Here is a 55,848-nt window from a genome sequence, read left to right as displayed (position 1 = left end):
CTCCAAAAAGAGCACGGCGGTGCTGCCGTCCGGCGTGGTGTCGGCGAAATCCCCCATCAGGTAGGCGTCCGGATAGGTCCGCGTCCGTACCGCGACGCCGCGTTGCCGGCGCAACGCCGAATACGCGCCATCGGCAGCCACGACCAGCCTGGCGCGGACAGTGGACGTGTCCGGGCCGGCCGGATGCTCCGCGTCCCGGTCCGCTGCCCGTTCCGGTCCGGCTCCCGGGCGCGTTCCGGATCCCGGTCCCGCGCCCACGCGGCAGGACAGCGTGACGGTTGCCCCGTCGTCGTCCGCGCCGTGGACGTGCACGCCGCGTTGCAGGGCACCCGGACGCAGCGCTTCCAGCTGCTCCTCCAGCAGTTGTTCGGTGATCACCTGCGGTACGGCCAGCACGTAAGGATGCCGGCCGGGGACCGCCTCGAAGGACAGTGATGCGACCTCACGGCCGCGGCTGCGGGCCGTGCCGCGGCGGATGCGGACTCCTGCCGCCAGCAGCGCGGGACCCACGCCCGCATCGTCGAGCACGGCCAAGGCCGGCGGATGGATCCCGATCGCGCGGGAATGGATGCTGCGCGACGTCCGCTGCTCCAGCACCGCCACGTCCAGTCCGCGCCGGGTCAGGAGGAGGGCCATCAGCAGTCCCACCGGGCCGCCACCCACGACGGCGACATCGTGCAGCTTGTCTTCGGCCCGAGGGACACCGGTCCGGCGCCGCGGGGACAGCTGATCAGTCATCGGTCCCTCGCACCAGCAGCTGCCGGAAGCGTGAATCCCGCACCACTTGCCAATCCGGCGGTACTGCGGCGCGTAGCTCCGCCGGCGTGTAGCTGCGGCGGATGGAGGTCAGGCCGTCGCGGCGGATCAAGGATCGGTGGAAGAACGGCAGGGTCCCGGCGGCGAACAGCAGATACGCCGGCCGGCTGCGGATGATATCGCTGTGCACTGCGAGGGAACGCGTCAGCCGGCGCGAGTCCTCCAGCAGTCCGGCCAGCTCCGCGGCGGTCAGGTGATGCAGCAGATGGTTGGATACCACCGCGTCGAAACGATGCCCTTCGGCGACCAGCTCCGAGCTGAAGGCCTGCCGGAACTCCAGTCCCGGCAGTGGCGGCCGCGAGATGGCGAAGTCGTGCGCGCGGGGGTCGGGGTCGATCGCAGTGATCCGCAACCCCAGGCCGTCGCGGGCAGCCCAACGCGTGAGCATCCCCGGCACGTCGCCGCCACCGGAGCCAATATCCAGCAGGGTGGGATGCTCGATGGCGGCCAGGCGGGGCCGGAGCAGCCGCCGGTAGATGCCGTGCCAGCCCGAGACCGCCCGGTTGATCAGCGGAAACTGGGCATAGGTGCGCCGGAGCATGGCGGGATCGCAGTCGGGTTTGTCCATTTCCTCCACCGCGTCGGTGGCGCGGGTGGCGAGGAATGTTTGCCTGCTGTACGCCGGTGAGTGGGGGGCCACGGCGGTCCGCTCCGGCTAGACCGCGGCTGCGGCGGCGGTGTGCTGGGCCTGCAGCGTGACGGCCGGGACGGTCTTGGTAAACAGTCCGGTCTCCACCGTCAGTCCCGGGCCGAAGGCCATGGAGCAGATCCTTTCCTCGGCCGCGCCCGGCGGTTGCTCCAGTATGTGCTTGAGCACGAACATCACCGTGGCGCTGGACATGTTCCCGTAGCGCCGGAGGGTTTCGCGGGCCGGCACCAGTTGTTCCTCGGTCAGCGCGAGCTTGGCCTCCACCTTGTCCAGGATGCTCCGTCCACCCGGGTGGATCGCCCAGTGCTCTATGTCGCGGTACGGTTTGGCCGCCAGCGCCGGCTCACGGGCCAGCAGCGGCTCCAGTGCGCCGACGATATGTTCGTCGATGATGTGCGGAACATACGTGCCGAGGACCATCTCGAAGCCTTCGTCGCCGATGTTCCAGGCCATGGATTCTTCGCCCACCGGGGTGAGGATGGTTTCAAAGTGGTCCAGCCGGATGGCGGGGCCGGTCTCCTCCAGATCGCGGGCGGTGATGATCGCGGCTGCGGCACCGTCCGCGAACAGCGAGGAGCCAACGATGGTGTCCGGGTCGTTGGACGTGCGCACGTGCAGCGTGCACAGTTCTGCCGAAACCACCATGACTACGGCTTGTGGATCGGCGTCGCAAAACAACTTGGCCGCGCGGAGCGCCGGGAAGGCGGCATAGCAGCCCATGAAACCCAGATGATAGCGCTGCACGGAGGGGTCGAGTCCGAGTGCACGCACGATCTTGTAGTCGGGGCCGGGATTGAAGAAGCCGGTGCAGGAGACGGTGATTAGGTGCGTGATGTCCTCGGGGCCAATCCCGTCGCAGGCAGCCAGCGCCTTGCCGGCGGCTTCAATGAACAGCGGGGTGGCCTTGGCTGCGAAAAAATCGTTGCGCACCTTGGTGCTGGGGGAGAGCAGCTGCCGGGAACCGGCGTCGAAGAACACCGGATTCTCGGCCCGCCTTGCCGTGGTGAGCTCGTCGACGGCGGCGTGCCGCGTGTCAATGCCGGACTGGTCGAACGAGGTGGTCACCAGCCGCTGCCCCAAGCGCGTCAGCCCGGGCTGCGTGGCAAACACGTCACGCGCCTCGGACTGGATCAGGACCGTCTCCGGAACAGCGGTTTCCAAGGACCTCAGCGTGACCGTCATAGTCCATTCATAAGGCAGCCGGCCGCGGAAAACAATGGACCGGCCGCCAGAATGCCCGGCTGAACCGCATCACCGGCGCGCGCGTCTTACCGGATGAGGGCCCTGCCCGGAGCCTAAGGAGCGGAATCCGATGGACTACCAAGTCAATGCGCTGCCGCTGCACGTGCTCCTGGTCCACGCGACGGTGGTGTTCATTCCACTCACCGCACTGTGCATTGTGCTGAGCTTGGTTTGGCCGGCAGCGCGGCGCAGGTTGGGGATCGCCACCCCTCTGATCGCGCTGCTGGCTTTGGTACTGGTGCCGATCTCCCAACAGGCCGGGCACTGGTTGTTCCTGCGGATGGACCAGACGCCGCTGGCGGTAGAACACATGCGCCTGGGCGACATGATGCTGCCCTGGGTGATCGGCCTGTTCATCGTGGCGCTGGGGGTATGGCTCTGGTTCCGCTATGGAACGACGGCGGCTGCCGCCTGGCGGCGCAGGCTCGGCGCCGGGTACCGCATCATCGCGGCGGTGCTGGTCGTCGTCGTGCTGGGGGTGTGTGCCGGCGCCACGGTGGCGGTGGTGCTGACCGGTGAGTCCGGATCGCGGGCGGTCTGGGAGGGGCGCTTTTCCGAGCCGCCGCCGCTGCCGTAGCCCGGCTCCGCCGGCCGCCAGCACCGACGGGGCGCGCCGCCAGGCTACCGGCCGAGACGCTGGTAGGAGGAAGCGAAGTGGATCAACGGATCGGCGCTCTCCGCACCGGGAGCGTCGCGGCCCATGGCCAGCACCGCGCCGACGATCAGTAAATGTGTTGCCGCCGGATGCACGGCGGTGGTCCTCAGTTCGAACCATGCCGGAGCTCCGCCGATCACGGCAGCGCCGGTGGCCGGGCCGCGCCGGTACGGAACCTGGTTGAGCAGGCCTTCCACCGGGTTGCCGGGGCTCGCCAGCCAGTTCGCGGTGCCCTGGTGACGGGCGGCCAGCAGGCTCAGCGCCCACGTCCCGGAGCTCGCCACCGCGTCGCAGATCCGGGACTCCTCAAAGAGACTGACCAGCATGGTGGGCGGGTCATAGGAGACGGACAGAAATCCGCTGACGGTTGCCGCGTAGTCCCGGTTCCGCCACCGGGCCGAGACCACCGCGACGCCCGAGGCGATGTCCGCGCTCAACGCGCGGTAGACGTCGATGTCCCGCTGGTCCGGCGCGTCCGGCCGAAGCCGATGGCCCGCCGGTTCTCCGTCCAGTTCCATGCCGCCATCTTTGCATGCGGGCCCCCAGAAGCGCGTGCCGCCGGCAACCTACGGACTGCGGCGGCAACCGCTGACTCGACAGCGCCGGCGCTGCAGGAAAGAATCTTCAGATGAGTGAGGCGGCTGAGTTCATCGACTTCACGCTGCAGCGGGAGGCCAGCGAGGAACGGGCGCGGGCAGAGAAGGAACCGGGCGATGGCTTGCGCTACTACGGCGCGTCCGTCGGTGCGGTGCGGGGCACGATCCGCGACGCCGGCCGGAAGTTCCGGCCGCTTTCGCATGATCAGGTCACGGCACTCAGTTCCGAGTTGTGGACGCAACCGGTCTTCGAACTGCGCCTGGCCGCCGTGGTGCTGCTGCAGTCGAACCAGCGTCTCTTGCGGAACTCCGACCTGACCCGGATCGAAGGTTTTCTGCGCGACGCACGAACGACGGCGCTCGTGGATCCGCTCGCGGTCGACGTCGTGGGCCCTCTGATCCTGGGGCTGACGGACCAGTCCCGCGCCCGGGCCGAGTCGATCCTCGATCGCTGGGCACGGGCGCCGGACCCGTGGCTGCGCCGGGCTGCCATCCTCGCTCCGCTGCGGGCAGTACGATCCGCCGGCCTAGACGCGGACGCGGTGCTGCGCCGGACACGTGCTGCGGCGGAGAACGATGACAGCGAGATTGTCCAGGAGGCGGTCGCCGTGATGTGCACCGAATGGGCAAAAAACGCTCCCGGGCGGGTCCCGTCCCGCTAGCGGCTCCACTGCGCCGCTCATGACGGAACGGGCAGCGGACACAAAAAAGCCCCGGGAATCCCGGGGCTTTCTTTGTGCGCAGGAAGGGACTCGAACCCTCACCCTCAATAAGAGGACTAGCACCTCAAGCTAGCGCGTCTACCATTCCGCCACCCGCGCAGGTGGAGTTTTCGAACGATGATCAGGAGCCCTCGGGCGCACTGATTCCGTTGAAAGCAGCGAGAAAAACTCTAACATGTTTTGTCGGAACTGTTGAATCGGGACACGGCGTGCCCGGCGGTGCCGGCGGCACGCCGGTTACCCGGCGTGGACGCTGCGGAGGCGCAACTCGGCGCTGCTGCTGGCTCTGACGCCTCTGCTGGATAGGCTGGGGGACAGACATCGACTTCGAGGGAGCCTTCATGACCGCACCGAACCCGCACGATGAAGTGGTCCGGATCTGCCAGGAACTGATCCGGATCGACACCTCCAACTACGGCGGTAATGAGGGCCCGGGGGAGCGGCAGGCCGCCGAGTATACGGCGGGCCTGCTGGAAGAGGCCGGGCTGGCCACCGAAGTGTTCGAGTCCGCGCCACGCCGGGCTTCCGTCGTGACGCGGATGGCCGGCTCGGACCCCTCGGCCCCGGCGCTGGTGGTGCACGGCCATCTTGATGTGGTGCCGGCGCAGGCCGACGACTGGCAGGTGGACCCGTTCAGCGGCGAGGAGCGGGACGGGCTGATCTGGGGCCGGGGAGCCGTGGACATGAAGGACATGGACGCGATGATCCTCTCGGTCGCGCGGCATATGTCCCGCAGCGGCATCCAGCCCCGCCGGGACATCATCTTCGCGTTCTTCGCTGATGAAGAGGCCGGCGGCACTTACGGGGCACGCTGGGCGGTGGAGAACCGGCCCGAGCTTTTCGACGGGGCCACCGAGGCGATCTCGGAAGTGGGCGGTTTCTCCGCCACCATTGGCGGCCGGCGGGCCTATCTGCTGCAGACCGCCGAGAAGGGAATTGCCTGGCTCCGGCTCGCCGTCGCCGGCCGCGCCGGCCACGGTTCGCAGATCAACACCGACAACGCGGTCACGACGCTGGCTGCCGCGGTGGCGAGAATCGGATCACATCGGTGGCCCATCGAGTTGACGGATACCACCCGGCAGTTCCTGGACGGCGTCACCGAACTGACCGGGGTCGAGTTTGACCCGGACAACCCGGAGATTCTGCTCAAGGAGCTGGGGACGGTGGCCCGCTTCGTCGGCGCCACCCTGCAGAACACCTCGAATCCCACCGTGCTCAAGGCCGGTTACAAGGAGAACGTGATTCCCGGCCTAGCCGAGGCGCGGATCGATGCCAGGACACTGCCGGGCCAGGAGGAATTGGTGCTGGCCACCATCCGCGAACTCGCGGGTCCGGGCGTGGACGTGAGCTACGTGCACCAGGACAGGTCGCTGGAAGTACCGTTTGCCGGGAATCTGGTGGATGCCATGGTGGACTCGCTGAAGCACGAGGATCCGGACGCGGTGGTGCTTCCGTACACGCTCTCCGGCGGCACCGACAATAAGTCGCTGGCCCGGCTGGGCATCACCGGGTACGGCTTTGCACCGCTGCGGCTGCCGGAAGAGCTGGACTTCACCGGCATGTTCCATGGGGTGGACGAACGGGTGCCGGTGGAATCGCTGAAGTTCGGCACCCGGGTGCTGCAGCGGCTGCTCACCACCTACTGATCTCTGTACGTACGACGAAAGGACCACCGGCATGCCTGCCAGTGTTGAAGAACTGCTCCCGGACGCGCTGCTGGAAACCATCCGTGGACGGGCCGCAGGCTACGACGAGGCGAACAGCTTTTTCCACGAGGACTTCGCCGATCTGGTCGAGGCCGGCTACCTGAAAATGTTCGTGCCGGAAGCAGACGGGGGCCTGGGCTACTCGCTGGAGGAGGCGGTCAGGGCGCAGATGCGGCTGGCCGGCGCGGCTCCGGCCACGGCGTTGGCGGTCAACATGCACTTGGTGTGGACCGGCGTCGCCCGCGTGCTCCAAGCCCGCGGCGACAACACGCTGGACTATGTCCTGGCCGAGGCGGGCCGCGGCGAGGTCTTCGGCTTCGGCGTTTCCGAGGCCGGCAACGACCAGGTCCTGTTCGACTCGCGCACGGTGGCGGCGCCCCGCGAGGACGGCGGCTATGAATTCACCGGGACGAAGGTCTTCACCAGCCTGTCTCCGGCCTGGACCCGGCTGGGCATCTTTGGCCGGGACGACTCCGGCGTGGAACCGCAGCTGGTGTGGGCGTTCATCGACCGCGATAAGCCGGGCTACCGGATCAAGGACGACTGGAACACGCTGGGAATGCGCGCCAGCCAGTCCAATACCACCGTGCTGGAAGGCGCGGTTGCGGCGCCGGACCGGATCTTCCGGAAGCTGCCGGTGGGCCCCAACCCGGATGCCTTGATCTTCGGCATCTTCGCGTGCTTCGAAATCCTGCTTTCGTCCGTGTATGCGGGGATCGGCACCCGTGCCCTGGACCTGGCAGCGGAAGCCGTGCACCGCCGTCGTTCCCTGAAAACGGGCAAGAGCTACGCGCAGGATCCGGACATCCGCTGGCGGGTGGCCGATGCCGCACTGGCGATGGACGGGCTGTACCCGCAGCTGGCGTCCATTGCCCGCGACGTGGACACACTGGCCGACCACGGCAAGCTATGGTTCGCCAAACTGGCGGGCATCAAAATCAGGGCCACCGAAACTGCCAAGGACGTGGTGGAGAAGGCCGTCCGCGTCTCCGGCGGCGGCGGATACTTCCGCGGCGGGGAGCTCGAGCGGCTGTACCGCGACGTGTTGGCCGGGCTGTACCACCCGTCGGACGACGAGTCGGCGCACAGCACCATCGCCACGGCCTGGTTGGGGCCGTTGGACGACTGAAGCGGACGGTTCATGCAGCGCGGCGCACCGCCTGGCGGGGTTCAGGCGGTGCGTTCGACCCTGAGCACCCGGCGGCGAAGCCAGTACTTGCGGCCGCCGCCCAGATACAGGCGGGTGCGCACCAGGTCCCATTTGCCGTACTCGGCGTGATCGGTCAGCACCCGGCGTGCTTCCCCGACGGATTCGCCTTTGCTGACAGTGAGGACCAGGTATTCGTACTGCCGGGCGTAGTCGCGTTCGCGGGTGACAGCGGCACCCAGAAATTGTTCTCTCATTGCCCTCCTGTTCTATTCACTTATTCTCCACATTGCGGCTAACGTCTACATCATGAGCATTGATCCGCGTGTCGCACTGGAGTCCCTGGTTTCCGCGCTGCAGGAACATCTGGCCGCCGCATCGAGCCGCCGGGGTGAAGACGATCCTGCCGTGGAAGCAGCCTTCTCGTCCATTATGGAATCCTTCGAGACGTATGAGGACGCGCTCTACGATGCTTACGGCGAAGTGACGCCGCTGGTCATTTACGATGAGTCGGACGACGACGACATGGACGACCCCGACGACGTGGTGGACCCGTTCGACGACGATCTGGAAATCGAAGAAAAGTAGGGCCGGCGCGCCGGGATCAGGGCGCCGGCGTTGATGCGGCGTATAGTTCAGGGCGCGGAAATTTCGTCCAGCACGTGGGCAATCTCGGCAGGCAAAGCATCCAGCGGAGCCTTGAGGATCTCATCCAGCTGCGCCGGCGTTCGCGGTCCCACCACGGCGGTGCCGACGGCGGGCCGCTGCAGCACCCAACTCAGGGCCAGATCCAGCGGCTGGACGTCCAGGCCGCGGGCCGCCGTAGCCAGCGCGTCCACAATCCGGGCCGGCCGGCCGGACAGATACGGCTCCACGAAGCCAGCATGCTGCTCCGAGGCGGCCCGTGAGTCGGCCGGTGTACCGGTGCGGTATTTACCGGTCAAGACGCCGCGTCCCAACGGCGACCACGCCATCACACCCGGGCCCAGCGCGGTGGCGGCCGGAATCACTTCAGCTTCTGGTCGGCGCTGCAGCAGCGAGTACTCGTTCTGCACCGCGACCAGCGGAACCGGGCTGACCGAGACCGCCCGGGCCAGCTGCCAACCGGAATAGTTGGACACGCCAACATAGCGCGCACGGCCGGAGGAAACGGCGTGTTCGAGCGCGGACAGGGTTTCTTCCAGCGGAGCCGAGGCATCGTCCCAGAGGTGGACCAGCCACAGATCCAGGTAGTCGGTGCCCAGCCGGGCCAAGCTGGCGTCGAGGCTGCGCAGCATGGCGCCGCGGGAAGTGTCCACCTCGCGCCGGCCCTCGCTGCGGGTCACGCCGGCCTTGGAAACCACCAGCACTTCCTGCCGGGGGACCAGTTCGCCCAGGAACGCGCCGAGCATGGCCTCGCTCCGGCCCTCGGCGTACGGCGCGGCGGTGTCCAGCAGCGAGCCGCCGGCGTCGAGATAGGCGCGCAGCATGGCGCCGGCGCCCTCCTCGTCCGTCTCCTCGCCCCAGGTCATCGTTCCCAGCGACAGCTGCGGGACCTTCAGCCCGCTGTTACCCAAGCGCTTGTGCTCCATACAGCCAGCTTATGGCCTGCGGCGCCGTGCCCTTGGCAGCGGCCCGCCGACGCCGTGCCCCCGATCCGCCTGCACCGGGCGGGGACACCCGTCCTCATACCGCGGGCGGAACTTCGCCCGGGGGACTGTGTCTGGTTCCGTTTCCGGGGCCCGCGTGCCATAGGGTCTACTGTGTGAATTGGCTAGAAGCAATCCTCTTGGGCCTGGTGCAGGGCCTGACCGAGTTCCTCCCGATCTCGTCCAGCGCACACCTGCGTATCGTGGGCGAGTTCCTGCCCGGTGCCGCCGATCCCGGGGCTGCTTTCACCGCCATCACCCAGCTGGGCACCGAAACCGCCGTCGTCGTCTATTTCTGGCGCGACATCGTCAACATCGTCAAGGCCTGGTTCGGCTCGCTGACCGGCAAGGTGCCGCGCAACGATCCGGACGCCCGGATGGGCTGGCTGGTCATCATCGGCTCGATCCCCATCGGCGTGCTCGGGCTGCTGTTCCAGGACCAGATCGAGTCCACCTTCCGGAGCCTGTGGATCGTGGCCACCATGTTGATTGTCTTCGGCCTGTTCCTGGCCGTCGCGGACTCCATCGGCAGCCATACCCGCACGCTGGACAAGCTCACCTACAAGCACGGCATCCTCTACGGCTTGGCCCAGGCGCTGGCGCTGATGCCGGGCGTCTCGCGCTCCGGCGGCACCATCACCGCCGGCCTGCTGATGGGTTACACGCGCGGGGCGGCGGCCCGCTATTCATTCCTGCTGGCCATTCCGGCGGTCTTCGCCTCCGGCCTGTACCAGTTGGCCAAGAGCTTCGGTGAACCCGGGCCGTACGGCCTGGGCGAGACCGCGCTGGCCACGGCGGTCGCGTTCGGCGTCGGTTTCGTGATCATCGGCTGGTTCCTGAAGTACGTGTCCACCCGCAGCTACCGCCTGTTTGTCTGGTACCGGATCGGCCTGGGCACCCTGTTATTCGTGCTGCTGGGCTTCGGGATCATCAACGCCTGACAGGGCGGGAATTTATCCGGCTCCTGCGTCCTTAAACGTTAGGAGCTTTAATGTACGACGGCGGGACCGCGCCTCCGCGGCCGGGCCACCTCATTGGAAGGAAACTCAAGAGTGCTTGGTTGGAATGCCCATGCCGTACCCGAAATTCCGGGCGGCAAAGACGAACTGACCATCCACGACACTTCCGTGGGGTCGCTGGTAGCGCTTGAACCCTCCGCCACCGGAAGCCTCTACGTCTGCGGCATCACCCCGTACGACGCCACCCACATGGGCCACGCCGCCACGTACGTGGCGTTCGACCTGCTCAACCGCTACTGGCGCGATGCCGGCCGCACGGTGAACTACGTTCAGAACGTGACGGACATCGACGATCCGCTGCTGGAACGTGCCAACGCCACCGGAGTGGACTGGCAGATCCTGGCGAAGGACCAGACGGAGCTGTTCCGCACGGACATGGAAGAGCTCAACGTGATCCCGCCCGAGCAGTATGTGGGTGCGGTGGAATCCATCGAATGGATTGTTCCGGCGGTGGAGGACCTGCTGGCCCGCGGCCTGGCCTACCGGGTACCCGGCACCGACGGCGAGCCCGACGGCGACGTCTACTTCGACTCCGTTGCTGCCGCCGGGCCGGGCTGGCACAACGGCGCCACATCCCGCCTGACCGATGAGGAGATGCTGCCGCTCTTTGGCGAGCGCGGCGGAGACCCGGAACGCCCGGGCAAGAAGCACCCGCTGGATGCGCTGTTGTGGCGCGTGGCCCGCGACGGCGAACCCGAGTGGCCGGGTGCCTCGCTGGGCGACGGCCGGCCCGGCTGGCATATTGAGTGTTCGGTGATCGCCCGCAAGTTCCTGCCGGAAACCTTCGATGTCCAGGCCGGCGGCTCCGACCTGAGCTTCCCGCACCACGAAATGAGCGCCGGCCACGCCTACGCTCTGGCCGGCAAGCCGCTGGCCAAGCACTTCGTGCACGCCGGCATGGTGGGCCTCGACGGCGAAAAGATGAGCAAGTCCAAGGGCAACCTGGTGCTGGTTTCGGCGCTGCGCGAGGACGGCGTGGAGCCTGCAGCCATCCGCACGGTCCTGTTGGGCCAGCATTACCGCAGCGACTGGTTCTGGACCGAGGACCTGCTGCACAAAGCACAGGCGCGGCTGGCTGCCTGGCGCGGTGCCGCAGCCTATGTGCAGGCGGACCAGGTTCCCGAGCTCGCGCAGCAGGTGCGACGCGCGCTGTCCAACGACCTCAACGCCCCCGCCGCGCTGGCCGAAATCGACGGCTTCGCCGAGCACTCCCGCGAGCAGGCCAACGGCCAGCCGCAGGACGGCGCCGAACAGTTCGCCGCCCTGCTCGACGCGCTCTTGGGTATCCGGCTCTAAGCCAAGAGACAGGGCCGGAGGCGGGAACCACTAAGCCGCGCATCGCCGAGAGAGGAACGAGCGAGGTGTCTAAGCGGCGTGTGGTTCCCGTGCAGGCCCCTACTCTTTGCGGCGCTTCTTGAGGTAGCGCTCGAATTCGCGGGCGATGGACTCGCCGGTGGCCTCCGGCAGCTCGGCCGTGTCCTTGGCCTCCTCAAGCTGCCGCACGTAGGCGGCGACTTCGGGGTCCTCGGTGGCCAGTTCGTCGACACCGCGCTCCCAGGCTTCGGCTTCTTCGCTGAGGACGGAAACTTCCAGCGGCACCTGGAGAATGTCCTCCAGCCGGTGCAGCAGCGCCAGCTCCGCCTTGGGGGAGGGCGACTGGCCCACGTAGTGCGGCACGGCGGCCCAGACGGACATGGTCGGGATACCTGCAAGCGAGGCCACATCGGCCAGCACACCGACGATTCCGGTGGGGCCTTCGTACTGGCTGGACTCGGTGTTCAAGGCACGTCGGACGTCGTCGTCGTCGCTGGTCACGGTCACGGGGATGGGCCGGGAGTGCGGGACGTCGGCAAGCAGCGCGCCCACCAGGATGATGCAGTCCACTCCCAGCTCCTCGGCGTGGGCCAGGAGCTCAGCCGTATAGGCACGCCAGCGGTAGGACGGCTCCACGCCGTGGACAAAGATGATGTCCACCGGAGCATCGGGAACGCTGCTGCGGGTGAGCTTCGTCGTCGGCCATTTGATCCGGCGTTCGCCGGACCCGGTGCGGTGGACAACCGGTCTGGTGAACTGAAAGTCGTAGTAAAGATCCGGGTCCACGGTGGCCACTTTGTGGCTCTCCCACAGCCGGCTGAGGTACTTGACGGCATCCGTGGCGGCCTCGCCGGCATCGTTCCAGCCTTCGAAGGCAGCCAGCATCACGGTATAGCGCCGCGGCGCCTCACCGGCCTTGGCCTGCGGGAACAGCAGATGCAGGCCGTGCTTCTCGCCGGGGCCGTCCGTGGGCAGATCGCCACTGTCCTGAGTACTCACGGTTTCACCCTAATCCTCCGGACACGGCTTGTCAGTGAGCCCCTTTGCGATTCGCGCAAAGCATAGCGGCCCGATTCCGCAGCCTTTCGAGGCCGCGGCGGGCCCGGCGGGGACCGTAGACTGGTGCCATGCCCGCACTAGACCCTTCCGCCGCTGCGTCCGGCGCACTTCAGCCAGACCTGCAGGCGGTGTTCTGGGATATGGACGGAACACTCGTCGATACCGAACCGTATTGGATCGAAGCCGAATCGGAACTCGTCGCCTCGTACGGCGGCGTCTGGAGTGACGAGCTGGGCCTCAAACTAGTGGGCAACGCGCTGGAGACGTCGGCCGCGGTGCTGCAGCAGGCAGGCGTGGACCTCGGCATCCGCGACATCATCGACCAGCTGATCGACGCCGTGACCGAACGGGTCCGCCAAAGCATCCCGTGGAGGCCCGGGGCTCGCGAACTGCTCGCCGAGCTGCTGGAGGCGCGCATTCCCACCGTGTTGGTGACCATGAGCGAGACCAAATTGGCCGCCGAGGTGGTGCGTGCGCTGCCCGAGGGCAGCTTCCAGTACCTGGTCACCGGCGACATGGTCGGCCAAGGCAAGCCGCACCCGGAGCCTTACCAACGTGCTTTTGACTGGCTCAGCGGCCAGCAGCCCGGCGCAGACAAGCGGTACGTCGTGGCGCTGGAAGACTCCGTTCCCGGAGTTGCCTCGGCCGAAGCCGCCGGCCTCGTGACGGTGGCCATTCCGCACGTGGTGCCGGTTCCGCCGGCACCCGGGCGTCCGCAGTGGGACAGCCTGGCCGGCAAGGGCCTAATGGACGTGGAGCGGCTCCTGTTGCCGGCTTCCCAGGAAGCAGGAGTATGAGCACGCAGACGCCCCGGCCGCCGGAGGAAAAACAGCGCAGCGAAGGGATTCCGCTGGGCCGGATGTTCGGCGTGCCGGTTCTGCTCGCCTGGTCCTGGTTCGTCATCGCGGCCTTCATCGTGCTGATCTTCGGGCCCCAGGTTCAGCGGTTGATGCCGGAAATTGGCGTCGGCGCCTACGGGGTGGCCTTCGGTTATGCGCTGCTGCTGCTGTTCTCCGTGCTGGTCCACGAACTCGCCCACGCCCTGACCGCCCGGGCCTTCCACTGGCCTACGGCCAAGATTGTGCTCAATCTGTGGGGCGGCCACACCCAGTTCGACAATTTCAACGCCACACCGGGCAAATCGCTGTTGGTGGCGTTGTCCGGGCCGGTAGCCAACTTTGCGCTGGCCGGGCTCGGTTCGCTGGTCCTGCCGCTGTTCCGCGGCGAGCCGATTCCGTTCCTGCTGACCGATATCTTCATCTGGGCGAACTTCCTGGTGGCGGTTTTCAATATCCTGCCGGGGCTGCCGCTGGACGGTGGACGGCTGGTGGAGACCGCGGTCTGGAAACTGACCGGCAGCCAGGAAAAGGGCACCGTGGCGGCAGGCTGGGCCGGCCGCGTCATCGTGGTGCTGCTGGTGATCGGCGTCATCGGGATTCCGTTGCTGCGCGGCGGCACGCCGGACCTGCAGATGGTGGTGCTCATGGTGCTGGTCTGCGGGTTCCTCTGGATGGGCGCCAGCTCGGCCATCGAGCACGCCCGGATGCGGCTGCGCCTGCCGTCCGTCAGCGCCGGGCAGCTCAAACTCCCGGCGACGTCGCTGCCGGCCACCGCCATGGTCGCCCAGGTTCAGCAGCTGCTGGAGGGGGAACCGGAACTCAACGTGGTGCTCACCGCCGCCACCGGCCAGCCCGAAGCAGTGGTGGACCGCGGCGCGCTGAGCCAGGTACCGCCGTCGGCAGCCGCACAGACCCCGGCCGCAGCCGTCTCCCGGGCGCTGGCACCGGGTGCCTATGTCCCCGAAGTGGCCGCCGGCCAGGAACTGGTGCAGTATCTGGCCCGGTTGGCCGGCAACGAATACGCGGTGATCGACGGCGGCGGCCGGGTCACCGGGGTGCTGCAGCAAAGCACCGTGGTCCGCGCCATCACGGGCAAGCCGGGCCGGCTCTGACTCTCCCCACCGTTCGCACCGGCAGCTCCGCTGCCGGTCGGAATACAATCGAGACAACCCGGCGGTCGGTACCGCCGCGGCACCGCAACAACAACCGGAAGTGATTCACGCATGAGCTCCTCCACCAGCCCGCACGGCGCCGACCAGCGACGCGGACCGCTCCGGCCCGGCGAACGGGTCCAGCTCACGGATGAAAAGGGCCGGATGAACACCATCACCCTCACGCCCGGGGGTGCTTTCCATACGCACAAGGGGTTCCTGCCGCACGACGAAGTCATCGGCCGGGAAGAGGGCACCGTCGTGGCCAACACGGTGGGCCACCGCTACCAGGCGCTGCGTCCGCTGCTGTCGGACTTCGTGCTGTCCATGCCGCGGGGCGCCGCCGTCGTCTATCCCAAGGATGCCGCGCAGATTGTCACCATGGCGGACATCTTCCCCGGTGCCCGGGTGGTGGAAGCCGGCGTCGGCTCCGGTGCGCTGAGCATTTCGCTGCTGCGCGCGGTGGGCGACGGCGGGCGGCTGCATTCGTTCGAACGCCGCGAAGAATTCGCCGACGTCGCCCGCGGCAATGTGGAAACCTTCTTCGGCGGACCGCACCCCGCCTGGCAGGTCTCGCTGGGCGACTTCCAGGATGAAGTGGTCAAGGCCGAAGAACCCGGCAGTGTGGACCGTGTGGTGCTGGACATGTTGGCGCCGTGGGAATGCCTGGACGCCGTGGCCACCGTGCTGGCGCCCGGGGGAGTGTGGATCAACTATGTTGCCACCGTGACCCAGTTGTCCCGCACGGCCGAAGCCATCCGCCAAGACGGCCGGTTCACCGAGCCCGAAGGCTGGGAGTCCATGGTCCGGGGCTGGCATCTGGAGGGGCTGGCCGTTCGGCCCGACCACCGGATGGTGGCGCACACGGGCTTCCTGCTCACCGCCCGGCGGCTGGCCGGCGGCGTGACCGGGTTGACGCCCAAGCGCCGTCCGTCCAAGACCGAATTCGCGGCCGAGGACGTACAGGTCTGGGCCGGCAACGAGGAAGACTGGAATGCCGAGGGCCTGGGAGAGCGGACCGTTTCGGACAAGCGGCTGCGCCGGGTTGCCAAGGACGCCGCTTCCACCGTCCAGCGCGGCGCGTTCAAGGACGTCAATCCCGAAACCGACTAGTCGGACAGGGGCGGCGCAGGGGCCGGGGCCGGTCTGGGCCGCCGCGCCCGGATCCCTCTGCTGCCGGACCGCCCACACGGGCACCAACGCGGCAGCGTTTTCGTTATCCCGCGTAATGATCGGACACCACGCAACAGCATCTTCGTGCCGGACGTTGGAATTCCATGTTTCGATTCGGCGTTTCTTTTCGTAGACACGTGCAGGCGGCGCAGGCGCCCGTTAGGGTCTAGGGAAGGAACCGATTCAAAGGAAGCGGGTCGCGGTGATGAAGGACAACCAGAACCAAAACAATGAACCGGCACCGGCTGAACAACAGGACGAACAGCGCGACGCGCTGACGGTCGCACAGCGCCAAATCAACGTGCTGCGTGACAAACTGCGCCACCTGGACAAGCAACTTGCTGCAGCCACGCAGAACAATTCCCGTTTGGTCGCCACGCTGGAGGCCGCCAAGACGGAGATCGTGCGGCTCAAGTCCGCCCTCGAACGCGACGGCGAAACACCCTTCAGTTTTGCCACCATTACCGACGTCCACAAGGCGCGGAAGCCGCGTCCGGGCGTCAGCAACGCCGCGATGGTGCAGGATAGCGTGGACATAGTGCAGTCTGGACGCAAACTGCGCGTTGCGGTCAGCCCGCTGGTCGACATGGACCAGCTCGGGCCCGGGCAGGAAGTCCTGCTGAATGAATCGCTGACGGTGATTGCCGCGCTCGGCTTCGAGCGTTCCGGCGAGCTGGTCACCATCAAGGAAATGCTTGACGGCCACCGCATCCTCGTGGTCGGAAGGGCGGACGAGGAACGGGTGGTTAAGCTGTCCGGGGCCCTGCTGTCTGAGCGGCTTCGGGTCGGCGACGCCGTCTCCATCGACGCCCGAAGCGGCTATGCGCTGGAGAAGATCCCGCGCAGCGAAGTGGAGAACCTGATCCTCGAAGAGGTTCCGGACATCTCCTACGAGGACATCGGCGGGCTGGGTCCGCAGATCGACCAGATCCGGGACGCCGTCGAGCTGCCCTTCCTGCATCCCGACCTGTACCGCGAACACGGGCTGAAGGCGCCCAAGGGCATCCTGCTCTACGGACCTCCCGGCTGCGGCAAAACGCTGATTGCCAAGGCCGTTGCCAACTCGCTGGCCGCCAAGGCGATCGAGCGCAACGGGACGGACACCCGCAGCTACTTCCTGAACATTAAGGGACCGGAACTGCTGGACAAATATGTGGGCGAGACCGAGCGCCACATTCGGCTGATCTTCGCCCGGGCCCGCGAGAAGGCGTCCGATGGCAGCCCGGTGGTGGTGTTCTTCGATGAGATGGATTCGCTCTTCCGGACCCGCGGCACCGGTGTCTCGTCCGACGTGGAAACCACGATTGTGCCGCAGTTGCTCTCCGAGATCGACGGCGTGGAAAAACTGGAGAACGTGATAGTCATCGGTGCCTCCAACCGTGAGGACATGATCGACCCGGCCATCCTGCGCCCCGGACGGCTGGACGTGAAGATCAAGATCCATCGCCCGGATGCCGAGGCCGCCGCGGACATCTTCACCAAGTACCTGACCACCGACCTTCCCATCCATGCGGAAGACCTGGCCGAGCACGGCCAGGACCGCAAGGCCACGATCGAGGCGATGATCCAGCGCACGGTCGAGGAAATGTACTCCACCGACAAGTCGAATGAGTACCTGGAAGTCACCTATGCCAGCGGCGACACCGAGATGCTCTACTTCAAGGACTTTAATTCCGGCGCTGTCATCCAGAACGTCGTGGACCGGGCCAAGAAGAACGCCATCAAGGACCTGCTGACCAACCGGCAGAAGGGCCTGCGCATCGAACACCTGATGCGGGCGGTGGTGGACGAATTCCGCGAGCATGAGGACCTGCCGAACACGACGAACCCCGACGACTGGGCCCGGATTTCGGGCAAAAAGGGCGAACGGATCACTTACATCCGAACGATTGTGCAGGGCAAGGCCGGGCAGGAGGCCGGCAAGTCCATCGAAACGATGCCGAATACGGGGCAGTATCTGTGAGCGTCTATAGGGTGATGGGTTCGGAGACGGAGTATGGCATCCATGCTCCGGGCGAACCGCTGGCCAACTCCACCGTGCTCTCCTCGCAGGTGATCAACGCGTACGCGGCCACCATGCGCAAGGGCCTGGGCAATCTGGCCGGCACCCGCTGGGACTACACCGACGAGGAACCGCTGCACGATGCGCGAGGATTCGACCTCTCGCGCGAGGCGGCGGACCCGGCGCAGTTGACGGACGTGCCGCCGGTCCTGGACGCCGAACAGATTGCGCTGGCCGGCGGCCGGGCAGCGGCCAACGAGTTCTACACGGACGAGTCCTCCGGTGTGCTGATGAACATGGTGCTCAGCAACGGCGCCCGGCTCTATGTGGACCACGCGCACCCGGAATACTCCTCGCCGGAGGTGACCAACCCGCTGGACGCGGTGCGCTGGGACAAGGCGGGCGACGCCGTCGTGCTTTCGGCATCGCGCCGGATCGCGGCGACGCCGGGGTTCTCGCCGGTGAACCTGTACAAGAACAACACGGACAACAAGTCGGTCTCCTACGGTGCGCATGAGAACTACCTGATGCCGCGCAGCCTGCCGTTCAACCAGATTGTGACCGGGTTGGTCCCGTTCTTCGTGTCGCGGCAGGTTGTGTGCGGGGCCGGCCGGGTGGGCCTGGGCACCAACGGCCGCACACCGGGGTATCAAATCAGCCAGCGCGCGGACTTCTTCGAGGCCGAGGTGGGGTTGGAGACAACCATCCGCCGGCCCATCATCAACACCCGCGACGAGCCTCATTCGGTCGCGGACAAGTACCGGCGGCTGCACGTGATCATCGGCGACGCGAACCTGAGCGAAGTGTCGATTTTCCTGAAGATGGGCACCACGGCCGTGGTGCTGTCCATGATCGAACATGGTGAAGCCCCGGACGTGCAGCTGGCCGATCCGGTGCAGGCGCTGCAGGCGATCAGCCACGACCCGTCGCTGCAGCAGAAAGTCGCGCTCAACGACGGCAGCATGGTCACCGGCCTGGACCTGCAGGAGATCTATCTGCAGGCGGCGGTGGAGCATTGCACGCGGCACGGCACCGACACGGACCAGACCGCGGAGGTGCTCCGGCGCTGGGCCTCGGTGCTCGACATTCTGCGGCACGACCCGATGAAAGCGGCCGACCAATTGGACTGGGTGGCCAAGCTGAAGCTGCTTCAGGCCTACCGGGACCGGGACAGCCTGGAATGGGGCGATCCGCGGCTGGGGCTGATCGACCTGCAGTACTCCGACGTCCGGCCGGAAAAAGGCCTCTACCACCGGTTGGCAGCACGCGGCCGGATCCAGCGGTTGCTCTCCGACGAGCAGATCGAAACCGCCGTGAGCCAGCCGCCGGAAGACACCCGGGCCTACTTCCGCGGAAAGTGCATCCAGCATTTTCCGCAGGAGGTGGTCGGCGCCAGCTGGGACTCGGTGATTTTTGACCTTCCCGACCGGCGGCGGCTGCAGCGCATCCCGACGCGCGAACCGCTGCGCGGCAACCGCGAGCTGACCGGAAAGCTTTTCGAGGAGGCCGCTTCCGCGGAGGATTTTATTACGGCGTTGTTGGGACCCAGCAGCGAGCCCCACGTGGCAACATAAGCATGAGGGACACAGTCGATCGTCACACCATAAGGAGGCCATCATGGCAACCCAGGACCGCAAGAACGCGGACTCTCGCCGCGAAGACGAAGAGTACGACGACGAGCCCACACCCGAGCCTGCCGCCGCACCTGCCGCACAGGCCGAGACCGAAGGCACCGATGATCTGCTGGACGAGATCGACGGAGTGCTGGAGCAGAATGCGGAAGAGTTCGTGCGTGGCTTCGTGCAGAAGGGCGGGCAGTAATTGATGAACATGCCGGCCGGCGGCCCGGGCTCTGTTTTCGCCCAGATTTCCCACTCCGCCACCGCCTCCTTCAGCGAGTATCTGGCACGTACGGCGCCGGATCTGCTGCCGGGTGCCCGCGGGGTCCAGCAGCTGCCGCCGGGAGCGGCACCGATGGTGCCCCACGCCACCACGATCGTCTCGATGACGTTCGCCGGCGGGGTGCTGATGGCCGGCGACCGCCGGGCAACGATGGGCAACATCATCGCCAGCCGGCACATCGAGAAGGTCTTTCCGGCCGATTCCTATTCGGTGCTGGGCATCGCCGGCACTGCCGGCATTGCGCTCGACATCACCCGGCTGTTCCAGGTGGAACTTGAGCACTACGAGAAGATCGAAGGCACGCTGCTGAGCCTTGAGGGCAAAGCAAACCGGCTGGGCGCGATGATCCGATCCAACCTGCCCATGGCGATGCAGGGGCTGGCAGTCATTCCGCTGTTTGCCGGCTTCGATGCTGAGCGCCGGGTGGGCCGGCTGTTTTCCTACGATGTGACCGGCGGCCGCTACGAGGAGCAGGAGCACCACAGCGTGGGGTCGGGTTCGGTCTTTGCCCGCGGAGCCCTGAAGAAGCTTTGGCAGCCGAATCTGGAGGAGGATGCCGCCGTCCGCGTCGCCATCGAAGCCCTCTATGACGCTGCCGACGACGACTCGGCTACCGGCGGCCCAGATGCCGTCCGCAAGCTGTGGCCGGTCATCTACACCGTCAATGCCGCCGGCGCACGCCGAATTCCGGAGCGCGAACTCGCGGCGACGTCCGAAGCCGTGATCGCCGGGCGAACCGTCACCGGACGGGAGGCCTGAGCATGACGCAGCAGTTCTACGTATCGCCTGAGCAACTGATGAAGGACCGGGCGGACTTCGCCCGGAAAGGCATTGCCCGCGGCCGGTCGGTGGTGGTGCTCAGCTGCTCGGACGGCATTGCGTTGGTCGCCGAAAACCCTTCGCCGTCGCTGCATAAGATCGGCGAGATTTACGACCGCATCGCCTTCGCTGCCGTCGGCAAATACAACGAGTTCGAGAGCCTGCGCCAAGCAGGCGTGCGCTACGCGGACGTGCGCGGCTACTCCTACGACCGTGAAGACGTGACCGGGCGCGGACTGGCCAGCGTCTACGCACAAAGCCTGGGCGCGGTCTTTACTGCCGATACCAAGCCGTTCGAGGTGGAGCTCGCGGTCGCCGAAGTCGGCGCTGCGCCGGCCGAGGACCGCCTGTTCCGGCTCACGTTCGACGGATCCATCGCCGACGAACGCCGGTTCGTGGTGATGGGTGGCGATGCCGAAGCCGTGGGCGAAGTCCTCAGGGGCAACTGGGCCGACGGCCGGGACTACGCGGGGGCGGTACGGGCCGCGGTGGCCGCCTTGTCCGGCAGGACGGGCCAGCAGGATGCCGGACCGGCTAAAGAACTGCGTCCGGAGGGGCTGGAAGTTGCCGTGCTGGACCGCGACCCGCTGTCCAGCCGGGGGAGCCAGCGTGCCTTCCGTCGGTTGGCGACCGCTGAACTAACCGAGATTTTGGGCGAGGGAATGGACGGCTAGCCATGGACAGACGGATCTTCGGGATCGAGACCGAGTTCGGCATTTCCTATTCGGCGCCGGATTCGCGCCCGCTCTCGCCCGAGGAGGTGGCCCGCTACCTCTTCCGCAGGGTGGTCACGTGGGGAAGGTCTTCCAACGTTTTCCTGACCAACGGGTCCCGGCTCTATCTGGACGTGGGATCCCACCCCGAGTATGCCACCGCGGAATGCGACGACGTCGCCCAGCTGGTAGCCCATGACCGGGCCGGTGAATTGATCCTCGAAGACCTCATGAACGAGGCCCAGGAACGCTTGGCCCGCGAGGGCTTCGGCGGCCGGGTCTATCTGTTCAAGAACAACACCGACTCTGCCGGGAACTCCTATGGCAGCCACGAGAACTACCTGATCCCGCGCAAACTCGAGTTCTCCCGGCTGGCCGACATCCTGATCCCGTTCCTGGTGACCCGGCAGATCCTGGTCGGCGCAGGCAAAGTGCTCAAGACCCAGAACGGCTCCATCTATGCGTTCTCGCAGCGGGCCGACCACATCTGGGAGGGCGTCTCCTCGGCCACCACGCGTTCGCGCCCGATCATCAATACCCGGGACGAACCGCACGCGGATGCCGAGTACTACCGGCGGCTGCATGTCATCAACGGCGACTCCAACATGTCCGAAGCCACCACCATGCTGAAGGTCGGGTCGGTGGACCTTCTGCTGCGGATGGTCGAAGCCGGACTGATCATGCGCGACCTCCGGCTGGAAAACCCGATCCGCAGTATCCGCGACATCTCCCATGACCTGACCGGACGTAAACCGCTGAAGCTGGCCAGCGGGCGGGAGATGTCCGCGCTGGCCATGCAGCAGGAGTACTTGTCCAAAGCGCGGGAGTTCGTCGAAGCCAATGGTGCGCACAACCCGCATGTGGAACGCATCCTGGACCTGTGGGAGCGTACGCTGGCGGCGGTCGAGTCGGGAGACCACAGCGGGATCGAGCGGGAGATCGACTGGGCGATCAAGAAACGGCTGATCAACCGGATCATGGACCGCCAGTCGATCGACTTGGATTCGCCGCGCATTGCCCAAGTGGACCTGACCTACCACGACATCTCGGCCAAGCGCGGCCTGTACCACCTGCTGGAGGCCCGCGGGGAGGTGGCCCGGGTGGTGGAGGAACAGGACGTCAAGAACGCGATGGACCATCCGCCGCAGACCACCCGAGCGAAGCTGCGCGGCGACTTTGTCCGGGCTGCCCGGGAGAACGGCCGCGACTTCACCGTGGACTGGGTCCATCTGAAGCTGAACGACCGCTCGCAGCAGACCATCCTGTGCAAGGATCCGTTCAAGAGTGAGGACCCGCGGGTCGAGGCACTTCTCGCCACCTTGTGAGTTTCCGCGGGCGGTTTAGAGCCGATCTCCAGATTTCTCTGCGAGAATGTCCTTCAAGCCCACATGTTCCGCGATAAGAAAGTCGATTGTGCGCAAAATACTCTCCATCCTCCTGCCAGCAGCCTTGCTCCTGACGGCATGCAGCGGCAGCACCGAATCCGGCTCGGACAACCTGGACGACATCACGGTGAAAGCCGGTGCCGAGGGCGCCGCACCCACAGTGGACTTCTCCGCGCCGCTGGAACTGCCCGATTCGAGTGCCGAAGTCATCACCGAGGGCAAGGGCGACGGCGCCACCGACGGCCAGTGGATCCGATACCGGCTGCTGGCCAAGGACGCCGTCTCGGGCGAACAGCTCGGCGAGACATACTCCGGGCCGGTCGACCAGACGGTGGAACTGAGTGAGGGCTTCAAAACCGCTGACCCGGCCTTGTACGACGCTTTGCTCGGCTCAAATCCAGGCAGCGAGATTGCCTATTACGTCCAGCCGCCGGAAGCCACCAGCGCTTCTGCACCCGCACAGAATCCGCAGCTTCTGTTCCTGACCGTGCAGGACGTCAGGGACAAGCCCGTCAAGGCGGATGCAGCCGAAGTCGCCGAGCTGGACAAAGCCGGCAAGCTGCCCGAGATCACCCTCGATAAGGAAGGTGTTCCTTCCGTCAAGATTCCTGAAGGCAAAGACGCACCGGACAACCTGATCGTCAAGGTGATCGAAGAAGGCGACGGCAAGCAGGCCACGGAAAGCAGTACCGTGAAGGCCAACTACGCGGGGTGGAACTGGTCCGAGGGCACCGAATTCGATTCCAGCTTCTCCCGCGGAGAAGCTACCGAGTTCCCGCTCGATGGCGTGATTGAAGGCTGGACCAAGGGCCTGACCGGCCTCAAGGAAGGCACCAAAGTCATGCTGTCCATCCCCACCGAAATGGCCTACGTCCAGGGCCAAGGGGATGCTGTCGGAGACCTCATCTTCTATGTGGAACTAACCGACGTGAAGTAGCGGAGGGGGCCGGGCGGTACGGTATCGTAGCCGTCGGCAGCACCGCATACACGTCAAGCAAGAGAGGTTCAGCATGTCTTTTGGCAAGCGCGACTACGACCGCACCAAACCTGAAATCGAGTTCCCCGGGACCGACACCCCCCAGGATCTGGTGATCGAAGACATCATCGTGGGGGACGGCGCCGAGGCCAAAGCCGGCGACACCGTCTCCACCCACTACGTGGGCGTTGCCTGGTCCACCGGCGAAGAGTTCGATGCGTCCTGGAACCGCGGCGCACCGCTGGACTTCCGCGTCGGAGTCGGCCAGGTGATCCAGGGCTGGGACCAGGGCCTGCTGGGCATGAAGGTCGGCGGACGCCGCCGGCTGGAGATTCCGGCACACCTGGCGTACGGCGACCGCGGCGCAGGGTCGGCCATCGCGCCGGGCGAGTCGCTGATCTTCGTGGTCGATCTCCTCGGCGTCCGCTAGGTCCTCCTGCAGCCTGTCAGGGGCGGAGCAGCGGTGAACGTTAGTTCATCGTTACTCCGCTCCTGCTCGTTAACTTCGTTCCGAAAGGCCCGCAGCCAGTAACGTTTCAACTATGTCCGCCTCCAAGACCGAACGACTCCTGAACCTGCTGATCGCACTGCTGGAACGCCGGCGCGGCTACAGCAAGGAGGAACTGCGCGCGCTGATTCCGCCGTACCGGGAGGCAACCGGCGACGATGCCTTCAACCGTCTGTTCGAGCGGGACAAAGAAGACCTGCGGGAAATGGGCGTGCCAGTGGAGACGTTCCCGGACGACACGCTGTACGAAAACGACCAAAGCGGGCTGCGGTACCGGATCGACCGGCACAAGTACCGGTTGCCTGAGCTCCAGTTCAGCCCGCAGGAAAGCGCCGTCCTCTCGCTGGCGTCGCGCCTGTGGCAGCAGGCCTCGCTGGGCTCCGCGGCCGCCCGTGCCGTCCGCCGCCTGGACGTTCAGGGCGCCCTGGCCGAGGGCGATCCCCTGATCGGCGTGGAGCCACGCATCCGCACCGCAGAACCGGCTTTCGAGGCAATGCTCAAGGCAGTGCTGGCGCACACGCCGGTCTCCTTCGACTACCGATCGCCCCGGGACGGCCAGCCGCAGCAACGCCGGGTCGAGCCGTGGGGGCTGGGCAACCGGTACGGGCACTGGTACTTAGCCGGCCGCGACCTGGACCGCGGTGCCCAGCGCACCTTTCGGCTCTCCAGGGTCACGTCCACCGTGAAGAAGCTGTCCGGGACCTACAGCATCCCGGAGGACTTCACCATGCGGGCCGTGCTGGCAGGGCTGCAGGCGCCGCAGGACCATGGCACGGCGGTGCTTCTGCTCCGCCCGGACAAGGCCAACTCGCTGCGTTCGGCCGCGACAGTTGCCGAAACGGCCCGGCCGCCGGCAGGCTGGGATGCGGTGGAACTCGGCTACGGCGACGTAGAAGTGCTGGCCGAGGAAATTGCCTCGCATGGTGCCAACGCCTGGGTGCAGGAACCGGACGAACTGCGCGCCGCCGTGCTGCGTCGGCTGGAAGGCGCCCTGGCCGCCGCAACGGAAGCCCCGCCGTCGTACTCCCTGAAGGAGGACACGTCACGGCCGTCCCGGAAGACAGGCTCCCTGGACCACCTGCCGCGGCTGCTGGACCTGGTTTCCTACGTCACTGCCAACCCGGGCGTGCCGCTGGCGGAGACGGCCCGGAAGTTCGACATCAGCACCGCCCAGCTGATCAAGGACCTCAACCTGCTCTTTGTCTGCGGGACTCCCGGCTATGGCCCGGACCAGCTGATCGAAGCGTTCTGGGAAGACGGCACCATCTCGATCAATAACGCCGATGAGATCGACAAGCCGGTGCGGCTGAGCCTGGACGAGGCGCTCTCGCTGGTGGTGGGCCTGCAGGCTTTGGAGACAGTGCCCGGAGTAGGGGAGCAGCCCGCCCTGCGCAGCGCGTTGAGCAAACTGCTGGCGGCAGCCGGCGGGGTAGCCGGGCGGCATACCGCCGTCGCTGCGGATCTGGCGGCCGAAGAAAGCGCGCCCGAACTGCTCGCGCTGCAGGAGGCCGCGGCCGCGCGGCGGAGCGTGGAGATTGAGTATCTGGTGCCGTCGCGGGACGAAATCACGACCCGCACGATCGATCCGCTGCGGGTTTTCGCCGTGGACGGCCACTGGTACACCGAAGCCTGGTGCCACCGGCAGCAGGCCGTCCGGCAGTTCCGCGTGGACCGGATGCGGGCGCTGACCGAGACCGGGGAGCATTTTGAGCCTCCGGCCGAGCGCAGCAGCGAATTCCCGGACAGCCTGTTCACCCCGCAGGAGACGGATCAGGTGGTGGTGCTGAAGATCTCCGAGCGGCTGGCCGAACTGGCCGACCAGTACAACGCCCGGCGCCGGGCCGTACTGGAGGACGGTTCACTGGCAGCCGAAATCCGTTTGTCCACCACGGCTGTGCTGGCTGGGCTGGTGGCCCGCCACGGCGGCGAAGTGGTTGTGCTGGAGCCGGCCGACGTGGCACAGCAGACGCAGGCCTGGCTGCGGCAGGCGCTGGAAGCCTACCGCGCGGCAGCGGCTCCCACCGGAGGCTAGAGTGGACAGCATGCCCCTTTGGTTCTGGATACTTCTCTGGGTTGCCCTCTGTGCGCTGGCCATCATTTTCATGGCCCTGCTGGGCTGGCGGATCTTCCGCCAGTTCATGCGAACTTTGCGTGAATTCGAGGCTGCGGCGGACCGGCTCGGGAGTGGCCTGCAGGCGGAACCGCCGCTGGCAGAGCCGCACCATCCACGGCCGGCAATCTTCGCGGACCCCGCCGCGCTCAAGGAGGAATACGCCGCGGGCAAGGAACACCGCCGCGAGGAGCGTCGGCAGCGTCGGGTGGCCCGTCGGGCGGCCCGGGGGCAGCGACAGTCCCTGCGTGACCTGCGGCTTTCCTGATCCTGCCATGGCATAAGATGTAGTAGACGAAAGGAACCACGCATGGGACGACTCTTCGATAACCCTTGGACCATCATTATTCTGGTCATCATTGTGCTGCTGCTCTTTGGCGCACCGAAGCTGCCCGGCCTTGCCCGCAGCGTGGGCCAGTCCATGCGGATTTTCAAGTCCGAGGTGAAGCAGATGAAGGACGACGATACGTCCGCTGCCGATCCGGACTCGGAACCAGTCGAGGGCCGTGTGGTCAATCCGCCACGCAACAACACTGATAACCGCGGCCAGGCGCCGAATGCGAACGGTGGATCCCCATCGCCGCACCAGCAGTAAGGGCCGTGACCGGTAAGAAGGGCCGCAAGGCCAACCCTGAGGGGCGGATGCCGCTCAGGGCCCACCTGAAAGAACTGCGCAACCGGCTGATCATTGCCGGCGTCGCCGTCCTGCTGGGAGCCATTGTCGGCTGGTTCCTCTATGACCCGGTCATGGTGGCCGTCCAGCAGCCGCTGATGGAGATCTCGGCGGAAAAGGGCCGGCGCGCGGAAATCAACTACGGCAGCGTCGGCTCGCCGTTCGATCTGAAGATCCAGGTCTCCATTTTCCTGGGACTGCTGGTCAGTTCGCCGGTGTGGATCTACCAGATCTGGGGCTTCATCACGCCGGGGCTCAAAACCAAGGAACGCCGCTACACGCTGGGCTTCATGTTCGCCGCCGTGCCGCTGTTCCTGCTCGGGATCTACTTCGGCTGGATTGTGCTCCCGGAGATCGTGAAGGTCCTGACCATGTTCACGCCGCAGGGCGGCGTGAACCAGATCCTGGCCACCGACTACCTGACCTTCGTGATGCGGATGTTCCTGTCGCTCGGTGTCGCATTCCTGCTCCCAGTGGTGCTGGTTGGCCTGAATTTCGCCGGTTTGCTGTCCGGCCGCCGAGTGATCAAGAGCTGGCGGATTGTGGTGTTCGTCGTCTGCCTGGTCGCGGCGATGGCGGCTCCTGGTCCGGATGCCATGTCCATGTTCCTCCTGGCGGGGCCGCTGTTGGCGCTGTTCTTCGTGGCTACCGGGATCAGCCTGATCAACGACAAGCGGCGCGAGAAGCGTCGCGCGGCCCGAGAATCCGAAGTCGCCGCCACGCTGGACCAGGCCACCCCGCTGGACCAAGCCACGCCGCTGGACCAGGCCACCCCGCTGGACCAGTTGAAAGCCGATGACGGGAAGCCGGACGCCGTCCAATAGCGCTTGCGGCTCGTCGGCACGAAGGGCACCCACCGGGCGCGCACGTTTAAGCGGATAGGCTTTTGGTATGAGTTCTCCATCCGAACGTTATCTGGCAGCCGCCGAACGGGTGGCCTTCTCCAAGACCCGGCTGTATGCCTTCAGCCAGACTCTCGGGTTCGAACTCGATCCGTTCCAGCGCGAGGCTTGCGAGGCGCTGGAGCTCGGCAGCGGCGTACTGGTGGCCGCTCCCACCGGTGCCGGTAAGACCGTCGTCGGGGAGTTTGCCGTCTACATGGCGCTGCAGCGGGGGCTGAAGGCGTTCTATACGACGCCGATCAAGGCCTTGAGCAACCAGAAGTACAACGAATTGGTGGCTACCTACGGGGCCCAACGGGTCGGCCTGCTAACAGGTGACACGTCAGTCAACCCGCATGCAGATGTGGTGGTGATGACCACCGAGGTGCTGCGGAACATGCTGTACGCCAATTCCGACACCTTGCTGGACCTGGCCTACGTGGTGATGGACGAGGTCCACTACCTGGCCGACCGCTTCCGCGGTGCCGTGTGGGAAGAAGTGATCATCCACCTGCCCGACGACGTGCAACTGGTCTCACTGTCGGCGACCGTCTCCAATGCGGAGGAATTCGGCGCCTGGCTGGACACCGTCCGTGGCGACACCCGCGTGGTGGTGTCCGAGCACCGCCCGGTGCCGCTATGGCAGCACGTGATGGTCGGCTCCGACATGTTCGATCTCTTTGCCGGCGACATCGCCTTCGATGAATCGGTTCCGGAGTCCGGAACCGGCGGCAGCCGGGCCTATGAAGTGAATCCCGAGCTGCTGAAGCTTGCCTCGACCGAACAGAAGCTCAACCGCAGCGCCAACTGGGGGCGTTCCGGCGGTCGGCGGGGCCGGCGTGTCCCCGAGCCCCCGCGGCAGGCGCTGACCCGGATCCGGCGGGCCAGCCGCCCTCAGGTCATCGCCAAACTGGACAGCGAGGGGCTGCTGCCGGCCATCACCTTCATTTTCTCGCGCAACGGCTGCGACGCCGCAGTGAAGCAGTGTTTGGAATCCGGGCTGGTCCTGACCACCGAGACAGAACGCGCCGCCATCGTCCGCCGGGTAGACGAGGCCGTGCAGGACATTGCCGAAGAAGACCTGGACGTCCTCGGCTTCTGGACCTGGCGCGAGGGCTTGTCCCGCGGGTTTTCGGCCCACCACGCCGGCATGCTCCCCACCTTCAAGGAAGTGGTGGAGAAGCTTTTCGCCGACGGTTTGGTGCGCGCCGTCTTCGCCACCGAGACGCTGGCGCTGGGCGTCAACATGCCGGCGCGGTCAGTGGTGCTGGAGAAACTGGACAAGTTCAATGGCGAGGCACACGTTGACATCACGGCGGGGGAGTACACCCAGCTCACCGGCCGCGCCGGAAGGCGCGGCATCGACGTCGAAGGCCATGCCGTGGTGCTTTGGCAGCCCGGCACCGATCCCGGGGCCGTGGCGGGCCTGGCTTCGCGGCGGACCTATCCGCTGAACTCCAGCTTCCGGCCCACCTACAACATGAGCATCAACCTGATTGCCCAGTTCGGCCGCGGCCCCGCCCGCGAGATCCTGGAGAGCTCGTTCGCGCAGTTTCAGGCCGACCGCTCGGTGGTGGGCCTGGCCAAGCAGGTGCGCAGCCGGGAAGAATCGCTGGCCGGCTACGAACAGGCGATGAGCTGCCATTTGGGCGACTTCAGCGAGTACGCGCGGCTGCGCCGGGAGCTGAACGATGCGGAAAAACGCGCCTCCCGCACCCAGTCCCGGCATCTTCGTTCGGCGGCCGCTACGTCCCTGGACCGCCTGCGCCGCGGGGACATCATCGACATTTCGGCAGGACGGAGCCTGGGCTACGCGGTGGTGCTGGACCGGGACGAGTCGGCCCGCGAACCCCGCCCGACAGTGCTGACCCAGGAAAAGCACATCCGGCGAATCTCGGTTGACGATTTCCAAGGCCCGGTAGAGGTCCTGTCCAGCATCCGGATTCCCAAGACATTCAACGCGCGCAGTCCCAAGGAACGCCGCGATCTGGCGTCCTCGCTGCGCAACGCCCTGCATGACAAGCGCCCGCCCCGGCGCGGGACCGAACACCGTGACTTTGTGGTGCCCGGCGGGCAACAGGCCGAGCGGCAGATCACCGACCTGCGCCGCCAGCTGAAGGCTCATCCCTGCCACGGCTGCAGCGACCGTGAAGAGCATGCCCGCTGGGCCGAGCGATGGTGGAAACTCCGCAAGGAGACCGACCAGCTCGTGGCGCAGATCCAGGGCCGGACGAACACCATCGCCAAGACCTTCGACCGTGTCTGCCAAGTGCTGGACAGCTACGGCTATCTGGAGACGGGCGGCGACGGGGTGGCCATCAGCCCGGCAGGAGAACGCCTTCGCCGGATTTACGGCGACCGCGACCTGCTGGTGGCGCTGTGCCTGGAGCAGGACGCGTTCGCGGGGCTCACCGCCGCCGAACTGGCGGCCTTTATCTCCTGCTTGGTGTACCAGGCCAAGCGTGAGGAGGCCGGCGTCCGGCCCAAGATGCCCTCGCCGGGTATGGAGGCTTCGGTTACCATCGCCGTGCGCGAATGGTCGCAGCTGACCGACCTAGAGGAGCAGCACCGCCTGCCGCTCAGCGGGGAGCCGGAGCTGGGACTCGTCTGGCCGATGTACAAATGGGCCAGCGGCCGCTCCCTGCAAACTGCGCTCAAAGGTACTGACCTCGCTGCCGGCGACTTTGTCCGGTGGGCCAAACAGGTGATCGACCTGCTGGACCAGCTGGTCAAGGTTCCCAACATTGATTCACAGCTCGCGGCGCGCGGCAGGCAGGCCATCGGCCAGGTCCGCCGCGGCGTCGTAGCCTACGCGGCCGTGGCCGAATAGCCAGGGCCGCCGCTGCACCACCTGAAAGGATCTCCATGAGTAAGTCCGCCCTGCCCGCCGCCACGGGTCTCACGCTGTACCGCAACGGCAGCGTCTACAGTGCCGCCGACCCGTACGCCACGGCCATGCTCGTCGACGGCGGCACCGTGGCGTGGATCGGCTCCGAGCATGCCGCCACGTCCATCGCGGACAGCACCATGCGCATCGTCGATCTGGACGGACGGCTGGTGGCCCCGGGGTTCGTGGATTCACATGCCCACGTAACCCAGACCGGCCTCGCGCTGTCCTCGCTCGACCTCACCGGCTGCGCGTCGCTGGCGGAACTGCTTGACGCCGTCGCCGCAGCTGCGCGGCAAGACTCCGCGCCCGTACTGGGGCATGGCTGGGACGAAACACGATGGCCGGAGAACCGCGCGCCGAGCGCTGCCGAACTGGACCGCGCCGCTGCTGGGGCAGAGGTCTTCCTCACCCGAGTGGACGTCCATTCCGGGGTCGTCTCCGCCGACTTGGCAGCCCGGCTGACGTTGTCAGAGCTGCAGGGCTGGACCGCCGACGGCACGGTCAGCGGGCCGGCCCTTGAACGGACCAGGCACGCTGTCCAGATCCCCGCTGCCGGCCAGCGGGCAGAACTCCAGCGCAGGGCCATGCAGCACGCTGCTGCCCGCGGGTACGTCGCGCTGACAGAAATGGCCGCCCCGCAGTTGGGGCCCGCCGAGGACCTGCTGGAACTGCTCGCGCTGAGCGATGCCGAACCCGGGCCCAGGATCTTGCCGTATTGGGGAGAGCTGATGACCTCCGCCGAACAGGTCACCGAGACCATGGAGCGCTTTTCCGGGCGGCTGCGGGGGCTGGGCGGCGACCTGACCATGGACGGCTCCATCGGATCGCGTTCCGCGGCCGTCAGCGCCGGGTACGCCGACCGGCCCGGAGAGCACGGTTCGCTGTATCTGGAAACCGAGGCCGCGGCGAGGCATCTCGAATTGACGGCCGGGCAGGGCATCCAGGCCGGGTTCCACGTCATCGGCGACGCCGCGCTCCTCCGCGTGCTCGATGCCTTGGATCTGGCCGCCGAACGCATCGGACAAGCGGCGGTACGTTCCGCCCGTCCGCGTCTGGAGCACATGGAAATGCTGCCGGAGGGGGCCCTGGAGCGGTTGCTGCAGCACGGGGTGACTGCCAGCATGCAGCCGCTCTTCGACGCCTATTGGGGCGGCACCGAGGGGATGTATGCCACCCGGCTTGGTGCCGAGGCAGCACTGGCGATGAACGCCGTGGGGACCCTGCAGACCGCAGGCGTTCCGGTCGCCATCGGTTCCGACGCTCCGGTCACCGATCAAAGCCCGTGGGCCACCGTGAAGGCCTGCCTCGAGCACCACAATCGGGGCGAGCAAATGTCCGCCCGGGCAGCGTTCCTGGCCCACACGAGGGCAGGCTGGCGGGCCGCAGGGGAGCGCAATCCCATGGAGGGGCAGTTGGCTCCGGGCACGCCGGCTACCTTCGCCGTCTGGGACGCGGATGAGCTTTCCATCCAGACGCCGGACTCGCGGGTTTCCGCCTGGAGTACGGACGCGCGAGCGGGAACTCCGATGCTCCCATCATTGGACAACGGAAGATTGCCGTCGTGTGTCCGGACTGTGGTGAACGGAATAACCATTCACGACGCGCTTTGAGGCCCACGGTGCCCGAACCGAGCCCGGCCGGGGAAGCCAAAGATGTGAATGAAATGTTTAATTTCTGCTCATTTCCGCCGCAAGGAGACCTGCTCTGACGTGCATGTTTGGACATAACCGCAGGTCAGAGCGGTATTGACACTTCCAACATAGCCAGTAGGCTGAAGTCTCAGTGGGCCGGTATTTCTTCGCGGATTTCGGCCCGTGCCGGGGAGAGTGGCAGCTGGCGGCAGCCCGCCTCTGTGCGGTTGCTCCCTTTGCCCCTTGACGAACCGGCACTTTCCAGGGTAGGTCCGCATGTCAGTAGAAAACATGTCTGCGTTCCCCAACAGGTTTGCTTTCGTGGCCCGAAGGCGTGCGGACCTACCCGTCCATTCCTCCCGGCGTCGGCCGCAGTGACCACCGTCCACCTATCCGTCCGGGCGATGGCCTATACTGGACCGTCGACGTGGAAGCCCGCTGGGCGCTTCGCGCATCATGAAATCTGCGGTTTGCAGCACAACGCTCGAAAGGCCACTGAGTGCGGGTCGTCACCATCATCCCGACGTACAACGAGATTGAGTCCCTCCCGAAGACTGTAGCCCGCCTTCGCTCGGCCGAACCCGACTCCGACATCCTGGTTGTTGACGACAATTCCCCGGACGGCACCGGCGCCCTCGCGGACCGGATGGCCGCTGAAGATGCCGCCATCCACGTGCTCCACCGGGAGGGGAAGGCCGGATTGGGCGCAGCCTACATCGCCGGGTTCCGCTGGGGCCTTGACGCCGGCTACGACGTGCTGGTGGAGATGGACGCCGACGGCTCCCACCAACCGGAGGAACTGACCAGGTTGCTCTCCGCGCTGCGCGAGGGCGCAGACATGGCCAAAGGCTCCCGCTGGATCCCCGGCGGGAGAGTGGTCAACTGGCCCATCCACCGCAAGGCCATTTCCTTGGCCGGCAGCCTGTACTCGCGGCTGATGCTGGGCGTGACCATCCGCGACATTACCGGTGGTTACAACGCCTTCAAGGCCCAAACGCTGCGTACCATCGATCTGGACGCCGTAGAGTCGGTTGGTTACTGCTTCCAGATCGATCTCACTTGGCAGACCTTGAAGGCAGGACTGACGGTGCGCGAAGTACCGATCACCTTCGTTGAACGGGAGTATGGCGACTCGAAAATGAGCGGTGGAATTGTCGCCGAGTCGATCGTTCTAGTCACCAAGTGGGGGATTGCCGACAAGTGGCACCGGCTCCGCGCCAAGCGGGCTTAATCCTCAAGGGACGCAAAAGAGAGGGAGCAATCCGGGCATCCGGGTTGCTCCCTCTCTGTTTGTGAGGACTTCGGCGGCGGAGCCTTAAGCGGTGCGGCGTTCCCCGCGCCGTTCGCGGAGCTTGGTCAGGCGGTCTTCAAGGATCTGTTCCAGTTCCTCGACGCTGCGGCGTTCCAGAAGCATGTCCCAGTGGGTACGCACGGGCTTGGCATTCGGGTCAACGGGCCTTTCTCCGTTGACGAGGAGTGCTTCTTTGCCGGACTTGGAAACCCAGACCGCGGGAATCTCGGCCTCTGCGGCAAAGGTAACGAACACCTGCTCGCCATCCTCGCAACGGTATTCGACGCGCTGGCGCGGAGCCGGCTCAACTCCGGATTCGGTCTCCATGCTCTGCGCTCCGAGGCGCATGCCCCGCAGGCTACGATCGCTCATGATCTCTCCCTCTTGTCTTGTGGCGGACCCGGTGGTTTGAACCACGTCCGCGATGGCTCGCTAACACCCTCAACGTCGGCGGGCGGCCGTCTGTTCCCGGTCGCAGATGATAATGGCAATCTGCTCCACGTCAAGGATGGTTATGAGCGGCAACTTCCCGGCAAACAACCCATTATAGTCCGCGTCGGCGTTCCCGGTAAATCGAACCAGGGACGCCCGGTGGATCCGGCTGGGCGGATTCCCCGGGCATCCCGGCCCTGACTTGCTTCGGCCGCGGTGGCTAGCCGCGCGGTTCGGTGTCGCTGGCGGAAACGGCCGGCGTGCCGTTGTCCGGAACCGCGGCGCCCAGCACGCTGCCAATGCCCTTGAGCGCTTCGCCGACCTCGCTGGGGATGATCCAGAGCTTGTTCGACTCGCCCTCGGCAAGCTTGGGAAGCGTCTGCAAGTACTGGTAGGCCAGCAGCTTTTGTGTGGGGTTGCCCTTGTGGATGGCGTCAAACACCTTCTGGATGGCCTGGGCTTCACCGTCGGCGCGCAGGATGGCCGCCTTGGCATCGCCTTCGGCCGCGAGGATGGCTGCTTGGCGCTGGCCCTCGGCGGTCAGGATCTGGGACTGCTTGGTACCTTCGGCCGTCAGGATGGCCGCGCGGCGGTCACGCTCGGCCCGCATCTGCTTTTCCATCGAATCCTGGATGGAGTGCGGCGGATCAATCGCCTTGAGTTCCACCCGCGAGACGCGGATGCCCCAGCGGCCGGTGGCTTCGTCCAGTACCCCGCGCAGCTGCCCGTTGATCTGGTCACGCGACGTGAGCGCCTCTTCCAGGTTCAAGCCACCGACCACGTTGCGCAGGGTAGTGGTGGTCAGCTGTTCAACAGCCTGGATGTAGTTGGCGATCTCATAGGTCGCGGCTCTGGCGTCGGTGACCTGGAAATAGACCACGGTGTCGATGGAGACCACCAGGTTGTCTTCGGTGATCACCGGCTGCGGCGGGAAGGACACAACCTGTTCGCGCAGGTCCAGCAGCGGCAGCAGTCGGTCCACGAAGGGGATCAGGATGGTGAGTCCGGGATTCAACGTGCGCTGGTACTTACCCAATCGCTCCACAACACCGGCCCGTGCCTGCGGGACGATCCGTACGGCTCGGACCAGAACGATCACGACGAACAAGACCAGGACCAGCAGCACGATCCAGATTGCGATATTGCTATCCATAGTTCCCCTCTAAGAGTGGTGTCAGTGTCTCACCGCGCCGGGAGCCGGCCCGGAGCGGGTTTTACTGGGCCGGGAGCGGCCCGTCTGTGCGCTGCGGTGTCACGACGGCGGTAGCGCCCTCGATCCGGGCTACCGAAACACGCTGGCCTGCCGGAATGGCCGATCCGTCCGCAGACCTGGCAGTCCATGTGTCGCCGCCGATCTTGACCACGCCGGAATGGTCGGTGACGGATTCGAGCGTCATCGCCGACTCGCCGATCAGCCGGTCCACGTTCGTGGCCAGGTCCCGCGGCCCGCTGCGTAGATGCCGCAGCGCGACCGGCCGGACGAACAGCACCATCAGCAGCGCGACAACGCAGAAGATGACCACCTGAAGCCAGAAGGGCAGTCCGAGCAGGGCCGCGAACAAAGCCACCAACGCACCCGAGGACATCATGATGAAGAACAGGTCCAGCGTCATCATTTCGATGATGGCCAGAATCAGAAACACGACCAGCCAGGTCACCCAGCTGTTGGCGACAATCCATTCGATCATCAGCACTCCCTGATGTTTGGAGCAGCCGCCGTTTCCTCAGCCTGCATAGTTCAAGCAGGCATCCACCGCGAGCTGCTGCTGCCCTTGATACCTCCATCATGCCCGACGGCGGGACGCTGGGGAGTGAATTTCGCCACTTGCAGGCGGTATTGGACGTATCGTGGCCAAGTTGTGACCAGAACGGCATCACCCAAAGTTCAAGGCCCCGGAGCTGGATAGGATGGTGCGGTGCTGAAAACCGCGCCAAGCCGCGCATCCCGGAGCTTGCCATGCAGACCGTGCTGACCAGCAGCCGGCTGTCCCTGAGGATGCTGCGCCTGTTTGCCGGGCTCTTCGCCTATGGCATCGCGATCGCGCTGATGATCCGGGCCAATCTCGGCTCCGCCCCGTGGGACGTGCTGAGCCAGGGCATTGCCCGCGCCACGGGCATGAGCTTCGGCTGGGCAACGGTGGCGATCAGCGCGGCCGTGCTGCTGCTGTGGATCCCGCTGCGGCAGAAGCCGGGTGCCGGCACCATTGCCAACGCACTGCTTGTTGGCTTCTTCGCCGACATCGGGCTGCTGGTCATTCCGATCTGGCACCACCTTGGCGCGCAGCTGCTGTCCTTCGGTTCCGGCCTGCTGCTGCTGGCAGCCGCAAGCGCCCTGTATATCGGAGCAGGACTCGGCCCCGGACCTCGCGACGGCTTGATGACCGGACTGCATGCAGTCACCGGGTGGCAGGTCTGGATTGTCCGGACGGGAATCGAAGCGGCGGTGACGCTGGCGGGCTGGCTGCTCGGCGGCGTCGTCGGGCTCGGCACGCTGGTGTTCGTGCTGGCCATCGGACCCCTGATCCAGCTGTTTCTGAAATGGATGTACGTCGATCTGAACCCCGCCGCCCGCAAGCAGGCCGCCGGCACGCCCGTCCACGACTAACCGGACAGAAGGTCAGCGCTGGCCTAGCCGCGGCCGCGGCGCCGGTAGGCAGTCACGGTGAACCGTGCCGTCACCGGAAGCTGGCCAGCGTCAGCCCCACCTTCTGCCCCGGCGGCTGCGGCCGCGGCCGTCCGGACGTCTCCGGCGTCGATGTGGTGGGCGTTGGGCCCCATCATGACCAGCCGCACGATGTCCTCGGCGCCCAGCTCAAGCGGCACCTGAAGCGCAACGGATTCCACTTCCTCAAATCCATCACCCAGCGTCTCGCCCAGCCGTTCCGATTTGTCGGTGTCGACAGCCAGCAGCGGCACCACCTCGCGCAGTTCGTCCACATGGCCGGGTGCGGCGGTGGCCACCAGCAGGTGCCCGCCGGGCTTCAGCACCCGGGCGAACTCGGCCGGATTGCGGGGAGCGAAGACGTTGAGGATCAGGTCGGTGCTGCGGGCGGCAAGCGGCAGCGGCTTCCAGAGGTCCCAGACCACGCACAAGGCGTCAGGCAGCGCCCGGGCAGCCCGGCGGAGGGCGAACTTGGACAAATCCAGCGCCAGGGCCCGCCCGTCCGCCAGGTTACGCAGCACGGCTTCGAGGTAGTACCCGGTGCCGGCACCGGCATCCAGCAGAACGGGAGCCTGGGTTCCGGCCAGGAGTGTGCCGGCCGTCGCCGCCAGCTGAAGGGCAAGCGGAGCGTAATGCCCGGCGCCCAGGAAGGCGTCGCGGGCAGTCACCATCTCGGCGGTGTCCGGAATGAAGCGGGTGCCGCGGCCGGTGAGCATGTTGACGTAACCCTGCCGGGCGCCGTCGTACTGGTGGCCTGCCACACAACGCAGACCCTGGGCCGGAAACTGCCCCGCGGCTTCCAGTTGTTCCCCGCAGACCGGGCAGAGCATCAGCGATATCAGGTCCAGGGGGCGTGCGGCGGAGGGCATGCTCCATCCTAGGCAATACGGCTGGTGGTCCGGCTGATTGGCTCCGGCCCGGCGATGAGACTAGGCTCACAAGCGTGAGATCTGAAGACATTGCTTTATTTAATTCGCTGTCCGGCCCGACGCTCCACCCGGACGGTAGCCGCGCGGCTGTTTCCGTCACCCATCCGGACTTCGCGTCGGACAGTTATGTAGGGCAATTGTGGGAAGTTCCGCTCGACGACGGCGGTGCCTCGCGCCGCCTGACCCGCGGATTCAGGGATACCGCCCCGGCCTACTCGCCCGACGGCGGTTCGCTGGCTTTTCTGCGGGCGGCAGCACCGGGGGAGCGGCCGCAGCTGATGGTGGTGGACAGCCGCGGCGGAGAGCCAGTGGCCGTCACCGAGCAAAAACTTGGAGTCTCCGCCTTCGCCTGGGCACCGGACTCCCGCCGCCTGGTCTTCGCCGCCCGCGTCCCGGCAGAGGGCCGGTACGGCACGTTGGACGGCGTGGGCCCCGGCGCCGAGGATGCCCGGCTGGTCACCGGCTACAAGTACCGGATGAACGGCGCCGGCTACACCGGCGACAAGCGCACCCACCTATTCATGGTGGATGCGCCGGATCTGCAGGCCGAACCGGCGGTTGCACCGGTGGGCCGGGCCCGGAAGTCCACCGAGGATGCCGGCGCAGAGTTTTCCGCGCTGGCCCCGGCCCGGCAGCTCACCAGCGCGGACGCCGACCACGACTGCCCGGCCTTCAGCCCGGACGGCCGGACGCTGTACTTCACCGCAGCCCTGCACGACGGCGCCGACGAGGATCTGCGGAGCGACGTCTATGCCCTGGATCCCGAGGCATCCGACGCACGGCCGCGGCTCATGTCCAAGCTCTCCGGCGAGACGCTGGGCGTCGGCTCCCCACGGCCCAGCGACGACGGCGCCTGGCTGTTCTATCTGGGCAGCTCGATCGGGGACGGGACGGACTTCGTCGCCCGCAATACCGCACTGTATGTGGCTCCCGCATCCGCCCCGCACCAGGTGCGGCGGCTGACCGATCCGGAGACGATGGATCTGGCCGAAGGCGAGCTGGTGGCCGCCGGCCCGGACTCCGTGCTGGCCGTGAACCGGCACCGGGGCGCTGCGCAACTGCTGAAAGTCTCCGCCGCGGGCGGCATCAAGCTGCTTGTCGACGGACCGCTGAAGGTGGCGGCTGCCGCCCATGCCGCCGGCCGGACCGTGGTCAGTTATTCCGACGCTGGGACGGCGGGAGACCTGGCACTGGTTTCCGACGCGGGCCTGTCCCGTTTGACCGACTTCTCCGCCGCGTTGCGCGGCGCCGGCATTGGCGAACCCCGGGAAGAGGTCTTTGCCTCGGCGGACGGCTACCCGGTGCACGGCTGGGTGCTGCTGCCCGAGGGCGAGGGGCCGCACCCGGTGCTACTGAACATCCACGGCGGGCCGTTCGCCCAGTACGGCTGGGAGGTGTTCGATGAGGCGCAGGTCTACGCCGAGGCGGGCTACGCCGTCGTGATGTGCAACCCGCGGGGTTCCGCCGGCTACGGCCAGGCGCATGGCCGGGCCATCAAGGGCGCCATGGGGACCGTGGATATGGCGGACGTCCTGGCGTTCCTGGAAGGCGCCGTCGCCAAGTACCCGCAGCTGGACGGCAGCCGGCAGGGCATCATGGGCGGCTCCTACGGCGGCTATCTGAGCGCCTGGACTGTGTCCCAGGACCACCGGTTCGCAGCGGCGATCGTGGAACGCGGCTACCTGGACCCGCCGTCGTTCGTCGGATCCTCGGACATCGGCTGGTTCTTCTCCGACGAATACACCGGCACGGATCCGGACCAGGTCCGCGGCCAGAATCCCTTTGCCCAGCTGGACGCGGTGCGCACCCCGGTGTTCGTCATCCACTCCGAAGAGGACCTACGCTGCCCGCTGGAGCAGGCCCAGCGCTACTACGTGGGACTGAAGCAGCGCGGCATCCCCACCCAGCTGCTGATCTTCCCCGGCGAGAACCATGAGTTGTCGCGTGCCGGCACCCCGTGGCACCGGAAACAGCGCTTCGACGAAATCCTGCGGTGGTGGGCAACCTACCTTCCCACCCAGCAGAACAACGACGGCGGGGTCGCTGCCGCAGCCGGCACGAAAGCAACTGCTCCGGCCTAGGGCCGCCTTGGCCGGACGCCGGTTTGGAAGTTCAGTCCGGCGCGCGCCTGATCAACCGTTGGCTGGGCCCAATAGCGGAAGTACTCGGCATTGCCGCACAGCGAACGCGGCAGCATCTTGTCCACGTAGATGGTGCCGGACAGGTGGTCCGTTTCGTGCTGCACGATCCTGGCCTGCCAGCCGGTGAAGCTTTCGCGCCGGTGGCTGCCGTCGGGCTGGTCGTAGTCCAGTTCGACGCTGCGGTGCCGTTCCACTACGCCTTGGAATCCGGCGAAGGACAGGCACCCCTCATAGAAGGCGGCCGTTTCCTCACCGACGGCGCGGTAGGACGGATTGATGATCGCGCAATAGGGGAGTGGGGCGCGGTGACGGGCTTCGGCGATCTCAGGCTCCGCATCGAAGGTGTCCTCAAGGACCGCAATCCGCAGCGGGATCCCGATTTGCGGAGCTGCCAGTCCGACGCCGGGGGCAGCCTGCATGGTCCGGCGCATCAGGCCCAACAACGCGGTCAGGTCGGCAGTGTCCAGCTGCCCGTCGAAGGCGGCTGCCTGGCGGCGAAGCACCGGTTCGCCGATTTGCAGGATCGGGGCTGGTTCGCCGGAGGCCGCCAGGGTATGGACTAGATCGCGCAGTTGCTCGGCAGAATAGTCGGTCACAGCCCTCAAGTGTAGGCGCTGGCACGGCCCGACAGGCTCTGGCAGATGTGCCGCGCTGGCCGCTGCCGGCCATCGTACGGGGCAGGCAGCGGCCGGCCGTTAGCCCGTCTGGCCGGCCGCCGCACAAGCTTCCGTGATGAAGCTATACACCGCGCGGTCAAACTCGTGGCCAGCGTTCAACCGGAGGACGCCATGCCATCTCCCCGCCGCGATGCTCACCGGGATCCGGGTGCCCAGCTTGTCCTCGGCCAGAGCATGCTGATCGCAGCGCATCGGCACAATGTGCAGGTTCAGGCGGGACGCCGGGTCCGTTCCGTGCACGCGGAGGTCCCTGGGCCAGGCATGTTTGCCGTCCTCGTCCAGCAGCGTGGTGGTGCCAAAGGATTCGATGACCATCGAATCCTTCCCACCGGACGGTTCCACAGCTATTCCCACTACCGCCGAGCCGCTGCCGGGCAGTACTTTCAGTGTCTGGTCAATCCGGAGCTCGGCCACCGAAGCCGCGGCCTGCGCCAAGCAGTCCTCGGAGTGGTTGCGGGAGAGCACATTGTGCGGATCGCTGGCCCGGACTTCCACAGTGCTCAGCCCGGACCGCTCACTGTCCATCGTCACCGTTATCCGATGCGTCGCAGCCTCCGCCTGCTGACCGGCCGAACATTGGGCCGGCGGCAGCTCGGCCGGCAGGCTGACCGTTGAACCGGCCGCGACCCTGGTCCCGCCGGTGCGCGTGGGCTTCCAGTCCGCAGCTCCTTCGTACAGAGCTGAATGCAGGGTGGCCGACGTCACGAGCACGGGGTCCCGGGAAATGTTCGTGATCAGCAGGTTGACCACACGGTCCGTGTAGTGGGCGCGGCCCTGGTCCACGGCTGCGGACACGGGATGGTTATCCGCCGGGGTGGCGGGGGACAGGTCCCTTGGAGCCCCGGCACAGGCAGACAGCAGAGCGGCCGCCACCATCAGCACCACCGAACAGTTCCCATTCCTTCGGCGACGGTGATCCATGCCACTAAGGTAGTACCAACTCCGGTGGACTTGGTCCTCGCCAGCGGCGAAAGGGTAACTTATGGACGAACGACTCATGCTCCTCGACACCGCATCGCTGTATTTCCGGGCCTTCCATGCCCTGCCCGACTCGATCAAGGCCAAGGACGGCACACCAGTTAACGCCGTGCGCGGGTTGCTCGACATCGTGGCCCGGCTGGTCACCGACTACCGGCCCACCCAGCTGGTCGCCTGCTGGGACAACGACTGGCGTCCCGCCTGGCGGGTCGAGCTGATTCCAACCTACAAACGCCACCGCGTGGCCTCCACCGTGCCGGGCGGCGTCGATGTTGAAGAGACGCCGCCGGGGCTGGTGGACCAACTGCCGTTGATCCGCGAGGTGCTTGCCGCGCTCGACCTCGCCGTCGTCGGGGCTGACCATCATGAGGCCGACGACGTGATCGGCAGCCTTGCCACCCAAGCCGACGTTCCCGTCGACATCGTGACCGGGGACCGGGACCTGTTCCAACTGGTGGACGACGAGCGCGACGTCCGGGTGATCTACACCGCCCGGGGCATGAGCAATCTGGAAGTCCTCACAGACGTGTCCGTGGTGCGCAAGTACGGCGTTCTGCCGGTCCAGTACGCGGACTTCGCCACGCTGCGCGGAGACACTTCCGACGGCCTGCCAGGGGTGCCCGGCATCGGCGACAAAACCGCGGCCGGGCTGCTGAAGGACCATGGCAGCCTGGACGGGATAATTGCTGCGGCGGCGGACCCGAACGCTGAGATGTCCGCGCGGTTCCGGGCGAAGATTGCCGAGTCCGCCGACTACCTGAAGGTGGCGCCCACCGTTGTCAATGTTGTCCGGGACCTTGACCTCGCCGGCTTTGACGGCCGCCTGCGGGCACCGGACAGCGACCATGCGGAACGACTGGATCGGCTCGGCACCGAATTAAACATTAGTGGGCCGCTGGGCCGCGCCCGCAAGGCGTTGGCGTCGGCGGGCGAGGCCTCCGGCTGACAGAACGACACCGCCTGCGCGCCGGGCGCTCACCCCGGCGGCAGGCCATGCCGGTCAGGAATGGAGAAGCGCCCGGGTCCACGCCACGGCTAGCATTACCGTCATGAATATCTTCACCGTCGGAGACCGCAACGGTGACCCCGCCCTACAGATGGAGACACGATGAGCACGGCCACGACGACGGACTCGCAGCCGGGGCCGCTGCACGCCGCGGACAGCCACGACCTGATCACCGTGCAGGGCGCGCGGGTGAACAACCTGAAGGACATCAGCGTTGAGATTCCCAAACGCCGATTGACGGTCTTTACCGGCGTCTCCGGCTCCGGCAAGAGTTCGCTGGTGTTCGCCACCATCGCCGCGGAGTCCCAGCGGATGATCAATGAGACGTACAGCGCGTTCGTGCAGGGTTTCATGCCGACGTTGGCTCGCCCCGAGGTAGACGTGCTCGAAGGTTTGACCACCGCGATCATCGTTGACCAGGAACGGCTGGGCGCCAACCCGCGTTCCACCGTCGGCACCGTCACGGATGCCAACGCGATGCTGCGGATTCTTTTCAGCCGGCTGGGGGACCCGCACATCGGCTCGCCCAACGCATATTCGTTCAACGTTCCGTCGGTGAAGGCCAGCGGTGCCATTACGGTGGAACGCGGCGGCAGGACCAAGGCCGAAAAGGCCACCTTCCATCGGCTGGGCGGCATGTGCCCGCGCTGTGAGGGCATGGGCTCCGTGAGTGACTTCGATCTGACCGCACTCTACGACGACACCAAGTCGCTGTCCGAAGGCGCCCTTACCGTCCCCGGCTACAGCATGGACGGCTGGTACGGGCGCATTTTCAGCGGCGCCGGCTTGCCGATGGACAAGCCGATCGGCAAGTACACCAAGAAGGAGCTGCACCAGCTGCTCTACGCCGAGCCCACCAAGATCAAGGTGGAGGGCATCAACCTCACCTATGAGGGGTTGATCCCCAAGATCCAGAAGTCCATGCTCTCCAAGGACCGTGAGGCGATGCAGCCCCACGTCCGGGCCTTCGTGGACCGGGCCATCACCTTTGACACCTGCCCCGATTGCGGCGGCACCCGGCTGGCCCAGGAGGCCCTCTCGTCGAAGATCAAGGGGCAGAACATCGCGGACCTCTGCTCGCTGCAGATAACCGACTTGGCCGACTGGGTCCGGAAACTGGATGAGCCCTCGGTCGCCCCGCTGGTCTCGGGGCTTCAGCATCTGCTCGACTCGTTTACCGAAATCGGCCTCGGCTATCTTTCCCTGGACCGTCCCTCGGGCACCCTGTCCGGGGGAGAGGCGCAGCGCACCAAGATGATCCGGCATCTCGGTTCGTCCCTCACGGATGTCACCTACGTGTTTGACGAGCCCACCATCGGATTGCACCCGCATGACATCGAACGAATGAACCAGCTGCTGCTGCAGCTGCGGGACAAGGGCAACACCGTACTGGTCGTCGAACACAAGCCGGAGACCATCGCCATTGCCGACCACGCGGTCGACCTCGGTCCACGTGCCGGCACGGCGGGCGGAGAAGTGGTCTTCGAAGGCAGCGTCGCCGGGCTGCGCGCCAGCGACACCCTGACCGGCCGACACCTCGACGACCGGGCGACGCTCAAAGAAACCGTCCGCGAGGCCCGCGGCGCCCTTGAGGTCCGCGGCGCCACCACGAACAACCTGCAAGGCGTCGACGTCGATATCCCGCTCGGGATTCTCTGCGTCCTCACCGGTGTCGCCGGGTCAGGCAAGAGTTCATTGATCAACGGCTCGGTGGCCCGCCGTGACGGCGTGGTGGTGGTCGACCAGGGCGCGATCCGCGGTTCCCGGCGCAGCAACCCGGCAACCTACACCGGACTGCTCGAGCCCATCCGGAAGGCGTTTGCGAAGGCCAATGGCGTCAAGCCGGCGCTCTTCAGCTCGAACTCGGAGGGCGCCTGCCCGGTCTGCAACGGCGCCGGCGTGATCTACACCGACCTCGGCATTATGGAAACCGTCGAGTCGACCTGCGAGGAATGCGAAGGCAAGCGCTTCCAGTCGGCAGTGTTGGAGTACACGCTGGGGGAGAGGAACATTGCGGAAGTGCTTGCGATGTCCGTGACCGAGGCCGAGGAGTTCTTCGGCTCCGGTGAAGCGCGCACTCCGGCAGCTCATAAGATCCTGGACCGGCTCGCGGACGTCGGCCTCGGCTACCTAACGTTGGGCCAGCCGCTCACCACCTTGTCGGGTGGCGAACGGCAGCGGCTAAAACTGGCCACGCAGATGGCCGAAAAGGGCGACATCTACATCCTCGACGAACCGACCACCGGACTTCACCTGGCCGACGTCGAGCAACTGCTCGGCCTGCTGGACCGTCTGGTGGACTCCGGAAAATCGGTCATCGTCATCGAGCACCACCAGGCCGTCATGGCGCATGCAGACCGGATCATCGATCTGGGCCCGGGCGCAGGCAATGAGGGCGGCCGGATCGTCTTCGAAGGAACACCCGCCGAACTGGTTGCGGACCGTTCCACCCTGACCGGCAAACATCTGGCGGCGTACGTCGGAGCCTGACTCTGCCGCATCGCCATACTGATCCTGCGCCATGAGGGGGCTTCCAACATGGCGCAGGATTATGTCAACCTAAGGAGAATCAAGCGGAGCTATGCTAACCCGCAGTTGGGCCGGCACTGCAACGCAGACGCCGGCACCAACATGTTGGTTCACAGACATACGGCGCGTCTGGCATGTTCCTGCGTTCGAACTCGGCGTCCATCGGCCAACGTGCCTGCGTGGCAACCAACAGGATGTCGGTTCGGAAGACCACCAACGATGCGTCGCTGCAGAGGAAATCCGCGGGTCTTCGGCTGTCCAGTTGATTCGCCGCAGTCGGTGCGCCAGCTGTCATCCCGCGGATGCAGGGCTCCTCACCCGGCCCTCTTCATAACGCCGATAATCCACATTATGTCAACTAGAAGACGGCACATTCCCGGAAAGTGCGAATAGGCCGGCCCCCTGACACCTGCCCCATTTGGCGCGTGAATCCGGGGAACAAGCCGTAATGGCAGCCCGAAGAAGAACGCTGGATGATTCTTCATCCACGCGGGCGGCCTGGCCCAAACCGGCGTCTGACTAGGCGTTTTAGTACGACGATTGACCAAATTCGCATCATATGCGAAAGTTTCGCAATCAGCTCCGCGTCGGCGATTGATCGCGCGGAAGCTGGTCGCGCTTTGAACGCGTAGTAGCCGGACGGAGCGATCTTGACCTCGTGCTCGGTGAGCAGTCGGCAGATCGGCTCGACTCCGAACCGGTCACGATGATCATCGATGAACTGAATCACCACGGCAGTCGCGGGTCGAGCTCCCGCGCGAAGAACGAGGACGCCGCCAACAGAATCTCGTTCGCTCCCTTCAGTTCGCAAACCTCGGCCTCGAGCGCCTTGATCCGCTGCGCATCGCTCATGCTCGTTCCCGGTCGTTCGCCTGCGTCGATCGCGGCCTGCTTGCACCAGCCACGCAGCGTGTCGGAATTGACCCCGACACCCTGCCCGATCCGCACCACCGCCGCGTTGAGTGACAACTGCGGATCTTCCTTCCTGGCATCGGCAACCAACCGCATCGCACGCTCACGAAGCTCCGGCGGATACTTCCTCAGTGCTGGCATGACTTGATCCCCCGGGGGAATCAAGCCCTCCACGAAACCCGGGGCGATTCAGACCCAATGTGGTCTATTCAGATCGCGGATTCACCTACGATGACACCCAATCGCTCGGCCAATTCAGCGAACTCCGCTGGCCAGCGCACTTCATACTCGACGATTGAATCCATTCGGGTCGTCGACCGTGCGCTCAGTCACCGCGTTCTGCTTCTGTGCGCAAGCGGTGCCCGAGTTCGTCGAGGATGATGTCGAGTCCCTTGGTGAACTGGTTCGAGAACGAGTACTTTCCCGATCCGGTGAGGTGCTGCACGAGCTCGAACAGGTGCGGGTAGTCCACCAGCGCAGGCATCACCGTAGCCGCGAAGTCGACCGCCTGGTCGCTGGTGTCCGGGTCGAAGGGGAGATTTCGCTCGGTCAGGGCGAAGCCGTAGACATAGGCGTCGATCACGGAAAAGGCCTGTGCCGCGAGTTCGATCGAGAACCCGTCACGGCGCAGGCATCCGATCACCGCGTCGTGATGTCTGAGCAGCGCAGGGCCGGGGGTCGCGCGGGAATCGATCAGGGTCAGTGCCCAGGGATGGCTCACCAGCACGTTCCGGGCCGAGGCGGCGCGCAGCCTCATGCCCTCCCGCCATGGCATACCCGGCCCTGGCAGCTCTATCTGCGCGAACACTGAGTCGACCAGCGCGTCGAGCAGCGCGTCCTTACTTGTGACGTGGTGGTAGAGCGACATCGCTTCGACGCCGAGCTCCTTGCCGACGTTGCGCATGCTGATCGCCGTATACCCGCCGGCGTCTGCGACCCGCACCGCGGCCTCGATGATGCGCGCCTCGCTCAGCGGCTCCCGTGTTCTCATCAGGTCGCTTCCTTGTGATCTTACGCATGTAAGGGTATTCTACGCATCGAAGCTTACATGCGTAAGGGGCAGGAATGGAAATGCAGATGAGGGCGGCGCGCGTCGACCGGTACGGGCCGCCGGAAACGATCAAGATCACCGCGGCACCGATCCCGGCATCCGGTCGCGATGAGGTGCTGGTGCGGGTGGAGGCCGCTGCCGTGACTTCAGGCGACGCCCGGCTCCGGGCGGGCCGGTTCCCGCGCGGCTTCGCGCTCCCCGCTCGGCTGGCGATCGGCGTCTGCGGACCGCGCCGCAAGATCCCCGGCGCCGTATTCTCCGGCCGGATCGAACACCAGGGCGACGGGGAATCCAGTCTCTCAGCAGGGGACGCGGTTGCGGGCATGACAGGCAGCCGGCTCGGCGCGCACGCCGAGTTGCTGACGGTGCCGGTGACGGCGCTCACCCCGCTCCCCGAGGGCGTGAACCATGCGGCTGCCGCCGGTGCGCTTTTCGGCGGCAGCACCGCCCTGCATTTCCTCCGCGACCGCGCGCGGATCCGTGCCGGGCAGACGGTGCTCGTGAACGGGGCATCTGGGTCCGTCGGATCTGCAGCGGTGCAGCTTGCGGCTTGCTTCGGTGCGACTGTCACCGCCGTGAGCAGCAGCCGGAATCACGCTCTGCTGCGCCGACTCGGCGCGGCGCAGACGATCGACTACCGGGAGGCCCCGGTCGCCGCGCTTAGTCAGCGCTTCGACGTCGTATTCGACGCGGTGGGAAACCTCAACCGTGCCGACGGCCTCCATCTCGCGGGCACCGAGGGCCTGGTGATCCTCACCGTCGCGGGCCTTATGGACACGGCGACCGCCCGCGGCAGGGTCATCGCCGGGGCGGCTCCCGAGCGCAAGGAGGACTTCGCCCTGATCCTCGACCTTGTGGCGCGCGGCGAGTTCGATCCGCTGGTCGAAACCCTCGGCGGGCTCGAGGCGCTGTCCGAAGCGCACCGGCGCATCGACACCAGCCGGAAGATCGGCAACCTCGTGATCCTGCTGCGTCGCGCGAACACGGCGGCGATCGCGACAGCCGCGACTGGAGACGCTAGATGACCGCAAACTGGACTAGGGTCGTGCTCGCCGGGAGCTGGATCACCCTCATGCTGATCTACCTGCTAGGCGACGTGCTCAGGATCTTCGCCGGACACTTCGAATCGGGCAAACTCGGCGACCGGCCCGCACCCGGCTGGATGTGGACGCTCATCGCCGCCATCATGCTCGTGCCGATCGCGATGATCCTCACCACCCTGCTCACCCCGGAGCCTCCACTGCGATGGCTCACGATCAGCGTCTCAATCGCACTCGCAATCTTCAACCTCGCCGGAATGCCCTACAAAGGGTTCTTCGACAACCTCCTGATTGTGTTCAGCCTCGGCATCAACGCCTTCATCATATGGACCGTATGGACATGGGAGACCGCAGAAACGTAGCCGGCCACCGTCACCAGGCCGCCCGCCGCCCGTAGTATCTGCTTGCCGCCCCGTAGGAACGATCATGAATCCCGAGCAGAGCTTCCAGCCTTTGCCCGTCCGCACGGAAACCATGCGGTATCCCGCGAGTTCGGGCCTCGGCTTCGGGCGACGCGACGATCACGTGGCTAGACACTGGATGACCTCGCCTCACGCGCAGTGGTCTCCGCGAGCACCACTTCTCGGCCCAACGCTCCCTCACGCGGCGTGAACGTCGTTCACGAAGGCGTCCGCGGCGCCCAGCACCTCGCGGGTGCGCTGCTGCTGGATTTACATGACTGGCAGGTCTTCATCCAGTCGCGGATTGGAACCCAACAACCATGCCAGGGCAACGCTCCGGCCCTCAGCCGATTCAAGGGTTTTCCATACGCGGTAGCCCAGCCGCAGTCTGGCCTCCACCTCGGGCCGCGGTTCCGGCCCATCGGGCTGTGCCCACTTGTGCGGCGACGTCCGGTCTTTGACGCCGGCCATGGTTTGAACCACCGTGGTGCCGACGTTGGAGTTCAACTCCCGGACCAGATCGTGGATATTCATCCGGGTAGTGTCCCGGAAAATCTGGTTGCGTGTGGCTGAATCCATATCAGGGCCGTGTCAGGAAAAATTCCCTCAGTCAAGCAAAAAGCAACACAAAAGCAACAGCTGGGCCAATCGACTCAGCCATGAGCCCTGCCGCGACCGGATCGAGGCTCAGGTCCGTACGCCCGAACCAAGCAAATGAAATGAAGCTCCCAATATGGCCACAGACTGTGGCGAAATTGCTGGTCCTACCGGCCTCGGATCCTCCTACCGCACCGACGAGGATCGCCGCACGGCGCGTCCGCCCCCTGCGAGCCACGGCCGATGCCAATTGTCCAGACATTGTCTGGACAATTGGGGCCAGCGCGTCATTGGCGCACATTAGGGTGGAATGGTGACCCAGGTCGAGCCGGACCTGCCGAATGACTACGCGGCCTCCCTCACATCCCTCAAGGACTTGGTGCGGCAGGCACAGTTCAAGGCCGACCGAACCTGAATAAACAAGGGAGTCCCCCATGTGCATCCATCCACAGGAGGACGGCCTCAAGGTCCCATGCCCTCGTTTTCCTCCGTGACCGGTGTGATGCGCTGCAGGAGCGCGTCGATGGTTTGCTGCAGGGTGGCGGTCCTGGCTTCGGCGGCGGAGAGTTCGGTCTTGAGACTGTTGTTCTCCCCGCGTGCGCGTTCGGCTGCTCCGACGGCTTCGCCTGCGTTTTTCTCTGCGCCCTCCAGCCGCGTGGCGGCCGCCTTGAGCTGGGCTGTCAGGTCAGCGATGGCCTGGCCTTTCTCGACGGCGATGCGGTCGAGGTCGGCTACCAGTTCGGCCAGTTCTTGGTCTTTGTCTCTGCGGTCGCGCTCCCATTGGCCTCGACGGCGGCATGTCGGTCGTCGGCAAACTTGGCGGCCTCGGCCCAGACCGTGCCGGCCAGCCGCGCCGCGTGCTCCAAAACGGTTTGAGGAGTCGCGGCGATCTGAGTGCCGGCGGATGCCTTCTCCTCGCGCCATTGCTTCAGATACCGGGTCGCGTCCGCGATCGAGACCCCGGCGGCCTCCCGCACGCTGGAGACCGTAACGATCTGATTAGGGTCTTCTCACCAGCAATACGCACACACTCGATACGCAGGGGTGCCAGTAGCAGACGGTGCCTTCCCCAGAACTGCGAATACGCCGGTCCCCCGGCACCCACCTGTTGGCGCCGGAATAAAGGGTTTGCGTGGTGAGGCAATCCGGCCCTCGTGATGAGGCAGAATGAGCGGTAGCCAGAACCAGGCGAGAAGAAGGAGCATGACATCACGAAGCTAATCTGGTTTGCAGGTGGACTGCTCGTCAGCGGTATCACCGTGCTCCTCATCGGCTTCCTCACGATCCAAATTGTGGGGCTCCGCGGCGGCGCGGTTTTAGGCATCGATAATCAGCTGATCGCTGTCACCGAGCCGAACCCGGGCTTCCTCCAAATGCTGGCCATAGCGGCAGTTGGTAGCGCGTCCATCGCCCTGCTGGGCCCGGCGGTACGAAATCGACCCAAGGGCACTCGTTTCGTGTTTCGTTCGGGGTTCATTGCAGCAACCCTCATTCAAATCGCGGTGAGCGCCGCCATCACGGCACAAGGATCGACGGTGCTCAATCTCAACTATCCCAAACCACGTTGGGGCGAGGGATGGGTCATAGAAGGCGGGATGAACTCGGCGGTCCACCTGATCTTGATCGTTGCAGGCTATCTCCTCCTATCGAGCCGCTCCGTGTCGGAGAAGGCGCAGACACTCAGAAGTGGCGCCGGGCTCGACAGGGAATAACCGGCCTCGCACTCCCCCAGGCATGGCCCCCTGAGGCTAATCCCCGTCCGTGCATGCGCGGACCCGCGCAGGTCCGTTTCGACGCTCAGTCGCTGAAGAATGCGGTTAGGTCTACGTGCGTGCAATAATCTCGAACCTGAGATTGCTGCTCAGTGTGACGACGTCGTGTGGGTGGTCGGCGAGCCAGGCCACCCGGCATCAGTGGCCGGGTCCGGTGACGATCTTCCGCCGTTCGGCTTCGTGAGCCCCGCCCTTCTTCGCCAGCGTGGAACACGCCTCTTCGATGTCCCGGGCGAGCGTGTCGACGTGCTCCCGGCTCAGCGTTTCCTTGACCAAGGCACGCATGATCGTTACGTTTTGGGCGTCCGGCGGCAGCGTGTACGCCGGCACCATCCAGCCCCGCTCTGCCGCGAGCTGCCAGGCAAGGTCGAACTCGTCGTACCCGGCGTCATCAGCCAGTCGGAAAGCGACCAGGGGAAGTTGCTCCTCGGCGCGGCCGATGATTTCGAACCGCCCCATGGCCTCCAACTTGTCGGCGAGGACTCCAGCATTGGCCTGCATGTTCTGCATGATGTAGCTGTAACCGGCACGGCCATAACGCACGAAGTTGTAGTACTGGGCGAGAACCATCGAGGAGCCGGTGGAGAAGTTCAGGGTGAACGTCGAGTCGGTCTTGCCGAGATAGTTCTCCTCGAAGACAAGGTCCTTGGCCAGGTCGGCCTTCTCCCGGAAGATCAGCCAGCCGATGCCGGGATAGACCAGCCCGAACTTGTGCCCGGAGACATTGATCGAGCGGACCTGCTCGAGCCGGAAGTCCCACTCGGAGTCCGGATAGAGGAAAGGCCAGACGAATCCCCCACTGGCACCGTCCACGTGCAGCGGCACATCAAGGCCCCGCTCACGCTTGATCCGGACTAGCAAATCGTTGATGCCGACGATGTCGTCTTTGTGCCCGGTAAACGTCGTACCCAACACGGCTGCGACACCGATGGTGTTCTCATCAACATGGGCCTGCACGTCGTCCGGGCCGATCGTGTACTTCCCCGGCCGCAGCGGCACGATGCGCGGCTCGACGTCGAAATAGCGGCAGAACTTCTCCCACACCACATGCACGTCCCCGCCGAACACCAGGTTCGGGCTCGACGCCGACGCGCCGGCGGCTTCACGGCGCTTGCGCCAATTCCACTTCAAGGACAGGCCGCCAAGCATGATCGCCTCAGACGATCCTTGGGTTCGGGCCCCGGTCGTCTCACCGGGCGCGTGAAAGAGATCGGCGAGCATCCGAATGCAGCGCTGTTCGATCTCCGCCGTGCGGGGATACTCAGCATGGTCAATGAAATTGCGATGCAGGTTCTCGGCGATGATCCGCTGGGCCTGCGGCTCCATCCACGTCGTCACGAAGGTCGCCAGGTTCCGGGCCGGATCACCCTCCAGCGCCAGGTCCTCCGACACCAGCCGCAAAGCGTCCTGGGCAGGCATGCCCGTATCCGGGAACACCCGGCTCGGAACCTCTTGCGTAACGAATCGATTGCCGAAGAGCGCCGCGTCGGCATCCGTCGGCTGGAAATTGGTTGACATCGCTTCTCCTTTAGCTGGCCTCCCGTTCGACGGCGGAAGCCTTGAGAGAGTTTCATGAGGGACCAAGGCTGGTCGGTCACATCCTCTTCAAGCTAGAGCTTCCAGTGGGGGCAGTCGTCACCCAATGAGGGTGAAAGAGAAGCAAAGAACCCAGACGATGGAGTCGCGAGTACGGGCTTTCCGCCTATTTCTTGCTCTCGTGGAGCGGAAGCGCCCGACCGTTTTTGAACGAGCTGGCCTCAACAAGCTTCAGGTCTCGCACGCGACTCGACGCGCTCGGCGAGCTGACGGATGACTGTGCCCCAGCCATCGTAGAAGCCCAGTTGCTCGTGCTCGTCACGATCGGCGATGTTGCGGTGCAAGGCGGTGGCCGTGTACTCGGTTCCGTCAGTGTGTTCCTTCATGGTGATGACGGCGGTCACGAATGATGCTTCCGCGGGGCGCCATCCGGCAACGAGTGCGTCCGTGAAGACGATCCGCTCAAGCTCGTCTACGGCGAGGAAGCAGCCGGTGATGTGTGGTCCAAACGCGCCGCCGTCCTGGCTGATCTCGGTGCGGAAGGCCCCACCTGGGCGAAGGTCCATGTCCCGCACACGACAGACCGCCGGCGCGGGAACCCACCATTGCTCAAAACTCTGGGGTTCGGCCCAAGCTTTCCAGATGGCCGAACGTGGGGCCTTGATGATTCGGGAGACGGTCAGGTCGAGTTCAGGGTGGAGGGTGGTGGTCATTTCGATGCTTCCTTATCTTGCGTGGTGGTGACGAAGTGCTCGAGGCGGTCGGTGCGCGCCTCCCAAATTCGTCGCTGTTCGCTGAGCCAGGCCTCGATGTCATCAAACGATTTCGGGACGAGTGTGCAGATCCGCACCCGCCCCGTCTTGCGCGTCGTAATCCACCCCGTGTTCTGGAGGTAGCGGATGTGCTTCATGAACGACGGCAGCGCCATGTCGAAGGGAGCTGCCAGCTCGCCGATGCTCGCCGACCCCGCCCCCAGCCGGCCGAGCACGGCTCGCCGGGTCGGATCCGCGAGGGCTTGGAATACACCGTCGAGTTGAGTCGAATACTGAGCCATGCGGCTAAGTTACCGCTACCGAATGGTAAGCGCAAGGGCTAAGTGTCTGTCCACAGTGCTCTGGAACCCTTGCGGCTTCTGAAGGGTGTGCACAGCCCACCTCCCTTCCTCCTCGGATGGAGGGCACGTTCACTGACGGCGTAGCAACATCTGGATTAGCACCGGCTCCAAAATCGTTCCACTATTACCCGACGTACTCAAGGAATTCCATGGACATCAATGGAATGGGCCCGGACCGTTCTTCAGACCGCGATCCGATGGACACCTACTCGCAAACAGTCATGCGTGTTGCCGAAATCGTCACCCCGCACGTTGCTGCCGTAGAGGTGAGGAACGGCCGCGGCAGCAGGGTCCTGGTTGGCAGCGGGTCCGCTGTGGTGTTCACCCAGGATGGCTATATGTTGACTAACGCCCACGTCGTTGCGGGTGCCACGGCCGGCTCTGCCGCCTTCGCCAATGGTGAAGTCGCGGAGATCGAGATTATCGGCGCTGATCTCTTGTCCGACCTGGCGGTCATTCGGGGGCCTTCGAACACGCCGCCGCCCGCAGAGCTCGGCGACGCCGAATCGCTGCGCGTGGGCCAGCTGGTTATTGCGGTAGGCAACCCCTTGGGACTGGCCGGATCGGTCACGGCCGGTGTTGTCAGCGGGCTTGGACGGTCGATTCCCACCCGAACGGGTCGTGGCCGGCATGTGATCGAAGACGTGATTCAAACAGACGCAGCGCTTAATCCGGGCAATTCGGGCGGCGCCCTCGCCGACAGCCAGGGACGCGTGGTCGGGATCAACACCGCCGTCGCCGGTACAGGCCTGGGGCTGGCGGTTCCCATCAATGCCACAACGCGCCGCATCATCTCCGCGCTGATGAGCGCCGGTCGGGTTCGGCGGGCCTATCTTGGCTTGGTGAGCACGCCGGTACGCCTTCCGGCGCACATGGCTCTTCGTTCGGGACAGCGGGAAGCGCTGAGAGTTGTTGAGGTCATTGCCGGCTCCCCCGCTGAGCGCGCCGGGATAAAGCCAGGCGATCTGGTGGTGGACGCCGGCCGACGTCATGTCTCAAGTGCGGAAAGCCTCCAGAAGCTGCTCTTCGCCGACGCCATCGGCGTTCCTTTTCCCCTGACCGTCCTGAGGTCAGGGGCGCTGGTGGATGTCATAGCCCTGCCAGAGGAAATGTCAGAATCTACTTAAAGACATCCGTGCATGGTCGTAACGGGCTGCGTGAGCCGCCCCGTCCTTAAGGCTGGTGCTTTCAGTAACTACCGTTCCACACAGCCATGGCTGTCAGGACGAACCCGGTCACCGCGCCGATGACGGCAAGCCATCCGGCAACCAGCATCGTGACATGCCTGGAGTGGTCCTGTGTCAGCCGTTCGCCGTGGGGGTGTGAGAGCACTATTGAATCCGCGGCGAGCAGGAAGACCACCAGTCCGACAAGAGCTGCGCTCCAGGCAAAAAATTCCAGCCAATGCACCAACGGACCAACCGGAGTAAACATAACTCCGGTATACGCCCGCATAACGGAAGCCACAAGGGTGTCCGCGCCATACCGGCCGCCGGGAGGCAATCGGCCGCACGCGCCAAAACGCAGGTTGGCAGAGACGCTACTTGGCGAAGATGGACGGCTGGCGGCCTTCCGCGGCATGGCCTGCTCCAACTCGGCGGGCACCTACAGCAGCAGATCCTCGCCGCCCATCGTCGCCACCAACTGCACCCCTATTGGCAGCCCCTCGCGGCTCTCTCCCCCCAACGGCAGGCTGATGGCTGGGTGCCCATGCACATTCAACGCCGCAGAGAACGGGCCGTAGCCGAAATGCTTGCGCAGCCTGGACCGGACGTCGCCCTCGGGGCTGCTGGGCCTGCATAACGGCATCGAGAGCGCCGGCACCGGACGCAGCTGTTTCGATCAACACCTTCTGCGGGACCGCCTCAAGCAGGGACGCGTCGACCTGCCGGGGAACGACAACATCGCACGGCCGGCGGCGCAAATACCAGTATCTCCGCCGCAGCAACGGGTTCGGCCGCAACCTGATGGCGGCACGGGCGCATTCCAAGACCTCGTCGGCCGATTGTTCGCCGTCGATTATCAACTCGCGGAGTCCCACGGCATCGAGCGATGCATACTCATAGGACTCCAGGACTGCCCCTCCGGCTGCGTCGAGCGTCAGGTCGTCACGCTACCGTTGCCGATGCCCGCCGCCGCGGCAGTCGCGCCCACCGGAGAAAGCTGCTAGCCGGCGTCGTAAGCGCGCTGCAGTTCGTCGATGTCGATTTTCTTCATCTGCAGCATCGCTTCCATGGCGCGCTGGGCTTTCTGCGGATCCGGGCCGCCGATCAGCCGCGGCAGCACCGATGGAATGATTTGCCAGGACAATCCGTATTTGTCCTTGAGCCAGCCGCACTGGCTCTCGGCTCCCCCGTCGGCGGTCAAGGCATCCCAGAGCCGGTCCACCTCCGCCTGGTCCTCACAGTCCACCTGCATCGACACCGCCTCATTGAAGGTGAACTGCGCTCCCCCGTTCAGCGCAGTAAAGCTCTGACCGTCCAGCTCGAACTCGACGGTCAAGACCTGCCCTTCTGCGCCGGGTCCGCTCTCGCCGTAGTGCGTGACGTCGAGGATATTCGAGTTCTTGAACAG

Annotated in this window: 56 protein-coding genes, 1 tRNA gene and 1 other annotated feature (2 of these 58 cut by a window edge); of the genes, 33 read left to right on the top strand and 24 right to left on the bottom strand. The window is 65.8% G+C overall.

Annotation, left to right across the window (positions count from 1 at the left end; genetic code table 11):
* The 3 genes in view from MNQ99_RS10645 to MNQ99_RS10635 are tightly spaced (at most 15 nt apart) and all read right to left on the bottom strand, a layout consistent with a single transcriptional unit that may run on beyond the window.
* A protein-coding gene (locus MNQ99_RS10645) for an FAD-dependent oxidoreductase (RefSeq protein WP_241912928.1) crosses the window boundary here: on the bottom strand, nt 1–738 show its 5' portion. 531 nt of this gene lie to the left of the window's left edge; only the first 738 of its 1,269 coding nucleotides appear in the window; its start codon is at nt 736–738; the stop codon falls past the left edge of the window.
* Entirely contained in the window at nt 731–1,456 is a 726-nt protein-coding gene (locus MNQ99_RS10640; protein ID WP_277883540.1) for a class I SAM-dependent methyltransferase, read from the bottom strand. Before MNQ99_RS10640 ends, MNQ99_RS10645 begins: the two co-directional genes overlap by 8 nt.
* Nucleotides 1,457–1,471: 15 nt before the next feature.
* Nucleotides 1,472–2,647 (bottom strand): type III polyketide synthase, encoded by a 1,176-nt coding sequence (locus MNQ99_RS10635; protein ID WP_241912927.1) that lies wholly within the window; start codon nt 2,645–2,647, stop codon nt 1,472–1,474.
* A gap of 130 nt (nt 2,648–2,777) precedes the next feature.
* On the opposite strand from MNQ99_RS10635, the gene MNQ99_RS10630 reads away from it, so the two are divergent.
* Nucleotides 2,778–3,284 (top strand): hypothetical protein, encoded by a 507-nt coding sequence (locus tag MNQ99_RS10630; RefSeq protein ID WP_241912926.1) that lies wholly within the window; start codon nt 2,778–2,780, stop codon nt 3,282–3,284.
* 44 nt (nt 3,285–3,328) lie between these two features.
* Here MNQ99_RS10630 and MNQ99_RS10625 read toward each other — a convergent pair whose 3' ends face one another.
* Entirely contained in the window at nt 3,329–3,880 is a 552-nt protein-coding gene (locus tag MNQ99_RS10625) for a flavin reductase family protein (protein ID WP_241912925.1), read from the bottom strand.
* Between the two features lie 110 nt (nt 3,881–3,990).
* Between MNQ99_RS10625 and MNQ99_RS10620 the strand changes: the two genes are divergently transcribed.
* Complete coding sequence (locus MNQ99_RS10620; RefSeq protein WP_241912924.1) at nt 3,991–4,620, top strand: DNA alkylation repair protein; 630 nt, start codon at nt 3,991–3,993, stop codon at nt 4,618–4,620.
* Nucleotides 4,621–4,695: 75 nt separating this feature from the next.
* On the opposite strand, the gene MNQ99_RS10615 is transcribed toward MNQ99_RS10620, so the two are convergent.
* A tRNA-Leu gene (locus MNQ99_RS10615) sits at nt 4,696–4,779 on the bottom strand.
* 242 nt (nt 4,780–5,021) lie between these two features.
* Here MNQ99_RS10615 and MNQ99_RS10610 point away from each other — a divergent pair.
* Both MNQ99_RS10610 and MNQ99_RS10605 read left to right on the top strand, forming a co-directional pair.
* Nucleotides 5,022–6,326 (top strand): M20/M25/M40 family metallo-hydrolase, encoded by a 1,305-nt coding sequence (locus tag MNQ99_RS10610; protein WP_241912923.1) that lies wholly within the window; start codon nt 5,022–5,024, stop codon nt 6,324–6,326.
* A 31-nt stretch (nt 6,327–6,357) separates the two neighbouring features.
* The gene (locus MNQ99_RS10605) at nt 6,358–7,515 is read left to right on the top strand and encodes an acyl-CoA dehydrogenase family protein (protein WP_127512559.1); all 1,158 of its coding nucleotides are present in this window, start codon (nt 6,358–6,360) and stop codon (nt 7,513–7,515) included.
* 41 nt (nt 7,516–7,556) lie between these two features.
* Here the strand turns inward: MNQ99_RS10605 and MNQ99_RS10600 are convergent, their stop codons facing one another.
* Nucleotides 7,557–7,790, bottom strand: coding sequence for a DUF5703 family protein (locus MNQ99_RS10600; protein ID WP_127512560.1), 234 nt, complete (start codon nt 7,788–7,790; stop codon nt 7,557–7,559).
* Nucleotides 7,791–7,842: 52 nt separating this feature from the next.
* On the opposite strand from MNQ99_RS10600, the gene MNQ99_RS10595 reads away from it, so the two are divergent.
* Nucleotides 7,843–8,121, top strand: coding sequence for a hypothetical protein (locus MNQ99_RS10595; protein WP_127512561.1), 279 nt, complete (start codon nt 7,843–7,845; stop codon nt 8,119–8,121).
* A 47-nt stretch (nt 8,122–8,168) separates the two neighbouring features.
* Here the strand turns inward: MNQ99_RS10595 and MNQ99_RS10590 are convergent, their stop codons facing one another.
* Complete coding sequence (locus MNQ99_RS10590; protein ID WP_127512562.1) at nt 8,169–9,104, bottom strand: aldo/keto reductase; 936 nt, start codon at nt 9,102–9,104, stop codon at nt 8,169–8,171.
* Between the two features lie 173 nt (nt 9,105–9,277).
* Between MNQ99_RS10590 and MNQ99_RS10585 the strand changes: the two genes are divergently transcribed.
* Together MNQ99_RS10585 and mshC are read left to right on the top strand one after the other, a co-directional pair.
* Nucleotides 9,278–10,102, top strand: coding sequence for an undecaprenyl-diphosphate phosphatase (locus MNQ99_RS10585; protein ID WP_127512563.1), 825 nt, complete (start codon nt 9,278–9,280; stop codon nt 10,100–10,102).
* Between the two features lie 111 nt (nt 10,103–10,213).
* Nucleotides 10,214–11,476, top strand: coding sequence for a cysteine--1-D-myo-inosityl 2-amino-2-deoxy-alpha-D-glucopyranoside ligase (gene mshC / locus MNQ99_RS10580; protein WP_241912922.1), 1,263 nt, complete (start codon nt 10,214–10,216; stop codon nt 11,474–11,476).
* Nucleotides 11,477–11,575: 99 nt separating this feature from the next.
* Here the strand turns inward: mshC and MNQ99_RS10575 are convergent, their stop codons facing one another.
* On the bottom strand, nt 11,576–12,436 hold the full coding sequence (locus MNQ99_RS10575; protein ID WP_241915331.1) for a PAC2 family protein: 861 nt from the start codon (nt 12,434–12,436) through the stop codon (nt 11,576–11,578).
* Nucleotides 12,437–12,621: 185 nt separating this feature from the next.
* On the opposite strand from MNQ99_RS10575, the gene MNQ99_RS10570 reads away from it, so the two are divergent.
* From MNQ99_RS10570 to MNQ99_RS10485, 18 genes are all read left to right on the top strand, one after another.
* The gene (locus MNQ99_RS10570) at nt 12,622–13,350 is read left to right on the top strand and encodes an HAD family hydrolase (protein WP_241912921.1); all 729 of its coding nucleotides are present in this window, start codon (nt 12,622–12,624) and stop codon (nt 13,348–13,350) included.
* Nucleotides 13,347–14,504, top strand: coding sequence for a site-2 protease family protein (locus MNQ99_RS10565; RefSeq protein ID WP_241912920.1), 1,158 nt, complete (start codon nt 13,347–13,349; stop codon nt 14,502–14,504). The genes MNQ99_RS10570 and MNQ99_RS10565 overlap by 4 nt, the downstream gene beginning before the upstream one ends.
* 111 nt (nt 14,505–14,615) lie before the next feature.
* Nucleotides 14,616–15,656: a tRNA (adenine-N1)-methyltransferase gene (locus tag MNQ99_RS10560; protein ID WP_127512567.1), complete on the top strand. Its 1,041-nt coding sequence runs from the start codon at nt 14,616–14,618 to the stop codon at nt 15,654–15,656.
* A 265-nt stretch (nt 15,657–15,921) separates the two neighbouring features.
* Nucleotides 15,922–17,679 (top strand): proteasome ATPase, encoded by a 1,758-nt coding sequence (gene arc, locus MNQ99_RS10555; protein ID WP_127512568.1) that lies wholly within the window; start codon nt 15,922–15,924, stop codon nt 17,677–17,679.
* Between the two features lie 14 nt (nt 17,680–17,693).
* Entirely contained in the window at nt 17,694–19,292 is a 1,599-nt protein-coding gene (gene dop, locus MNQ99_RS10550) for a depupylase/deamidase Dop (protein ID WP_127512753.1), read from the top strand.
* Between the two features lie 43 nt (nt 19,293–19,335).
* Complete coding sequence (locus tag MNQ99_RS10545) at nt 19,336–19,539, top strand: ubiquitin-like protein Pup (protein WP_127512569.1); 204 nt, start codon at nt 19,336–19,338, stop codon at nt 19,537–19,539.
* Nucleotides 19,540–19,542: 3 nt separating this feature from the next.
* Nucleotides 19,543–20,379, top strand: coding sequence for a proteasome subunit beta (prcB, locus tag MNQ99_RS10540; protein WP_127512570.1), 837 nt, complete (start codon nt 19,543–19,545; stop codon nt 20,377–20,379).
* A 2-nt stretch (nt 20,380–20,381) separates the two neighbouring features.
* Entirely contained in the window at nt 20,382–21,113 is a 732-nt protein-coding gene (prcA, locus tag MNQ99_RS10535) for a proteasome subunit alpha (protein ID WP_127512571.1), read from the top strand.
* A gap of 2 nt (nt 21,114–21,115) precedes the next feature.
* Entirely contained in the window at nt 21,116–22,477 is a 1,362-nt protein-coding gene (pafA, locus tag MNQ99_RS10530) for a Pup--protein ligase (RefSeq protein ID WP_127512572.1), read from the top strand.
* A gap of 88 nt (nt 22,478–22,565) precedes the next feature.
* On the top strand, nt 22,566–23,474 hold the full coding sequence (locus tag MNQ99_RS10525; protein ID WP_241912919.1) for an FKBP-type peptidyl-prolyl cis-trans isomerase: 909 nt from the start codon (nt 22,566–22,568) through the stop codon (nt 23,472–23,474).
* Between the two features lie 73 nt (nt 23,475–23,547).
* Nucleotides 23,548–23,943 carry an FKBP-type peptidyl-prolyl cis-trans isomerase gene (locus tag MNQ99_RS10520; RefSeq protein WP_127512574.1) on the top strand — a complete coding sequence of 132 codons (396 nt, stop codon included), beginning with the start codon at nt 23,548–23,550 and terminating at the stop codon, nt 23,941–23,943.
* A 112-nt stretch (nt 23,944–24,055) separates the two neighbouring features.
* Complete coding sequence (locus MNQ99_RS10515) at nt 24,056–26,053, top strand: helix-turn-helix transcriptional regulator (RefSeq protein ID WP_241912918.1); 1,998 nt, start codon at nt 24,056–24,058, stop codon at nt 26,051–26,053.
* A gap of 10 nt (nt 26,054–26,063) precedes the next feature.
* The gene (locus MNQ99_RS10510; protein WP_127512576.1) at nt 26,064–26,399 is read left to right on the top strand and encodes a HAMP domain-containing protein; all 336 of its coding nucleotides are present in this window, start codon (nt 26,064–26,066) and stop codon (nt 26,397–26,399) included.
* A 42-nt stretch (nt 26,400–26,441) separates the two neighbouring features.
* Nucleotides 26,442–26,726 carry a Sec-independent protein translocase subunit TatA gene (gene tatA / locus MNQ99_RS10505; protein WP_127512577.1) on the top strand — a complete coding sequence of 95 codons (285 nt, stop codon included), beginning with the start codon at nt 26,442–26,444 and terminating at the stop codon, nt 26,724–26,726.
* A gap of 47 nt (nt 26,727–26,773) precedes the next feature.
* On the top strand, nt 26,774–27,628 hold the full coding sequence (tatC, locus tag MNQ99_RS10500) for a twin-arginine translocase subunit TatC (protein WP_422387532.1): 855 nt from the start codon (nt 26,774–26,776) through the stop codon (nt 27,626–27,628).
* Between the two features lie 67 nt (nt 27,629–27,695).
* Nucleotides 27,696–30,515: a DEAD/DEAH box helicase gene (locus tag MNQ99_RS10495; RefSeq protein ID WP_241912916.1), complete on the top strand. Its 2,820-nt coding sequence runs from the start codon at nt 27,696–27,698 to the stop codon at nt 30,513–30,515.
* Nucleotides 30,516–30,550: 35 nt separating this feature from the next.
* Entirely contained in the window at nt 30,551–32,185 is a 1,635-nt protein-coding gene (locus MNQ99_RS10490; RefSeq protein ID WP_241912915.1) for an amidohydrolase, read from the top strand.
* Between the two features lie 520 nt (nt 32,186–32,705).
* A complete protein-coding gene (locus MNQ99_RS10485; RefSeq protein ID WP_127512580.1) occupies nt 32,706–33,437 on the top strand; it encodes a polyprenol monophosphomannose synthase in 732 nt (243 codons plus the stop codon).
* A gap of 84 nt (nt 33,438–33,521) precedes the next feature.
* Here MNQ99_RS10485 and MNQ99_RS10480 read toward each other — a convergent pair whose 3' ends face one another.
* The 3 genes from MNQ99_RS10480 to MNQ99_RS10470 form a co-directional block, all read right to left on the bottom strand.
* A complete protein-coding gene (locus tag MNQ99_RS10480; RefSeq protein WP_127512581.1) occupies nt 33,522–33,869 on the bottom strand; it encodes an RNA polymerase-binding protein RbpA in 348 nt (115 codons plus the stop codon).
* A 280-nt stretch (nt 33,870–34,149) separates the two neighbouring features.
* Nucleotides 34,150–35,082, bottom strand: coding sequence for an SPFH domain-containing protein (locus MNQ99_RS10475; RefSeq protein ID WP_241912914.1), 933 nt, complete (start codon nt 35,080–35,082; stop codon nt 34,150–34,152).
* A 61-nt stretch (nt 35,083–35,143) separates the two neighbouring features.
* Nucleotides 35,144–35,617, bottom strand: a complete 474-nt coding sequence (locus tag MNQ99_RS10470; protein WP_127512583.1) for an NfeD family protein — start codon at nt 35,615–35,617, stop codon at nt 35,144–35,146.
* A 98-nt stretch (nt 35,618–35,715) separates the two neighbouring features.
* Here MNQ99_RS10470 and yczE point away from each other — a divergent pair, with 98 nt between their 5' ends.
* The gene (gene yczE, locus MNQ99_RS10465) at nt 35,716–36,534 is read left to right on the top strand and encodes a membrane protein YczE (RefSeq protein ID WP_241912913.1); all 819 of its coding nucleotides are present in this window, start codon (nt 35,716–35,718) and stop codon (nt 36,532–36,534) included.
* A gap of 23 nt (nt 36,535–36,557) precedes the next feature.
* On the opposite strand, the gene MNQ99_RS10460 is transcribed toward yczE, so the two are convergent.
* The gene (locus MNQ99_RS10460) at nt 36,558–37,460 is read right to left on the bottom strand and encodes a putative RNA methyltransferase (protein WP_241912912.1); all 903 of its coding nucleotides are present in this window, start codon (nt 37,458–37,460) and stop codon (nt 36,558–36,560) included.
* A 74-nt stretch (nt 37,461–37,534) separates the two neighbouring features.
* Between MNQ99_RS10460 and MNQ99_RS10455 the strand changes: the two genes are divergently transcribed.
* Nucleotides 37,535–39,601: a S9 family peptidase gene (locus MNQ99_RS10455; RefSeq protein WP_241912911.1), complete on the top strand. Its 2,067-nt coding sequence runs from the start codon at nt 37,535–37,537 to the stop codon at nt 39,599–39,601.
* Here the strand turns inward: MNQ99_RS10455 and MNQ99_RS10450 are convergent.
* Together MNQ99_RS10450 and MNQ99_RS10445 are read right to left on the bottom strand one after the other, a co-directional pair.
* Complete coding sequence (locus MNQ99_RS10450) at nt 39,598–40,257, bottom strand: peptide deformylase (RefSeq protein ID WP_241912910.1); 660 nt, start codon at nt 40,255–40,257, stop codon at nt 39,598–39,600. The two genes, MNQ99_RS10455 and MNQ99_RS10450, sit on opposite strands and share 4 nt — an antisense overlap.
* A gap of 99 nt (nt 40,258–40,356) precedes the next feature.
* Nucleotides 40,357–41,133 (bottom strand): hypothetical protein, encoded by a 777-nt coding sequence (locus tag MNQ99_RS10445; protein ID WP_241912909.1) that lies wholly within the window; start codon nt 41,131–41,133, stop codon nt 40,357–40,359.
* Nucleotides 41,134–41,320: 187 nt separating this feature from the next.
* On the opposite strand from MNQ99_RS10445, the gene MNQ99_RS10440 reads away from it, so the two are divergent.
* Together MNQ99_RS10440 and MNQ99_RS10435 are read left to right on the top strand one after the other, a co-directional pair.
* A complete protein-coding gene (locus MNQ99_RS10440; protein WP_241912908.1) occupies nt 41,321–42,262 on the top strand; it encodes a 5'-3' exonuclease in 942 nt (313 codons plus the stop codon).
* Nucleotides 42,263–42,424: 162 nt separating this feature from the next.
* The gene (locus MNQ99_RS10435; protein ID WP_241912907.1) at nt 42,425–44,812 is read left to right on the top strand and encodes an ATP-binding cassette domain-containing protein; all 2,388 of its coding nucleotides are present in this window, start codon (nt 42,425–42,427) and stop codon (nt 44,810–44,812) included.
* A gap of 679 nt (nt 44,813–45,491) precedes the next feature.
* Nucleotides 45,492–45,620 (bottom strand) — a sequence feature (AL1L pseudoknot).
* Here MNQ99_RS10435 and MNQ99_RS10430 read toward each other — a convergent pair.
* Together MNQ99_RS10430 and MNQ99_RS10425 are read right to left on the bottom strand one after the other, a co-directional pair.
* Nucleotides 45,578–45,904 (bottom strand): transposase, encoded by a 327-nt coding sequence (locus MNQ99_RS10430; RefSeq protein WP_127512590.1) that lies wholly within the window; start codon nt 45,902–45,904, stop codon nt 45,578–45,580. (Overlaps the previous feature by 43 nt.)
* A gap of 184 nt (nt 45,905–46,088) precedes the next feature.
* Nucleotides 46,089–46,754 carry a TetR/AcrR family transcriptional regulator gene (locus tag MNQ99_RS10425; RefSeq protein WP_241912906.1) on the bottom strand — a complete coding sequence of 222 codons (666 nt, stop codon included), beginning with the start codon at nt 46,752–46,754 and terminating at the stop codon, nt 46,089–46,091.
* Between the two features lie 74 nt (nt 46,755–46,828).
* Between MNQ99_RS10425 and MNQ99_RS10420 the strand changes: the two genes are divergently transcribed.
* Together MNQ99_RS10420 and MNQ99_RS10415 are read left to right on the top strand one after the other, a co-directional pair.
* Nucleotides 46,829–47,839: an NAD(P)-dependent alcohol dehydrogenase gene (locus MNQ99_RS10420; RefSeq protein WP_241912905.1), complete on the top strand. Its 1,011-nt coding sequence runs from the start codon at nt 46,829–46,831 to the stop codon at nt 47,837–47,839.
* A complete protein-coding gene (locus tag MNQ99_RS10415; RefSeq protein WP_127512592.1) occupies nt 47,836–48,216 on the top strand; it encodes a hypothetical protein in 381 nt (126 codons plus the stop codon). Before MNQ99_RS10420 ends, MNQ99_RS10415 begins: the two co-directional genes overlap by 4 nt.
* A 309-nt stretch (nt 48,217–48,525) precedes the next feature.
* Here the strand turns inward: MNQ99_RS10415 and MNQ99_RS10410 are convergent, their stop codons facing one another.
* Both MNQ99_RS10410 and MNQ99_RS19210 read right to left on the bottom strand, forming a co-directional pair.
* Nucleotides 48,526–48,789, bottom strand: a complete 264-nt coding sequence (locus MNQ99_RS10410; RefSeq protein WP_127512593.1) for a hypothetical protein — start codon at nt 48,787–48,789, stop codon at nt 48,526–48,528.
* A gap of 794 nt (nt 48,790–49,583) precedes the next feature.
* Entirely contained in the window at nt 49,584–49,829 is a 246-nt protein-coding gene (locus MNQ99_RS19210) for a DNA-binding protein (RefSeq protein ID WP_422387446.1), read from the bottom strand.
* 282 nt (nt 49,830–50,111) lie between these two features.
* On the opposite strand from MNQ99_RS19210, the gene MNQ99_RS10400 reads away from it, so the two are divergent.
* Nucleotides 50,112–50,564 carry a hypothetical protein gene (locus tag MNQ99_RS10400; protein ID WP_241912903.1) on the top strand — a complete coding sequence of 151 codons (453 nt, stop codon included), beginning with the start codon at nt 50,112–50,114 and terminating at the stop codon, nt 50,562–50,564.
* A gap of 198 nt (nt 50,565–50,762) precedes the next feature.
* Here MNQ99_RS10400 and gad read toward each other — a convergent pair whose 3' ends face one another.
* The 3 genes from gad to MNQ99_RS10385 form a co-directional block, all read right to left on the bottom strand.
* Nucleotides 50,763–52,142: a glutamate decarboxylase gene (gad, locus tag MNQ99_RS10395; RefSeq protein ID WP_241912902.1), complete on the bottom strand. Its 1,380-nt coding sequence runs from the start codon at nt 52,140–52,142 to the stop codon at nt 50,763–50,765.
* 239 nt (nt 52,143–52,381) lie between these two features.
* Entirely contained in the window at nt 52,382–52,873 is a 492-nt protein-coding gene (locus tag MNQ99_RS10390; RefSeq protein WP_241912901.1) for an SRPBCC family protein, read from the bottom strand.
* Nucleotides 52,870–53,214: an ArsR/SmtB family transcription factor gene (locus MNQ99_RS10385; RefSeq protein WP_127512596.1), complete on the bottom strand. Its 345-nt coding sequence runs from the start codon at nt 53,212–53,214 to the stop codon at nt 52,870–52,872. Before MNQ99_RS10385 ends, MNQ99_RS10390 begins: the two co-directional genes overlap by 4 nt.
* A 209-nt stretch (nt 53,215–53,423) precedes the next feature.
* Between MNQ99_RS10385 and MNQ99_RS10380 the strand changes: the two genes are divergently transcribed.
* Nucleotides 53,424–54,401 carry a S1C family serine protease gene (locus MNQ99_RS10380; RefSeq protein WP_127512597.1) on the top strand — a complete coding sequence of 326 codons (978 nt, stop codon included), beginning with the start codon at nt 53,424–53,426 and terminating at the stop codon, nt 54,399–54,401.
* 61 nt (nt 54,402–54,462) lie between these two features.
* Here the strand turns inward: MNQ99_RS10380 and MNQ99_RS10375 are convergent, their stop codons facing one another.
* The 3 genes from MNQ99_RS10375 to MNQ99_RS10365 all read right to left on the bottom strand — a co-directional run.
* A complete protein-coding gene (locus tag MNQ99_RS10375; RefSeq protein ID WP_127512598.1) occupies nt 54,463–54,708 on the bottom strand; it encodes a hypothetical protein in 246 nt (81 codons plus the stop codon).
* A gap of 171 nt (nt 54,709–54,879) precedes the next feature.
* Nucleotides 54,880–55,083: an amidase family protein gene (locus tag MNQ99_RS19025; protein WP_277883538.1), complete on the bottom strand. Its 204-nt coding sequence runs from the start codon at nt 55,081–55,083 to the stop codon at nt 54,880–54,882.
* A 357-nt stretch (nt 55,084–55,440) separates the two neighbouring features.
* On the bottom strand, nt 55,441–55,848 hold the 3' portion of the coding sequence (locus tag MNQ99_RS10365) for a VOC family protein (protein WP_241912900.1). 69 nt of this gene lie beyond the right edge of the window; the window shows 408 of its 477 coding nt (coding positions 70–477); its start codon lies off the right edge, out of view; its stop codon occupies nt 55,441–55,443.

Origin of the sequence: Arthrobacter sulfonylureivorans, from assembly GCF_022637435.1 — a bacterium.
In the GTDB taxonomy this organism is placed as follows: Bacteria; Actinomycetota; Actinomycetes; order Actinomycetales; family Micrococcaceae; genus Crystallibacter; species Crystallibacter sulfonylureivorans.
This window is presented reverse-complemented; position numbering and strand designations above follow the sequence as displayed.

Coding starts and splice junctions, on each gene's coding strand:
- MNQ99_RS10635 (WP_241912927.1), bottom strand. CDS start 2,647: ATGACGGTCACGCTGAGGTCCTTGGAAACCGCTGTTCCGGAGACGGTC.
- MNQ99_RS10630 (WP_241912926.1), top strand. CDS start 2,778: ATGGACTACCAAGTCAATGCGCTGCCGCTGCACGTGCTCCTGGTCCAC.
- MNQ99_RS10625 (WP_241912925.1), bottom strand. CDS start 3,880: ATGGAACTGGACGGAGAACCGGCGGGCCATCGGCTTCGGCCGGACGCG.
- MNQ99_RS10620 (WP_241912924.1), top strand. CDS start 3,991: ATGAGTGAGGCGGCTGAGTTCATCGACTTCACGCTGCAGCGGGAGGCC.
- MNQ99_RS10610 (WP_241912923.1), top strand. CDS start 5,022: ATGACCGCACCGAACCCGCACGATGAAGTGGTCCGGATCTGCCAGGAA.
- MNQ99_RS10605 (WP_127512559.1), top strand. CDS start 6,358: ATGCCTGCCAGTGTTGAAGAACTGCTCCCGGACGCGCTGCTGGAAACC.
- MNQ99_RS10600 (WP_127512560.1), bottom strand. CDS start 7,790: ATGAGAGAACAATTTCTGGGTGCCGCTGTCACCCGCGAACGCGACTAC.
- MNQ99_RS10595 (WP_127512561.1), top strand. CDS start 7,843: ATGAGCATTGATCCGCGTGTCGCACTGGAGTCCCTGGTTTCCGCGCTG.
- MNQ99_RS10590 (WP_127512562.1), bottom strand. CDS start 9,104: ATGGAGCACAAGCGCTTGGGTAACAGCGGGCTGAAGGTCCCGCAGCTG.
- MNQ99_RS10570 (WP_241912921.1), top strand. CDS start 12,622: ATGCCCGCACTAGACCCTTCCGCCGCTGCGTCCGGCGCACTTCAGCCA.
- MNQ99_RS10565 (WP_241912920.1), top strand. CDS start 13,347: ATGAGCACGCAGACGCCCCGGCCGCCGGAGGAAAAACAGCGCAGCGAA.
- MNQ99_RS10560 (WP_127512567.1), top strand. CDS start 14,616: ATGAGCTCCTCCACCAGCCCGCACGGCGCCGACCAGCGACGCGGACCG.
- arc (WP_127512568.1), top strand. CDS start 15,922: ATGAAGGACAACCAGAACCAAAACAATGAACCGGCACCGGCTGAACAA.
- dop (WP_127512753.1), top strand. CDS start 17,694: ATGGGTTCGGAGACGGAGTATGGCATCCATGCTCCGGGCGAACCGCTG.
- MNQ99_RS10545 (WP_127512569.1), top strand. CDS start 19,336: ATGGCAACCCAGGACCGCAAGAACGCGGACTCTCGCCGCGAAGACGAA.
- prcB (WP_127512570.1), top strand. CDS start 19,543: ATGAACATGCCGGCCGGCGGCCCGGGCTCTGTTTTCGCCCAGATTTCC.
- prcA (WP_127512571.1), top strand. CDS start 20,382: ATGACGCAGCAGTTCTACGTATCGCCTGAGCAACTGATGAAGGACCGG.
- pafA (WP_127512572.1), top strand. CDS start 21,116: ATGGACAGACGGATCTTCGGGATCGAGACCGAGTTCGGCATTTCCTAT.
- MNQ99_RS10520 (WP_127512574.1), top strand. CDS start 23,548: ATGTCTTTTGGCAAGCGCGACTACGACCGCACCAAACCTGAAATCGAG.
- MNQ99_RS10515 (WP_241912918.1), top strand. CDS start 24,056: ATGTCCGCCTCCAAGACCGAACGACTCCTGAACCTGCTGATCGCACTG.
- MNQ99_RS10510 (WP_127512576.1), top strand. CDS start 26,064: ATGCCCCTTTGGTTCTGGATACTTCTCTGGGTTGCCCTCTGTGCGCTG.
- tatA (WP_127512577.1), top strand. CDS start 26,442: ATGGGACGACTCTTCGATAACCCTTGGACCATCATTATTCTGGTCATC.
- tatC (WP_422387532.1), top strand. CDS start 26,774: ATGCCGCTCAGGGCCCACCTGAAAGAACTGCGCAACCGGCTGATCATT.
- MNQ99_RS10495 (WP_241912916.1), top strand. CDS start 27,696: ATGAGTTCTCCATCCGAACGTTATCTGGCAGCCGCCGAACGGGTGGCC.
- MNQ99_RS10490 (WP_241912915.1), top strand. CDS start 30,551: ATGAGTAAGTCCGCCCTGCCCGCCGCCACGGGTCTCACGCTGTACCGC.
- MNQ99_RS10480 (WP_127512581.1), bottom strand. CDS start 33,869: ATGAGCGATCGTAGCCTGCGGGGCATGCGCCTCGGAGCGCAGAGCATG.
- MNQ99_RS10475 (WP_241912914.1), bottom strand. CDS start 35,082: ATGGATAGCAATATCGCAATCTGGATCGTGCTGCTGGTCCTGGTCTTG.
- MNQ99_RS10470 (WP_127512583.1), bottom strand. CDS start 35,617: ATGATCGAATGGATTGTCGCCAACAGCTGGGTGACCTGGCTGGTCGTG.
- yczE (WP_241912913.1), top strand. CDS start 35,716: ATGCCCGACGGCGGGACGCTGGGGAGTGAATTTCGCCACTTGCAGGCG.
- MNQ99_RS10460 (WP_241912912.1), bottom strand. CDS start 37,460: ATGCCCTCCGCCGCACGCCCCCTGGACCTGATATCGCTGATGCTCTGC.
- MNQ99_RS10440 (WP_241912908.1), top strand. CDS start 41,321: ATGGACGAACGACTCATGCTCCTCGACACCGCATCGCTGTATTTCCGG.
- MNQ99_RS10435 (WP_241912907.1), top strand. CDS start 42,425: ATGAGCACGGCCACGACGACGGACTCGCAGCCGGGGCCGCTGCACGCC.
- MNQ99_RS10430 (WP_127512590.1), bottom strand. CDS start 45,904: ATGCCAGCACTGAGGAAGTATCCGCCGGAGCTTCGTGAGCGTGCGATG.
- MNQ99_RS10425 (WP_241912906.1), bottom strand. CDS start 46,754: ATGAGAACACGGGAGCCGCTGAGCGAGGCGCGCATCATCGAGGCCGCG.
- MNQ99_RS10420 (WP_241912905.1), top strand. CDS start 46,829: ATGGAAATGCAGATGAGGGCGGCGCGCGTCGACCGGTACGGGCCGCCG.
- MNQ99_RS10415 (WP_127512592.1), top strand. CDS start 47,836: ATGACCGCAAACTGGACTAGGGTCGTGCTCGCCGGGAGCTGGATCACC.
- MNQ99_RS10410 (WP_127512593.1), bottom strand. CDS start 48,789: ATGAATATCCACGATCTGGTCCGGGAGTTGAACTCCAACGTCGGCACC.
- gad (WP_241912902.1), bottom strand. CDS start 52,142: ATGTCAACCAATTTCCAGCCGACGGATGCCGACGCGGCGCTCTTCGGC.
- MNQ99_RS10390 (WP_241912901.1), bottom strand. CDS start 52,873: ATGACCACCACCCTCCACCCTGAACTCGACCTGACCGTCTCCCGAATC.
- MNQ99_RS10385 (WP_127512596.1), bottom strand. CDS start 53,214: ATGGCTCAGTATTCGACTCAACTCGACGGTGTATTCCAAGCCCTCGCG.
- MNQ99_RS10380 (WP_127512597.1), top strand. CDS start 53,424: ATGGACATCAATGGAATGGGCCCGGACCGTTCTTCAGACCGCGATCCG.
- MNQ99_RS10375 (WP_127512598.1), bottom strand. CDS start 54,708: ATGTTTACTCCGGTTGGTCCGTTGGTGCATTGGCTGGAATTTTTTGCC.
- MNQ99_RS19025 (WP_277883538.1), bottom strand. CDS start 55,083: ATGCCGTTATGCAGGCCCAGCAGCCCCGAGGGCGACGTCCGGTCCAGG.